The following is a 57524-nucleotide window of genomic DNA, read 5'->3' as shown; positions in this document are numbered from 1 at the left end:
CTATGAATTCGTCCCGACCTCTCAGCAGAAGAAAGCTGCTCGCCGCGCTTGGCGCGGCGGGAGCCGTTATGGCTGCCGGATCGCTTCCGACCGCGGTCAAAGCGCGAGGAGCGGAAACTCTCATCCATAACGTAAAAGAATATGGCGCCCTCGGGCAGGGCTCCTATGGCGACACAGACTCTACCGGCATTCAGAGCGCCGTTCACGCGGCCGCCCAGACCGGCGGCATCGTCTACATACCTGCGGGCCGGTATATCCTGACCAAGCCGGTTCAGCTGAAAAGCGGCGTCCGAATTATGGGAGCGGGCATGAGTCAGACGATCGTGACAGCCGCCGCCGGCTGCGCCTTCACCTCCCTGCCGCCCGCATCGGATATCGAAATCGGCGGCCTTTCCTTCCACGGCGGCAGTGCGCCCGGAGCTGTCGCTTCGCCTGTCGAAGATAGCATCATCTCTCTGCTTCAAGCGAGCCATGTCAGCATCACGGACTGCCGCTTTTTCACCTTGTCCAGTCCGGTCTTGCTCCGAAACTGCCACGCGTGCCGGGTCGATCACTGCGATTTCGAGCTTATTCTGGGGAATATACCGGGTAAACCACATTACGGCACCGGTATTTACTGCAGCGGAGGCGAAGGCCACACCTTTTTCCGCAACACATTCAAGAGCGTAACGAACACGGCCGTGTATCTGGACGGAGGTTGTTCCCGGTCGGTGATCCAGTCTAATGACGTCACTTACATCGACCAGTACGCCTTCCTCGTCCAATCCGATCAGGCAGCCGAACCTGCCGTCCGGAATGATATTATTTACAACCGGATCACCAATCTGGATGCCGCTAAATCGGGAATAACCGGCATTGTGCTGAAACGCAATGTCTCCGGCTGTACCGTTTCCCACAATGAGATCACCGGTCTCGACGGTGACGGCATCCGGTTAGAAGGCGATCAGGAGTCCGGTAAGCTCCAGCCTGCGGACCATACCCTACAGGGCAATGTGCTGAAAGGAATCAAAGGAAACGGAGTCGTTCTCAGCAACGCGGTCCGTGCATCGGTTCACGGCGGAACGTTCCGCAATCTGGGCGCAAGCGGCATCCACATCGAATCTCGGGGCGAAACGGGTTCTCGCGAAAACGCGGCGAGCGGAAATCTGTTCAGCGGCTGCAAAACAGCCGGCATCCGCATTTCCGGCAAGAAAAGCACGGGCAGCCTGCTCTTCGGCAACGGAGGAAGCGGCAACGGGCAGAACGTTCAGGACGAAGGAACCGGCACTGTAAAAGACGGCTTTTAAACAGACAATTCCGAGTGGTATACATCCCTTTGAAATCATGATAAAGTAGGGGTAAATTTAGGATCTTCTCGGGTCTATCCCTAACGGATCAGCAAGATGGAGGCAGTAAAACCATGAACGACAACCTACAAACCGGCCGGCCCGCACAGCCGGATCATAGCCTGTCCCCTTTAACGAACGCGCCTGTAAGGCCTTTGCAAATCGAAGCGGCGAGCCGTATGGCAAGCCTGCCTTCGCAGTTTTTCGCGGGACTCGTCAAAAAAGCGAATGCCCAAATCGCTCAAGGGCACGATGTCATCAATCTGGGTCAAGGAAATCCGGATCGTCCTACCCCTTCCCATATCGTAAAATCTCTCCAGGAATCCGCGGAAAACCCGCTGTATCACAAATACCCGCCATTCAGCGGGTACGGATTCCTGAAAGAAGCGGTTGCCGCACGTTACCGGGAAGATTACGGCGTCACGCTGGACCCGGAGACGGAAGTGGCGATTCTCTTTGGCGGCAAGACCGGCCTCGTCGAAATCAGCCAGTGCCTGCTGAATCCGGGAGACGTCTGCCTCGTGCCGGACCCGGGCTATCCCGATTACTGGTCGGGCGTGGCGCTTGCCGGTGCCGAAATGGCGTTCATGCCTTTGCGCGAAGACAACGCCTTCCTGCCGGATTACGGCTCGTTGTCCGAGAACGACGTACGCCGGGCCAAGCTTATGTTCATCAACTACCCGAACAATCCGACCGCTTCTACGGCTTCCGAAGCCTTCTACGACGAAACGATCGCTTTCGCCGCGAAGAACGGGATTGTCGTGGCCAGCGATTTCGCGTACGGCGCGATCGGATTCGACGGCAGCAGACCCGTCAGCTTCCTCGAACGGCCGGGCGCCAAGGAAGTCGGCGTAGAATTTTACACGCTCTCCAAAACCTATAACATGGCCGGGTGGAGGGTCGGGTTCGCGCTGGGCAACCCGGACATTATCCGCATCATCAATCTGATGCAGGATCATATGTATGTCTCGCTGTTCGGCGGGATCCAAGCCGCTGCAGCCACCGCTTTGACGGCTCCGCAGGACTGCGTGCACGAGCTGAGGGCCGTCTACGAAAGCCGCCGCAATGCGCTGTTCGGCGCTCTGGGCGAAATCGGCTGGGAGGCCAAGCCTTCGCAGGGGTCCTTCTTCGCCTGGCTTCCCATGCCCCGCAAATACAGTTCGGCGGAATTTGCCGATCTGCTGCTGAACGAAGCCAAAGTCGTCGTGGCTCCCGGCATCGGGTTCGGCACCCACGGAGAAGGTTACGTCCGCCTCGGACTATTGACGGGCGAGGAACGCCTCCGGGAAGCCGTCCGGCGCATCGGCAAGCTTCATCTGTTCGACAAGTAATCCGCCGAAGCGGGTCGGGTTCTCCTTGCGGAGAGCCCTTCTTTACAAGCGGCGGCACGCGTGCTATCCTAGTAAGAAAACATCGAACGTAGTGATGGGAATAGTAAGGATAAACCCGCTTCGCTTCAGAGAAAAAGCTCCCCGGCTGAAAGAGCTTTGCAGCAGTTTTCCCGAACCCGCCCCTGAACGGTCAGCGACGAGCTGAACAGTGCCCTGCTGTTATCAGGACAGAGATGGATGTGCATCTCGATTGGACCTTGTTTTTGTATGGCCCCTGTTTTCTAACGGTGCCGGCAGGTCCGTTCAGACGGCGCATCAACCGAAGGTGGTACCGCGGAAGCCCAGGCTTTCGTCCTTACGAGGACGAGAGCCTTTTTTGCATTCTTCCGTTCTAAGATCCCTTCGGGCTTCGTTCTTTGAAGAAGTTAGAAGTCAGGCTGAACCCAATCGTAAAATAGACGGTCCGAACAGACCGTTTCCTAAGGAAGTGAAAGATATGCAGCAGCGAATCGTTGTGAAAATAGGAAGCAGCTCGCTTACCTCGGATGCCGGAGGATTAAACCCGGCTCCTATCGCCTATTTTGCCGCCGAGCTTGCCCGGCTTCAACAAAACGGCCACGAAGTCGTACTCGTCACTTCGGGTGCCGTAGCGGCGGGCTTCTCTTTCCTCGGCTACAAGTCGAGACCGAAGCTGCTTCACGAAAAACAAGCGGCCGCTTCCGTCGGTCAGGCGCTGCTTATGCGCGCTTATCAGGAAGCTTTTCACCAATACGGCATCGGCGCCGCCCAGATCCTGCTGACCCGTGACGATTTCACGAGCCGCAAGCGGGTCTCCAACGCGACCGCAACGATGGAAGAGCTGCTTCGCCGCGGCTTTATCCCGATTATTAACGAGAACGACACCGTATCGGTCGACGAGATCAAATTCGGAGATAACGACACGCTGTCGGCTCTGGTCGCCAATCTGCTCAAAGCGGGCCAACTGATCATCATCACAGATACGGACGGCTTGTATACGGACGATCCCCGCAAAAACAAAGACGCGCGCCGGATCGAACGTGTCGATGAAATCAGCGACGAGCTGTACCGGATTGCCGGCGGGTCCGGCAGCTCCGTAGGCACCGGGGGCATGCGCTCCAAAATCGAAGCGGCCCGCATCGCCATGCGCGGGGGAATTCCCGTCTTCGTCGGACGCGCCACGGAGCTCGGGGACCTGCGGCAGGCCGCGGAAGGGAACGGACGGGGGACCTATTTCTCCGCCGCCGACCATACGCTGTCCATCAAAAAGCAGTGGGTCGGGTTTCATTCCATTCCCCAGGGAAAAGTAATCGTCGACCGCGGCGCGGAGAAAGCTCTTCTCTCAGGGGGCAAAAGCCTGCTGCCTGCCGGCGTGACTGCCGTCGAAGGCGATTTTCATCCCGGCGATGTGATCGAGGTGTGCGGCGAAGACGGCTGCGTGATCGGGCGCGGCGTCGCCAATTACGTAGCCTGGCAGCTTCAGGCCGTGATGGGGCTGGGCACCGGGGAAATCCAGCGCAGAGTCGAGGTTCCCCGCATCGAGGTCATTCATCGGGATGAGTGGGTTACCCTTCAGGCTTACCGTGCCTCGCAAAACACATGACACCTGCGGTGACCCCATACCTTTTTCGAAGCTGCCGCTTAATTGGGAAAAATCCCGGAACGCCGGGCTTCCGGGTCCGGCTTCCGTTGTTTTTATTAAAAATGAAATCTAATTCCATTAGCCAAGGAGTGAGCTTGCATGAGTGAAGTCAGACAAAAAGCAACCGTCGCGAAAGAAGCCTCAACCCGTCTCGGCAACTTAACCACCGGTCAGAAGAATACCGCGCTCTTGAGAATGGCGGAGGCCCTGGTCGCCGAAAAGGACTCCATTATCGCAGCCAACGCCGAGGATTTACAACGGGGCGCCGATACCGGCCTGAGCACTTCCTTGCTGGACCGGCTGGCCCTCACGCCCGAGCGGATCGGAAGCATGGCCGAGGGACTCCGTGAGATCGTTGAGCTTCCCGATCCGGTCGGCGATCAGCTCGAATCGTTTGCCGCCCGGCCGAACGGCCTGCGTGTCGAGAAAATCCGGGTGCCCCTCGGTGTAATCGGCATTATTTACGAAGCCCGGCCGAATGTAACCGTCGACGCCGCGGGACTTTGCCTGAAAACGGGAAATGCGGTCGTTTTGCGCGGTGGCTCTTCAGCGCTGCGCTCTAATGAACGGATCGTAGAAGTGCTGCAAGCCGCGCTGGCAGGCACCGACGTTCCTCCGGGCGCCCTGCAGCTTATTTCCGATCCCGACCGGGCCTCGGTTGATGAAATGCTGAAGCTGAACGGACTGCTTGACGTGCTCATTCCCCGAGGCGGAGCCTCCCTCATTCAAAACGTAGTCAAAAATGCGACTGTACCCGTTATCGAAACCGGAGCCGGGATCTGCCACACGTTCGTCGACGAAACGGCAAAGCCCGAGATGGCCGAGAAGATTGCCATCAACGCCAAAGTGCAGCGCCCCTCCGTCTGCAATTCGATGGAAACGCTGCTCGTTCACCGCAGCCACGCCGAGAAGCATCTGTCCGACTTGACGGGCAAGCTGTCCGCTCTGGGTGTCGAGCTGTACGGATGCCCGCGGTCCCGCGAGCTGGCCCCGCAGATTAAAACGGCGGGGGACGAGGCCTGGGATACCGAATACAACGACTATGTCCTGAATGTGAAGGTCGTTGATTCCCTGGACGAAGCTCTCGCTCATATCCGCCGCCACGGCACCATGCACTCTGAATGTATCGTGACCGAGAATGAAGCTCACGCTTCCCGCTTTCTGCAAGAAGTGGATGCGGCGGCCGTTTATCATAACGCCTCCACCCGCTTCACGGACGGGTTTGAATTCGGCTTCGGCGCGGAAATCGGCATCAGCACGCAGAAGCTTCATGCGAGAGGTCCGATGGGACTTCCCGCTTTGACTTCCACCAAATATAGAATTTATGGCGACGGCCAAATCCGGGAATAATTCCTTGAATAAAGAGATCCGTTCCGCGAGGAACGGTCTCCACTAACAGGAGAGTGAGACTTGTGGACAGCATAATTCATACTAAACGCATCGCATTTGTAGGTGCAGGCTCCATGGCCGAGGCTGTTTTACGCGGCCTCATCGAGCGGGGAATCACGGTGCCCGGGCAAGTTTTCGCATCCAACCGGCAAAATGAAGAACGGCTCCAGGAGCTTAGGGAGCGTTACGGAGTCGAAGCGAGCTGTGACCCCCAGACCAAAAGAGAACTCATCTCGTCCGCCGACATCGTCGTGCTCTGCATGAAGCCCAAAGACGTCGAAGCTTCCTTCGACGAGCTTAAACCGCTGCTGAACGGCAACCAGCTGCTCGTGTCCGTCATCGCCGGGCTGACGATCCGCAAAATCGAAATTTTGCTGGATACCCATATGCCGGTCGTACGGACCATGCCTAACACTTCGTCGACCATCGGCCTTGGCGCAACCGGAATGAGCTTCTCGGAAAGCGTGTCCGAGGAGCAGCAGGAGCTCGTGACGAAAATGTTCGAAGCCGTCGGAATGGTGACGGTCGTTCCCGAAGATTATCTCGAAATCGTAACCGGACTTTCCGGAAGCGGTCCCGCTTATGTATACTACTTTATGGAGGCCTTAATTCAGGCGGGCATTGCGGGTGGACTCGAAGAGAACGAAGCGCGCCGGCTCACTATGCAGACACTGCTCGGAGCCGTTCACATGGTGGAGCGTACGGGAGAAGAACCTGCGGAGCTCAGACGCAAAGTGACTTCCCCGGGCGGTTCGACCTTGGCCGCTCTGCAGACGCTGGACCGGTACAAGTTCCCGGAAGCCGTAGCCGCCGCTGTTTTCAGCTCCGCAAAACGCGCAAAGGAAATGGGCACTGAGATTGCTCCCCATATCCGTTAAGGCGTTCTGCCTCCTATTCTTTTCTTAAGCAGGTGATATGTTGTGAGTTCCTACTGTTTGGCGACTTACCGCTGTTATGACGATACAGCCGATTTTAACAAAAAAGCACAGGGAATCGCGGTCGGTCTGACCGTCGGAAGCTGGACCGAGCTGCCGGAAGCCCGTAAAGCCCAGATGCAGCAGCATCTGGGACATGTGATCTCCGTCGCTGTCCACGAAGCCGGGGAAGCTTCGCCCGAATCCCGGCGTTACGCGGATATTCGGATCGCTTATCCCGATGTGAATTTCAGCCGGGACCTTCCTGCCCTGCTTGTCACCGTTTTCGGCAAGCTGTCTATGGACGGGAAAATCAAATTGACCGACCTGTCCTTCTCGGAGTCGTTTCTTTCGGCTTTTGCCGGTCCCAAGTTCGGTCTTCAAGGCGTAAGGGAGCTGCTGGGCGTACACGACCGGCCGCTTCTGATGAGCATTTTCAAATCCGTCATCGGCCAGGATCTAGAGGGGCTCGGCGAGCAGTTCTACGCGCAGGCGGCAGGCGGCGTCGATCTCATTAAAGACGACGAGATCTTGTTCGAGAACCCGCTTACCCCTATCGAGAAAAGGGTAGCCGTCTGCCTGGAAGCGGCACGCCGCGCAAGCGAAGTGACGGGGCAAAAATTGCTCTATGCGACGAATCTGACCGGCCCGACGTCCAAGCTGGCCGATCAGGCGAAGAAAGCGATCGATGCCGGAGCTAACGCGCTTCTGTTCAATGTGCTCGCTTACGGATTCGATACGCTGTGCGAGCTTAGCGCCGACCCGGACATCTCCGTGCCGATTATGGCGCATCCCGCTATGGCCGGTGCGTTCTATCCCTCCGCGGAGTACGGCATTTCCGCCTCTCTGCTGCTCGGCAAGCTGATGCGGGTAGCCGGGGCCGATCTCGTCCTGTTCCCTTCTCCGTACGGCTCCGTCGTGATGCCGCGTGAAGAGAATCTGGCGATCAAGCAGGTCTTGCTTACGGAGAACCTGGAACAGGACTATGTATATCGCCATTCCGGAACGGAAAGCCCTGCAGGTCATCCGTCCCCTGCCGCAAACGAAAGCATAGCGCTTAAAACAAGCTTCCCTGTCCCTTCGGCCGGAATTCATCCCGGACTTGTCCCTCTCATCCTTCGTGATTTCGGCACGGATGTCGTGGTTAATGCCGGCGGAGGGATTCATGGCCATCCCATGGGCGCCATTGCCGGCGGTCAAGCTTTCCGGCAGGCGATTCAGGCGACGCTGGAGCAGACGACGCTGCAGGAAGCCGCTCGGCAGCATCCGGAACTGAAAGCCGCAATCGAAGCCTGGGGGGTTAAATCTTGAGTACCCGACAAAAGATCGTGTTCTGTGATTTCGACGGCACGATTACCGTAAGCGACAACATCGTTGCGATTATGAAACATTTCGACCCGCCCGGCTGGGAAGCGATCGTTAAGCGTCTTGTGGAAGAAAGAGCGGTCTCCGTCAGGCAGGCGGTCGGTGAAATGTTCCGTCTTCTGCCTTCTTCCCGCCAAAATGAAGTGATCGAATATGCCATCTCGAATGCCGTCATCCGTGAGGGCTTCGCCGATTTCGTCGCGTTCTGCAAACAAAACGGAATCAAGCTGCTCGTTACAAGCGGCGGCATCGACTTTTTCGTCTATCCGCTGCTGGAATCCTTCGATATTCCCCGTGACCATATTTACTGCAACGGGAGCTCGTTCGAAGGCGAAACCATCAAAATTTTGTGGCCGCACGCCTGTGACGAGCATTGTGGAGCGGACTGCGGAATGTGCAAAACGTCTATTATCCGTTCGTATCCCGCAGACGACTATGAACGTATTCTTATCGGGGACAGCGTAACCGATTTTCAGGGAGCGAAGCTGGTGGAGAACGTCTATGCCCGGTCCCACCTTATCGAGCTTTGCGAGGAATTGAAGCTGCCTTACGTACCTTTCGAAACGTTCCACGACATTATCCGCGACCTGGAGGCGAAGATACAAGCATGAGCGAATTAACCTTGGAGCAAAAACAGCACGCCTATGACGAGCTGCGCGAGATCAAAGCAAACCTTGCGGCCCGCGGCTGGTTTCCGGCTACCAGCGGAAATCTCTCTGTCCGCGTCGGAGAATTCAGCCCGGACGAATTCACGTTTGCCGTGACATCCAGCGGGAAGGACAAGTCTCTCCAATCGCCGGAAGACTTCCTTCTCGTGAATGAAAAAGGAATGCCGGTCGAAGCGACTCGTTTGAAGCCTTCCGCCGAGACCCTGATCCACTGTGAAATTTACCGATACACGGGAGCGGGCGCCATTTTACATGTGCATACCATGTTTAACAACCTGGCCTCCGAGCTGTACGGCGAGGAAGGTTTTATCCCGGTAGAGGGAATTGAAATTATCAAGGCGCTCAACATTTGGGAAGAGGATGCCAAAATCCGCATTCCCGTCCTGCCGAATTACGCCGACATTCCGAAAATCGCCGAGTTGGTGCAGGGCGCCATTGTTCCGCGCATTCCGGGGATCGTGCTGCGAAAGCACGGCATTTACGCCTGGGGCGCCAGCGTGGCCGAAGCCAAACGCCATCTGGAGGCGTTCGAATTTATGTTCGAATACGTATACCGCTGGCACCTTCTGAAGAAATAAGCTGTCTTTTCTGGCGGACAGGCGTTTTCTCCGGATTGGCCGAACGTACCTGCTGCTTCTTTTTACTAGTGGGATAAAAATAACATACTTCCCAAACACGCAAAAACCCCCGAAGGAATCTCTTGAGAGAATTCCAATCGGGGGTTTCTTGTTAGCGGGCGGGCTGCTCTGTAAGAACGGGCTGTACGGACTAGCGGTTGCCTCTGAATTTTTGTGTAAATTCTTTCGCCTGCTCCACTGTCGTAATCCGATTCCGGCTCCATTCCAGCAAAATGCGGTCCACATAGCGGAAATGAACTTTGCCCGCGAAAACGGCTTCTTTGAGAGCGGCCAGCACAAGCTCTTCCTTGTAGCCATCCCGGTCCAACCAGCTCGTTATCGTTTCAAGCTCCATCGGAGTCAACGGCCGGGCAAATTCCGCTTCGAAGATCGAATAGACATCCTTTTCCCGTCCAGGCTGTACTTCCGTCTTCTGAGCCTCCGCCTGCCTGGCCGCTTTTTGAAGGAGATCCTCCGCATAGCAGCTCGCGATTTTTTCGTACATCGGTCTTAAATTGTACCGCTCGTACTGGATATCCGACACGCTGTCGATCTCCTGCTCAATCCGGAGCACACCGCTGTTCACAAGCTTTTGAATCGCTTCGATCACTTGATCCTGCGGGGTTGTCATCCGGTCTTGAATCTCATCGTGCGTCGGGAAATCTTTCTTTTCATTCTCCTGGAAAGCCAGAATATGAATAAGCAGCATGACTTCAAGTTCGGACAGCTTCATCCGGTGATAATACCTCAAAAGCAGATGCGGAACGGCCACGGTTCCTGCTGTCATTCCTGCAAGGAGAGCCCGCTCTACCCGCTTGCGATCGTTATCGTTCGGTTTCAAATCCATCCTCCTCTTTCTTGCTCGGCCGGTGTGACCGGCCACCCCGTACGTAAAGGTTGCGCTCTTTCCGTTTTACGGGTACAGACGATAAAGCAGACGCGGGAACGGAATCGTCTCACGCACGTGCTCCAGACCGCAGATCCAGGCGACCGTGCGCTCCAGACCGAGTCCGAATCCCGAGTGCGGAACCGTACCGTATTTGCGCAGATCCATATACCACTGGTACGCTTCGGAGGACAATTCATGTTCCTTGAAACGCTCTTCCATCAGCACCGGATCGTCGATCCGCTGGCTTCCCCCGATAATCTCGCCATACCCTTCCGGCGCAATCATATCGGCGCAGAGCACGACTTCCGGACGGTTCGGGTCCGGCTTCATGTAGAAGGCCTTAATTCCCGTCGGATAATGGGTAATGAAGACCGGCTTCTCGTATTTCTCGGCGATAGCCGTCTCATGAGGAGCACCGAAGTCTTCTCCCCAAGGGAATTCATGTCCCGTGTCCTGGAGGAACTGAACCGCTTCATCGTACGTGATGCGAGGGAACGGAGCCTGGATTTTCTCCAGCTTGGAAATATCGCGGCCCAGCGTTTCAAGCTCGCTGCGGCAGTTTTTCAGAACGGTTTGGACCACATGGGAAACAAACTGCTCCTGCACGCGAAGGCTCTCTTCGTGATCGACAAAAGCCATTTCCGGCTCGATCATCCAGAACTCGATGAGGTGGCGGCGCGTTTTGGACTTCTCCGCACGGAAGGTCGGCCCGAAGGAATACACTTTTCCCAGCGCCATAGCGGCGGCTTCCATGTAAAGCTGACCGCTTTGTGTCAAATAAGCGTCTTCATCGAAATATTTCGTATGAAATAAATTCGTCGTCCCCTCGCAGGAGGATGGCGTCAAAATCGGCGGGTCGACAAGCTGAAAGCCCTTGTCATCGAAAAACTGCTGAATCGCGCGGATAATCTCCGCACGGATAACGAGAATGGCGCGCTGGCGCGGAGCACGCAGCCACAGGTGGCGGTGGTCCATCAGGAAATCGACGCCGTGTTCCTTCGGCGTAATCGGATAATCCTGGGTGATCTGAATAATTTCCACGCCTTCAACCGTCAGTTCATACCCGCTCTTGCTGCGCGGTTCTTCGCGAACCGAGCCCGTCACATAAAGCGAGCTTTCCTGGGTTAATTTCGAAGCGGCTTCCCAAACGTCTTCGCTCACTTCGCTTTTTACGACAACCGCCTGAATAAAGCCGGTTCCGTCACGCAGCTGCAAAAATTGAATTTTGCCGCTCTTGCGCTTGTTGTGCAGCCAACATCCGATTCTTACGGATTCGCCGACATGGTCCTTGACTTCATGAATCGTACTCACACTGCTCATCTAACGTCTTCCTCCTTGGGTTGACATGGAAAGACGGCTCATTGGCCGTCTTTTCCCATCCACCTATTGTACTATAAACCAGTGGTAAAAAAAATCATTTTACCGCTTCGCTTCATGCAGCTGGTTCACCAGTTCGAACGTATCCCGCGCGATCATCCACTCTTCGTTCGTCGGAATGACGAGCACCTCTACCTTCGAAGTGTCCGTCGAGATACGCTTCTCGATTCCCCACCCGTTAATGTTGCGCTGGGAGTCGAGTTCAAGACCGAGATAGGACAATCCTTCGCATACCGCTTTGCGCAGAATAACGGAGTTTTCACCTACGCCGGCGGTAAAAATCAGGACATCGATGCCGTTCATCGCCGCCGCATAAGAGCCGATAAATTTACGCAGCCTGTACGTATACATGTCGAAGGCCAGTTTCGCGTTTTTATCGCCGCTGTCCATCGCTTCCGTAATTTCACGCATATCGCTGCTCAGTCCGGAAATGGCCTGCAGCCCGCTGTGCTTGTTCAGCATGGAGTTCACTTCATTAAGGGACAAGTCCTCTTTGCCCATCGCAAATGTGACGACCGCCGGATCGAGATCCCCGCTCCGCGTTCCCATCATCAAGCCCTCTAGCGGGGTAAGTCCCATGCTCGTATCCACGGATTTTCCGCCCTGGATAGCCGTGCAGCTCGCACCGTTCCCGATATGTGCCGACACGATTTTAAGCTCTTCCAGCGGACGGTCCAGGAACCGGGCGGCACGCTCGCTCACATATTGATGAGAGGTGCCGTGGAAGCCGTAGCGCCGGACTTTATGTTTGCTGTACCAGATTTTCGGAATCGCATACATATAGGCCTGCGGAGGCATCGTCTGATGGAAAGCTGTATCGAAAACGACGACCTGAGGTACGTCGCCCATATTAGCCTCGACCGCGTTAATCCCCAGCATGTGGGCAGGATTGTGGAGCGGCGCCAGATCGAACAGGCGCTTGATCTCTTTCTTCACTTCTTCCGTGACGACAACCGAGGAAGAAAACGCTTCCCCTCCATGTACGATGCGGTGACCCACCGCATCGATTTCATGTACCGACTTTAAAACTCCGTGCTCTTTATGAACGAGCTTATCCAGCACTTTTTTAATCGCTGTCGTATGCTCGAGAATTTCGCTGACTTCACGGACCTCGGTCTTTCCTTCCGGCTCGTGGGTAAGAATGGCCGAATCCAGCCCGATCCGCTCTACGCGGCCTTTAGCGAGTACAGTCTCATCCTTCATATTGTACAGTTGATATTTTACCGATGAGCTTCCTGCATTAATGACGAGAATATTCACATTCTGTCACCTTCCTTATCGTACCGGAAAAACCCTTCCCCGGTTTTAACGCCTAAATGTCCGGCATGCACCATCTGCTTCAGCAGGAAGGAAGGCCGGTATTTCAATTCGCCGAATTCGCGGAACATCCGGTCCAGTGCGGCCAGCACCGAGTCCAATCCGAACCGGTCCGCCATCTCGAGCGGCCCGTGCCGGAACTCGTAGCCTTTACGCATCGCCAGATCGATATCTTCCGCCGAAGCCACACGCTCCGCAAGCGTATGAACCGCTTCGTTAATGAGCAGGCAGATAAGCCGGGACGTGACAAAGCCGGGCGACTCGTACACCTTGATCGCCGTTTTCTGAATTACATCCTCCACAAAGCGGCGTGTCAGCATGTACGTATCTTCCGAGGTTTTCAAACCGCGGATAATTTCGACAAGGTCGATTTTCGCAACCGGATGAATAAAATGAAGGCCGATCACGCGCTCCGGATGCTTGGTCGATGCGCCCAATTCCGTAAGACTTAGTGTGGATGTATTGGAAGCCAGAATCAGATCCGGGCCGCAAATTTCGTCCAGCTTCCGGAACAAGCTCTTTTTAAGATCCAGATCCTCGGAAATCGTCTCGATCACCATATGGCAGGAAGGAAGCTCTTTCAGATCCGTCGTTTTATGAATGCGAGAAAGAACAAGTTTCTTTTCTGCACCGGTAATAGCCCATTTCTCCAGCTGTTTATCCAAACTCAGCTCGATCATGGTCCAGGAATGTTCCATTCTTTCCTTATCTTTCTCAACCAGGACAACTTCCAGGCCTTTAGCCGCCAACATCTCGGCTATCCCCTGCCCCATCGTTCCTCCACCGATAACACCTATCTTTTTATATTGCATCCCTATTCTCCTCTTCATCCGTTAATCTAGGGGTGTCGATTTTTATCTCTTTTCATGTCCATCATACACCGTTTTCATACCTATTTCATTAGTATACACAAAACTTTCAAAAGCAACTGCGCGATTTCGACAACTTTCGCACATTGTGAAAAAGAGCACAGACAACGACGCTTGATTATATAGTTTCTTACCCGTTTAGGAATAGTGGAAATCTGAAATTATATAGGATAAAACAAACAAAAAACACCTCCGCAAACAAGCAGCGGACGTGTTTTTAGAGTTCAGAATGAACGTATGTTACATGAACAGATAATTGTGAAGCATTTATTCATCACTGATATGAAAGATTCTTTGACACTGCTCGGCGATCGACCGGTCGTGGGTCACCATCACAATCGTTTTTCCCTGCTGATGCAGAGTATGAAACAATGCCATGATAGATGCTTCCGTTTTTTCGTCTAACGAACCCGTGGGCTCATCGGCTAATATTACATCTGCATCGTTAACTATTGCCCGGGCAATTGCCGTTCTTTGACATTGCCCTCCCGAGCACTCGGAAGGATAACGGTTTCTTAGTTCATGAATTCCTACTGACTTTAACACCTGATTGACTTTCTCTGTCATAAACACTTTAGTCAATTTATTGTATTTTAAAGGCAGCATAACATTCTCAAAAACGGTCCGGTCCTGTAGAAGCGCGAAGTGCTGTACGATAAAACCGACATGATTTCGCCTAAAGCGGCTTAGCTCCGCTTCCTTTTTTCCGTTTATTTGCTTCCCATTAAACCAATACTCACCGCTATCCAGGGAAGTTAGCCCTCCCATGACGTTCAACAGCGTAGATTTTCCCGACCCACTTCTACCCATAATCGCAACCATTTCGCCATGTTTAATTTCCAGAGATAAATGGTGAAGCGCACGGACGGCTGCTTCTCCTCTTCCGTATGTTTTGCAGGCGTCTTTGATTAGAATGTCCGGCATCAATCCTTCCTCCTTAGCATCGTGTCTACATTTAAACGTCTTAAATGAAGCAGGGGCTGAATACTGCTAGTCAGCAGCAGCACCAGGCTTAAACCAATCCAAATTGGACTGTAACCGATCTTGTCGCCAAACAAGATAAGTGTAATCAGAAAAGCCAAAAGATGAGCAGCTGCAAAAATAAGAAGGTTTTCCAATAAAACAAACCCCGTAATATGCCGCATGCTTCCACCGCAGAGTAAATGAACGCCGTATTGGCTCCGGTTACGCCTGATCTTGCTGGACATGATCACCGAAAGCGTCAACACTGCGAAACCCGCCATCAGCAAGCCGATCGTCAGCATGTGTCCGATATTTTCTCCCGCGGTAAATTTTAATATTTTCAGTTCCCAAGGTGGAGAATTCCATATGTCAAAGTCGAACATTTGATAGCGTTGTCGCAATTCTTCAAAAAATGCAGCAAAGTTCGCCAATGTGTATCCATTCTCTAACTGAACAGTGCCGCTTAATTTAGTTAAATTACTGGTTTTTTGAAAAGTATAATCTTCTTCCGTTACCGGCGGTTCATTGACCACAACGGATGGCAGCACAATATATCGGTCTAAATAAAGCAGGTCCCCTTGTCCTCTTTCTGGCATAGCAGAGTCTCTTTCCAGAAACCCGATTACTTCCATCGTAAACGCTTTATCATAATGCTTAATTTGAAGGTGATCCCCTACTTTATACACATCTTGATATTCGTAGCCTAAGACAGCCGGAAGAACTCCCTGGTTTAATAAACGAAAATCGGTCTTATCAAAAGGTCTGCCCTGACTAATGCGGAGAGCAAATTCTTTCCATGTCTGTTCGTTAACTGCAACCGCTTTGACAAAAATATAGTTCAGATCATTGGATTGGTGGTAGGCAGGCTCTCTTCCATCTTCATAACCACTAATAAATTTCTCCGAACCTCTAAAATTGGCAATATAAATAGGCTGCATGATGCGTTCCAAAAAAGTAAATTCCTTCTGATGAGTAAGATCGTGATAAAAGCCTTTAAAGTCTTCAAGTACTCCTTCTCTACCAAGAAAGTGTCTTTCATTTTCACCTTTCAACTTATCCGTCAATTCATATCTTGGTTTTTCTTGCAATTGTGCGGTATAATGCTGTTCGCTTTTTTTCATAATAGTCATGTTCGTAAATATGGCATTGAGTACAACAAAAGCAATAGCAAACTGAAATAAAATAAGCACACTAAATAACTTCCAGTTTTTGAGACTCTTTATCGCTTCCGAAAAAATCATTCGTGTACACCCCTAACAGCCCGGTCCGTAGATCGTTTCATCATTAAGGTCAAGGGTATTAAGCAGACTGCGATCCCGATCAAAATCGTACTACCATATTGAACAAGCAAATCTGCTGGGGCGTAAGAAGATTGCGGGAGCACAAAAATGCCCGGAATGCTGCCCCCTGCATAAGATAATACGGAAATAGCCAAATAACGCTTGAAGGAATCCCAGAATATTAATCGAGTCGAAAACCCGCACAATTTTTGAATAGCTATCATCTGTTTCCTTTGTTCTACCCAATAGACAGTGAGAGCCGAAGCACATGTTATAAAACTTAAAACTACAAGAGAATCAATCATTTTAAAAATTGGCTCATTCTGAAAAAAACGTCCAAGTCCTTCTCCGGGTACATCTACCTTTTTGACACCGCCTCCACTTTGTTCCGAAAAGCGCTGAATGTTTTGAAAGGTATCTTCCAGATTCTTATTACCATCCAGAATCCATACCCCCTTAGTGTCTGCCTGGGCATTATCCGTTTGTAAAAAAACCATGCGGTCCAATTTACTGGGCTTTTCCATCCCGGTAATTCCTATGATCTCGTAAGAGAGCTCGTTATACATATAGGGTTCTTTTTCGCCCATTTTCTTACGAATCTCTCTACCCACGACCGCAATATTTTTACCGGGCTTGTTTTCGCTAAAGGAGTGACCTTCGATCATAGGAAAAGGACTAATCGTTCCCTTATATAAAATCTCCTTAATTTCAGGATCGATTTTTTTGTAAAGGATATCTCCCTGCTTTAACGTATTTTGCAAGGAAGTTTTATCTGCGAAGCTTATTCGTTCAAATCTAAAAAATATGGCCTCGTCACCGACATAGTTTCGACTAATTTTTTCAACAAGCTTGTACTTATCCAGATACGAAACGGCCATACTCGTAAAAAAACCAATGCAAACAAAAACAAATACTAACAAAACAGACGATGAATTCATTCTAGGCATCCGATTCTCATCCTTCATTGAAAAATGCGCTTATTTAATCGCTATACAATAAAAACTAATAGGCTCTCTAGTATTTTCCATATTCAAATTACTATAGAGTACTTTAACACTATTAGAAATTATTTTCAATTTTATTAAATACTCCCTTTTGAAAAGAATAAAAAAACCAGCCTGGCTGTAAACAGCCGAGACTGGTTCTCGTTTGTATGCGATTATTCGTAGACTTAAGCCAACACCGGTTCCAGGTGTCTCTTGCTTCCTTCAAGCAAATCACGGAACTGCTGGCCGGAAATGACTTCTTCCTTAAGCAGAATATCCAGCGATTGCTCGAATACGATCCGGTGCTTCGTCAGAAGCTCTTTTGTACGAGCCATCAAATCATCGAGGATGGCATTGTTCACTTCCAGCAGCTTCTGCTGCGGAACCATTTTCAGATCGACGATGCCGAGAGACGTCAGGCCCGAAGAAATCATCGTGCGGACCATATCGATGGACTTCTCGAAATCGTTGCTCGATCCCGTGCTTCGGCCGCCGTAAATAATCTCTTCCGCAGCCGCGCCGGCCAGCGCGATCATAATTTGATCTTCGATTGCTTCCTTGGAGTACAAGTACTGGTCCTGCGGCGGGTTATGGCGCACATAACCGAGCGCTTTGCCGCGGGGCCGCAGGGAAACCTGGGCTACGGAATCCGGACGCACCAGCTCTGCGATAATGGCATGGCCGAGTTCGTGATAGGCAACCCGGATTTTCTCTTCCTGGGTCGCTTCACGGTCCGTCTGTTCGCCCATCATTACTTTATCGATGGCGGAGAGCAGATCTTTCTGCATGACGGCATCCTGCTGGCCGCGCAATGCGTAGATGGCCGCTTCGTTCAGCACGCTCTCAAGCTGCGCTCCGGAAAATCCGAAGGTCTGCTCCGCGATTTTCTCCAGATCCGCCGCTTCGTCCAGTGGCTTATTCTGGGCATGAATCTTAAGAATGGACAGGCGTCCCTTCTTGTCCGGCAACTCGACGTCGATATGACGGTCAAACCGTCCCGGACGGAGTAGAGCCGAGTCGAGCATTTCTTTGCGGTTGGTCGCCGCAATGATGAGAATGCGCGGCGTCGTATCTGTATGAATACCGTCCATTTCGGTCAGGAGCTGGTTCAGCGTCTGATCGTACTCGCGCTGCTGCCCGCCGTCGCGTTTGCCCCCGATCACGTCGATTTCATCGATAAAAATAACGGCGTTTTCTTTATTTTCCTTCTGGGCTTTCGTTCTGGCTTCCTGAAAAAGGGTACGGATCCGCGAAGCCCCTACACCGACATACATCTCCACGAATTCACTGCCGGAAGCGGCAATATAGACGGAATTCGTATGGTGGGCGGCCGCTTTGGCCATCAGCGTTTTCCCCGTTCCCGGAGGACCGGTCAATAGGATGCCTTTCAGAGGGCGGATACCGAGCTTCTTCGTTTCTTCCTGTTTCACGAGAAAATCAAGCGCTTCGACGAGTTCCTTCTTGGCGCGTTCCTGGCCGCCGATCTGATCGAAGCTCAGGTAGGAAGGCTGCCGGGATTTCCCGCGCGTACCGGCTCCCGCGCCGATTCCGATGCCGGAACCACCGCGGCTTTTCATCATGTAAAGAACCGTTGTAATAAGGGCGGCCGTAAATAGCAAAGGGATAATGTTGACTTTAATAAAGGCAAGAAAAATGAAGAGTACCGGAGCAGCGCCAATCGCTATCTCTTTTCCGTATTTGCTCATTTAAACACCCCAACTTTTTCGGCATTCCGGGGCAGCACCACGTATTTGTGCTGATCCCCTTTTTGCAGATGAACGTAAACGTTCTGCTCGTCCATTTCGGTTTTAACGACCAAACTGCTGTCTTTGTCCGTTTTGTGCTTTTCCAGGGCCGTAGGTATATCGGCATAGTGACGGGTTTCCATCGCTTGGGCAACATCGAACAGCGCTTGCGCCCACCATTTATCGAGATCCGGAGATTCTTTTGTATTGACCGACAGTTTCACGTCACGGGAACCGATTGTAGAGGCTCCTTCTTTTGTAATGCGGCCGTACACTTCTCTTAAGCTGGTGTCTGGTTTGAGAGACAGACGGATCGAAACTTCTTTATCATTATATGTGACCTGGGATTGCTCAACCCCCGGTGTTTCTTTCACGATATTGCCTAGCGGTTTTCCGATGGCGTAGGTCTGATAAGCGAACCAGCCGCCAAAAAGAAAAAAAGCGGTGATGACGACACTTAACAGGATGGGCAAGAGACGTATTTTACGCAACTTACGTCCCCCTTTCTATACTATTCGTATTTAGCAAATGCTATACGAGTAGTATATCACAGTCCATAACCCGTGGGCAAAAAAAACGGTGGAGTCTTTGACAAATTAACGAAATAAGCGAAAAGCCCACCCTATTGAAGGCTGAGCTTAAACGTATCTTCTAATGCACCCGTCTTTAAATTATAATAATCGTAGAACGCCCGGTCCTGTTCGTCTTTATAAAAGACTTCCCAGACATACTTCCCCTTGAATTCGCCGGCGTTTACACGCAGAATATCCAGCTTGGGGTTTTTCTTAGCCATAATCCCGCGCACGGCTTCTTCCGTTATGTTCTCGGCCGTCATTTCGGTATGAATCTCATCGATGGCCAGACCGGTCCCGTCCTGCTTGAGCGGCACCCAGACGATCAGCCCGTTGCCGAGCTTGTCCTCCCCGTAAACGACTTCATAGGAACGGGCTCCATGGAAAGCTTCGACCCGGTTAGCCTTGATCATCGTCGTTTTCTCGTAAGCCGCCTGTACAGCCCGGGAATTTGTCTCCCAGTAGTTCGCCTGGACGTTCACGTAAAAACGGTTAATGCCGAACCCCGATGTCAGTACGACAAACAGCCCGATCCAAATGGCTTTTTTAAGCATTCCGTTCTCTCCTTCCTCCTGTTGAAGACTAACTGCTCGTCAAACGGGCGAAGCACGATTCGAATTCCCGTTTAATCTTCTCTTCGTCAAGCGTCAGGCATTCGCGGCCGCGTACGATCCAACTGCCGTCCACGCACACATCTACCACATCATGGGCGGATGCCGAGTAGACGATATGGGAAACATAGTCCGTACGAGGCAGAAAATGAGGCTGGTCGATATCCAGCGCGATAAAATCGGCTTTCATGCCCGGCTGGAGCGTACCGACATCGTCAAGCCAGATGGAGCGTGCGCCCATCGATGTGCCCATGCTTAATGCCGCAGCGGCCGGTACGGCGGTCGGATCGCCGGTTACGCCTTTGTGGATTAGGGCGGCAAGCCGCATTTCCTCGAACATGTCGAGGTTATTGTTGCTCGCGGCACCGTCCGTGCCGAGGGACACGTTTATGCCGGCTTTGAGCAGATCGGGCACTCGGGCAACACCGCTGGCAAGCTTCAGGTTGCTCCCCGGATTATGCGAAACCCCGACGTTGTATTTGGCAAGAACGGCGATCTCTTCGTCCGTCAGGTGAACGCCGTGCGCAACGAGGGTCGGTCTCGTGAAAACACCCAGTTTTTCCAGATGCTCGACAGGCCGTGCGCCATACTGCTCCGCGTTGGCTTCGACTTCTTTTAACGTCTCGGACATATGAGTATGAATAGGCAGGTTCAAATCGTGTGCGGCCTGCACAAAACGTTCAATGTAATCCGGCGGGCATGTGTAAGGAGCGTGCGGAGCCATCATCGTCGTAATCCGGCCGTTCGCGGCACCGTTCCAGTCCTTGGCGAAAGCGACCGCTTCCCGGAGCTTGGCTTCCTGAACGTCGGCCGGACACAGCCCGATGACACCGCGGGTCAAGCGTGCCCGCATACCCGAATCGGATACGGCTTGGGCCACTTCGTTCATATGGTCGTACATGTCGACAAATGTCGTCGTTCCGCCCTTGATCATTTCAAGGATGGCCAGAAGCGTTCCGTAGCGCACGTCCTGCGCCGTGAATTTGCCTTCCATCGGCCACATTTTCTCCTCCAGCCATACCTGGAGGGCCAAATCGTCTCCATAGCCGCGCAGCAAAGTCATAGCCGCATGGCCGTGCGTATTGACGAGACCGGGCATGTAGAGCTTGCGGTCCCCGCGGATGACTTCGTCGTACGTTTCCAGCGGATGCGGCGCATCCTTTCCTATATATGTAAGCTGATTTCCTTCCATGACCATACAGCCTTCAATTACGGGTGCGGCTGCGTCCCCTGTTACGAACAAGCCGTTTATAATAATCGTTTTTTTCATCCGATAGCCCTCATTCCGTATAAAGTGCCGAAATCGGCAGTTATTCTTATCTTTTCAATGTACAACGTCACTTGTTTAAAATCAAGCCGAGCAAACAATTGAAAAAACGCTCAACCAGTGATTGCTTTCTGGGGAAATGTTATGATATTTTTAAGTTTGTGAGTTTAAGCTACAAAATTCTACATACATTAAACTTAACTTCACGGAATCTTTACAATCGAATCACTAGGAGGAACCGTAATGGCATCGCTTTTTAGCAGTAAAAGAGGAGACGTCGATTTTTTAAACCTGCTCATACGGGCGGCAGAAAACACACTCCATGCATCCCAGATGTTCAGAAACGCGATGATGGGAGATAAAATTCCGGAAAACTTTTTCCAGATGATCAAAGACATCGAGAGCAAAGGCGATCAGATCACCCACGAAATCTTTAAAGAGCTGAACAAAGTCTTTATCACTCCGCTCGACCGTGAAGATATTATGGAGCTGGCTTCCAAGCTCGACGACGTACTGGACGGCATTGAAGCGACAGCAGCACGTTTTGACTATCTCAACATCAGCCAGACGGACAAGGTTATGCAGGAATTCTCCGCCGTGATCGTGTCCAGCTGCCAACATATGCTCGATGCCTTCAAGCTTCTTTCCAAAAAGAAGTACATGCAGATCCCACAACATACGGTTGAAATCAATGCGCTTGAAAACGAAGCCGACCGCCTGATGCGCGAAGGCATCCGTGAAATTTTTATCACCAAACGCGATCCTTACGAAGATTTCAAGCTCAAAGAACTATATGAACGTCTCGAACAGACCACCGATGCATGTGAAGACGTTGCCAATATCTTGGAAAGCGTCGTGCTGCGCTACTCGTAAGCCCAGCAGTTTAGGAGGATTTCATGACGACAACAGTTCTTATTACCTTGATTGCAATCGTTTTTCTCGCCCTTGCCTTTGACTTCATTAACGGTTTCCACGATACGGCAAACGCGGTAGCGACTTCGATCTCTACGCGTGCGATGAGCCCGAAAGTGGCCATTATCTCCGCCGCCTGTCTGAACTTCGTCGGTGCCCTGTATTCTTCGGAGGTGGCCAAGACGATCGGCAGCGGGATCGCGGATCCGACCAAGATCAACCACGGTGAATTTATCGTCATCGCGGCTCTGCTGTCCGCCATTATCTGGAACCTGGCTACCTGGTATTATGCCATTCCTTCCTCTTCCTCCCACACCCTGATCGGATCCATTGTCGGAGCCGTGCTGGCCGGAGCGGGAGCCGACTTCGTCAAATGGAGCGGTCTCGGCAAGATCGTGCTGATTCTGGTGCTGTCGCCGATTGTCGCATTTGTGGCCGGGTACATCATCATGACCATCATCAAATACCTGGTCATCCTGACGGGCAACAAATCCCGTTCGAAGCTAAACCGCGTATTTAAGTTCTTCCAGATCCTGTCCGCCTGGCTGCTGTCCTTCTCCCACGGGGGAAATGACGCTCAGAAAGCGATGGGTATTATCGTATTCGGACTCGTCGCTGCCGGAGCCCAGACAACCATGGACGTGCCGTTGTGGGTGAAAATCGCGGCTGCGACCGCAATGGGCCTCGGTACTTCGATCGGAGGATGGAAGATCATCAAGACCATCTCCAAAAACTTGATCAAAATCGAGCCGATCAACGGTTTCGCTTCGGATTTGACGTCCTCCATCGTGATTCAGACTTCCACGCATATGGGGATGCCGCTTTCGACCACTCACGTGATTTCCTCCGCGATCATCGGTTCGGGTTCCGTACTCCGGTTTCATGAGGTGAAATGGGGTACCGTAACGCGCATGATCATCACTTGGATCATTACGATTCCGATCAGCATCATCCTGTCTTATGTGCTGTACACCGTGTTGTTTAAGTTCTTCGTATAAAAATGAACAGTGAGTTCCATAAAAAAACCGCCATACGGCCCTAAAACGGGTCCTTATAGCGGTTTTTCTGGTTTTCAAGGCCAAACCCTCCATTGTTTATTCAGGAAGATAATAGGCCAGGCTCTGGAGATCTGCCGTAAAGTCCGCATGATGCACACGGATTTCTTCGGGAACTTTCAGAATGGACGGAGCGAAGTTCAGAATCGCTTCGATGCCCGACTTCACGAATTGGTTGGCGACATTTTGCGCTTCCGGAGCCGGAACGGTGATGATGCCGATTCGAATGCGGGAATCCCGGATAACATCGGCCAGATGCTCCATGGGCTGAACGCTCATGTTATTGATGACCTGGCCGATCTTGTCCGGCGACGAATCGAAAATCGCCGTTATTTTCATCTGTTCCCGCAAATAGATGTTATAGTTGCACAGCGCCCGGCCCAGATTACCGGCTCCCACGAGGGCAACCGGTATTTGGCGGTCGAGCTTCAGAATCTGACGGATCTTCTCGATAAGATAGGTCACATCGTAACCGATCCCCTTCTTTCCGAATTCGCCGAAGTAAGCCAAATCTTTGCGGATCTGTGCCGGGTTAAGATTCAGCTTCTGTCCCAGATCCTGGGACGAAACCGTTAAGACGTTTTTTTTCGAAAGCTCATTAAGAAAACGAAGATAGATCGGCAGCCGTTTTACGACAGCCTCTGATATTTTAGGTGACTTCAAGCGAGTTCTCTCCCATCCATTCCTGAATTCTCGGTACGATGCGCTCTACCGGCATATGTTCAATCTTCGGTCCCGGCAGGGAGTAGAGAAAGTGCTTGCCGTACTGCGTCTCAATGACACGCGTATCGTAGATCAGCACAATGCCTTTGTCCGAAGCCCTGCGTACGAGCCGGCCGAAGCCCTGCTTGAATCGGATGACGGCTTGAGGTACCGACAGTTTCATGAACGGGTTCTGATTCCGTTTTTTCAGGTTTTCGCTCTTCGCTTCAACCAGCGGATGGTTCGGCGGCTGGAAAGGCAGCCGTACGATAGCCAGACAAGTCAAGGCTTCTCCCGGAATGTCCACCCCTTCCCAGAACGAGCTCGTGCCGAGCAGAACGCACGCTTTATGCTCTTGGAAGAGCCGGGTCAGCTTGCTGCGGTTGCCGGTGTCCACCCCTTGACCGAGCACATGAATGCCGTGGGGGCGAAGATTTTCTTTCAGAACCGCGTGGGCCTGCTTCAGCATCCGATTCGAAGTGAACAGCACGAGCATCCTCCCTCGTGTGGCCACGGCCACTTCGGAAAGGGACTCCGTCAGCGCTTTGAGAAATTCCTCTTCGCCGCTGCGGCCCCGGATCATCGGAAAGTCCCGCGGTATGCAGACAAGAGCCTGCTGCCGGTACTGGAACGGGGACGGAAGCTGAACGGTTTTCAGCTTCGGATTCTCCTCTTCTTCGGTCGGCAGTTTCAGCCCCAGCTGATCCGCCGAATACTGGAACGATTTATTGACCGACAGCGTGGCCGAAGTAAGAATAACACTCTCCTTGTTATCAAAGAAATGTTCGCGGATAAGCGGACTTACGTCCATCGGCACGGAGATCAGGTTGATCGAACGGCTTTTGTTGTACGTCCCCGCTTCTACCCAATAAACGAAATTATCGTCCGCCATCTTCATAAAGAAGCGGAGCGTCTCCTTCGCTGCCTGTAATTCCTTAGCCACGCCGCCGAGGTCGGTTACGAAGCTCTGGACGTCGTATTCTTCCTGGACTTCTTTCAAATCCTGCGCGAGCGAATCCACGGATTTATACACATCTTGAATATGCTGTTCCAAAATCTCCTCGAGATCCGTGAAATCGCTCCAATTCGGAGGAAGCGAGTCTTTTTTCAGACGCATCACCAGGGAACCGGGATCGATTTGACCGGGCTCGGAATTCGTCTGGAGCAGCTCGTAAAACTTTTCACAGAGTAAATCCCAAGCTTCCTTAATCAGGAGTGTTTTCGGGAAAAGGTTGTCGATTCCGTTCATCCAGGTAGCCGCCCGGTAATCGTCGTCATACCGTTGAAGCTTCGTGCGGAGCGCCGGCAGCTGCCCGTTCCGGCTGTCCTTGAACAGCCAGAGAAGCTGGTTCGTCAGTCCCAGGTAATGAAGCTCTTTGCCCAGATGCTTGCTTGCCACTTCTTCGAAATGGTGAGCCTCGTCCAGGACGAGATGCTTATAAGCCGGCAGCACCCGGTTCTCGGCCTTCATATCGGTAAACAGCAGCGAGTGGTTCGTAATGACAACGTCCGAATTGTTGGCGTCATGGCGCGCACGGTGATAAAAGCATTTTTTGAACCACGGGCAGTGCCGGTTCTGACACGATTCCGCATCGCTGGACACGGTATGCCAGAAAGCGGCCCCTTTGTTCCCGAAGTGCAGCTCCTCTTCGTCGCCAGTCTGCGTCTGGCTCAGCCAGACTACCATCTGGGCGGCCGTAATGGCGTCCTCCTTGCCCGTATCGAACTCCTGCATGGAAATGCGGTTTTCGAACTTGCGGAGACATAAGTAGTGGCTGCGGCCTTTGAGGACCGATGCTTTAAAATTTACCGGGAAAATGTCGTGAAGCAGCGGAATATCCCGCTCCCGGAGCTGCTCCTGCAGATTGATCGTATGCGTGCTGACGACCACCTTCTCGTCATGCTTAATCCCGTAATACAGGGACGGGATCAAATAGCCAAGCGATTTGCCCGTGCCCGTACCTGCTTCGATCATGAGATGCCGGTCGTTCTGAAAGGCTTCCTCAATTTCATGAATCATGATTTCCTGGGCTTCGCGGCTTTCGAAATGCTCGAACTTCGCTTTCAGCGCTTCTTTTACCCCATCGTAAACGTCTTCAAAAGAGTCGCTCAGCTCCAGCACATCGTTCTCGTCGCGTATCGGGTCTTCGTCCCCCCAGTCCTGCACGTTCAGCGCGAACTGGCGGTAATACTGATGAATCGATTGGTCCAAAGGGGTCTGCTGTTCCTTAAACCGGGCGATTTCCGACATAAACCAGCCGAGGTCGCTCGTCTCGGCCGGCAAGATTTGAGCCAGCCGCTGAACCGTCAGCAAAGGCAGGGACAACAGCCTGTCCAGACTCATCGTCCAGATCTCCGCCGTAACGTCCGCATCGCTGTCTGCCTGGTGAGGCCGCTCATGCTCGATGCCGAAGGCTGAAGCCACCATGCCGAGCTGGTAAGTCGGAAGAGAAGGAAACACAATTCTCAGCATGTCGATCGTGTCCAGGACGCGCCCGGTAAAATCGGGGTAGCCCGTTTTTCGCAGGGCCCGCTGTAAAAAACCGAGATCGAACGATGCGTGATGGGCCACGAGAACGCAGTCAAAAAGCAGCGGATACATCTCGGCCATAATATCGTCTAGCTTCGGGGCATGCTCCACCATCTCGTCGGTAATGCCCGTAAGCTCCGTAATCGAAGAAGGTATACTGATCCCCGGATTTACCAGGGAAGTATACCTGTCGGTTACTTCCATATCATCTATAATAACGAGACCGACTTGGATAATATCGTCCGCCGGGCCCGTTCCTGTCGTTTCAAAATCCAAAACCGCAAATTTCATAAGCTCAAGCCTTCTTCCTTTCTCCAGCTTCTATCCTAAGCATACCACATTTAGAGGCCCAGAGGGGAAGTTAGTTTGTCAATTCCGTAAATAAGGAGATCATTCGTTCTTATTTCTTTTCATTCGTTCGATGCGGAAAAAAGCTCCAAACAGTTCGGATCGGCATGATAAGCTTTTTTAAAATATTCAAGCGCCTGTTCCAGATTCCGGTTCTGAAATTGAATGCAGCCCATCGCGTTGTAAGAGATGGCTTTCATCTGTTTATTTTCCGTAAGAGCCAGTAGAAGGGTAAAGTGCCGGGCCGCTTCCGCCGTATCTCCCTGACGCAGATAACCCATGGCGAGATAAGCCCTCGCAAGTAAAAAATCCGGTTCCCGTGCAAGGAGAGCCTCGAATTCCCGGGTCGCCCGCTCGTACATAAGCAGCATATAAAACCCCTGTCCGCGGATAAACTCCACCGCTTCTTTCCCCTCGGCCGGATGAGGCTGAGCCTCTTCGGCAGACTGCGGCAAGTCCGGCAGCTGCTGCGAATCGGATGCTGAGGTCGAAGAGGACGTGACGGATGCGTTTCCGACGGACAGGGTTTTTCCAAGCTTCTCCTCAAAGAGGAGCCAGTGCTCGATACAATCGTCACTAATGGCCTTCAGGGCCCCAAGCTCGTCTTCAAGCTCCGCTTTTAACGCGCCTTTCGCATTCGGCAACTGAAGCAGAATTTCATCCAACACTTCATTCATCGTGGCGAACAAATGTTTGAACACTGCGCATCCCCCACCTTCGGCTTTGCTGTCGTACATTCATTCTGCGTTGCCGAAGGGCTTTTCATACAAGTTCTTTAAGGGTGCCAGACGTTACAGTACAGTTGCATGCATTTCCTCTTTTAGCAGCTGGGCCACTTTATTGTTTTCTCCCATGATGGCAACGGTCGGCTTGTGGCGCCGCGCCTCTTCTTCGGTCATCATCGCGTAAGAAATGATGATCACGGTGTCGCCCGTCTGTACGAGCCGCGCCGCGGCACCGTTAAGGCAGATAACACCCGTTCCGCGCGGACCCGGTATGATGTACGTTTCCAGGCGGGCCCCGTTGTTGTTGTTCACGATCTGAACTTTCTCGTTTGGCAGCATATCGACCTGATCCAGCAGATCCTCGTCGATCGTAATGCTTCCGATATAATTAAGATTCGCCTCGGTCACCGTCGCACGGTGAATTTTGGCTTTCATCATGGTTCTGAACATGCGATCACTTCCCCAGGGTTAAAATAGTGTTGTCGATAAGCCGTGTGGCGCCGAATTTGACCGCCAGCGCGACGATAAGCTGAACGGGTACGCCGGCCTCCACCGCTTCCGGCCGCTCCAGCTGCGGGTACGTCAAAACCTCTACGTAATCGATATCGGCCAGAGGAGCTTCTTCGATGACGGCCTTTACGGCGCCGCGGAGGTCTTCCGCCCGGAAAGCAGCATGCTCCCGCGCCCAGGCTTCCGCAGCTTTCAACGAGCGGCTCAGAACGAGTGCCTGCTCGCGTTCGTCCTTGCTCAGGAATACGTTCCGGGAGCTCATCGCAAGTCCGTCCTCTTCGCGTAAAATGGGGCACGCCACAATGTCCACGTTCATGTTAAGGTCCTGCACCATTTGCGAAACGACGGCAACCTGCTGCGCATCCTTAAGTCCGAAGAATGCTTTATCGGGCTGAACGATATTAAACAGCTTGGCAACGACCGTAGTCACCCCGTCGAAGTGCACCGGACGTGAAGCGCCGCAGAGTACCGAAGTGATGCCCGATACGGAAACGGTCGTTTTGACCGGTCCCGGATACATTTCTTCGACCTGGGGCAGAAAAATGATGTCCACGCCGGCTTCTTCCGCCAGCTTCAAGTCCCGCTCCGTATCCCGCGGGTAACGGTCCAGATCTTCGGTAGGACCGAACTGCAGCGGGTTGACGAAGATGCTGAGCACGACAATTTCGCTCGCTTCGCGGGCCGCTTTGATCAGGCTCAAATGCCCTTCGTGAAGATAGCCCATCGTAGGTACGAAACCAACCGGGGCTTTAAGAGCCGCCCCGATCCCGGATTTTTTCCGTTCCAATGTACCGCGCAGCAAGGCTATGCTTTGAATAACTTCCAACGTCTCTCTCTCCTTCAGAACTTAGAGGTAGGATAACCGTTTATTTAACGGCCGTTCCGTACAAATACTGGAGAACTTCGTTGTCTCCTTTAAAGCTGTGCTGCTCGGCCGGGAATTTGCGGCCTTTCACTTCCGCCACATACTGCCCGATTCCTTCTCGGATGGCGAGGCCGACCTGCGCGTAAGCTTTAACGAACTTTTTGGCCGGAGCATCCGGCTCGTAGCCGAGCATATCGTGAAAAACGAGAACCTGGCCGTCACAGGCAGCTCCTGCACCGATACCGATTGTCGGGATGGACAGTTTGCTTGTGATCCATTCCGCCAGTTCTTCCGTTACCAATTCCAATACGATCGCGATTGCGCCTGCTTCTTCGAGCGCTTTAGCGTCTTCCATCAGTTTGCGGGCCTGCTCGGAATTTTTGCCCTGTACGCGGTACCCGCCAAGCACGTGAACCGACTGAGGAGTCAATCCGAGGTGGCCGACGACGGGAACACCCGCCTGAGTCAGCGCTTTAACCGCATGGGCAATTTCCGCGCCGCCTTCCATCTTCACCCCTTTGGACAGCCCCTCGCGCATAATCCGTCCCGCGTTCTGAAGGGTCGTATCCAGGCTTCCGTGATACGTCATAAACGGCAGATCCGTTACGACAAAGGCCGATTTTACGGCACGCGTTACCGTTTTGGCATGATAAATCATTTCGTCCAGCGTAACGGGCAGAGTAGATTCATGACCCTGAATCACATTTCCCAGGGAATCTCCCACCAGAATCATGTCCACTCCCGCTTCGTCCGCCAGTTTGGCCGTCAAATAATCGTAGGCCGTCACCATCGAGATAGGTTCCTTGCTCGCTTTCATTTTTTGCAGCTTGACAGTCGTCACCGGTTTGCGCTCTTGCGCCATGTCAATCCCACGCTTTCTTTTTTAATGTGGAAAAAATAAAACCGTGCTTCCGTCCAAGCCTTGACCGGGTTCTAAGCATCAAAAAAACCCTTCAGCAAACAGACTGAAAGGGCGCATAGTCAAAGAATCGTGAATCGTATGATCCTTCTGTCTCGGTCCTTCAGGCTCAGAGCAGAATCAGAAAACACACAAACGTACTTTATGCAGTTGTCTAAAGCGTTAACCGTATAAGTGCAGTTCCGAAGATACCGCCTTACGGTGACAGTATATCAAAAACCCGTTCTTTTGAACAGACGGTTTAGCGTAATTCGACATCGCCGCTGTAAATTTTAATTTTGCGTCCGTCGTCCGCGATCACGGTTAACGCCCCACTGTCATCAAGCGAATCCGCCCGGCCTTCCACCGTTCCTTCACCCGTTTTGACCCGGATGGGACAATTCAGCGATACGCTCATCGCTTCCCACATGATCCGGATCGGAGCGAACCCGTTTTCCAGATACAGGTCGTAGAGCTGCTCCAGCTCATTCAGAAAAGCCGCAATCATCGCTTCCCGCTTAACGGGGGATCCCGATTCCAAGGCAAGTGAAGTCGCGACCGGCTTCAGAGCTTCCGGGATATCGGCATCGGTCAGATTCGCCGTAATGCCGACACCGATTATGACGTATTTCAGCCGCTCGTCTTCTCCGCTCATTTCGAGCAGAATCCCGCTTACTTTGCGGCCTTTGACCAGCAGATCATTGGGCCATTTGATGCCGATTTCGACGCCGCACTCCTTGCGGATGGCCCGGCAAAGAGCTACCGCGGTAAGCAGCGTAAGCTGAGGAACGAAATAAACCGGTACACGCGGCTTCAAGATCAGGCTCATCCAGATGCCCTTTCCTTTCGGCGAATGCCAGTGCCTGCCCATCCGGCCGCGGCCGGAGGTCTGCTCTTCGGCAAAGACCAGCGTCCCTTCCTCGGCCCCTTCCGCAACGAGCCTATGCGCTTCGTTCATTGTGGAGTCTACCGCTTCCCGGACTTCGATATGCCTGCCCATAAACCGTGTCTGCAAGGCTTCCTCGATATGAGCTTTTCGGAGCTTGTCCGGCTCTTCTATCAGACGATAGCCTTTTCGGGTGACGGCTTCGAACTGAAAACCGTCCTGCCGGAGACTTTCGATATGCTTCCAGACGGCTGTCCGGCTGCATCCCAGCTCCCGGCTGATTTGCTCGCCGGACAAATATACGCCCGGATTGCTCCGGAACAAGTCTACAATTCGCTCGCGTACCGCCATCAGTCACTCATCTCGCATTTCTGTAGGACGGAAAGCTTCCGTCATTAAAATTTCTTTGGTGTTTTCCAATTCCCCCAAGGCAACCCGTTCCAGAAGCCTATTCAGCGCTTCGCCTATCCAGGGTCCCGCCTTTTGTCCGCTTTGCGCCATCAGATCGCTTCCGCCGACGGCGAGATCTTTGACGCTATAAACCGGCATTACGCGTATCCATGGTTCACCGTTATCCAGGTAAACGACAGCTTCGTCCGTCATGAAGCGGAAAAGTTCTTCCAGACATGCTTCACTGGCCGCTGTATGTATGTCTTCGCCCGTGGAGCGGTCCCCTGAAGCTTCGTACCGGCCGAATGCATGGTCTGGCACCGCCTGACCAGTCTGCAGGGGATTCGCGGACGGCGGAGCGTCTTGCCCCGGACGCCCGGTTTCCGTGTGTGAAGCAGCAAGGCCGCCTGACTCACCTTGAGTCATCGCCGAGCCGGACTCCGCGAAATTTGCGGACGACGGAGCGTCTTGCTCCGGACGCTTGGCTCCCGTGTGTGAAGCTGTAAGGCAGTCTGACTCACCTTGAGTCATCGCCAGGCCGGACTCCGCGGAATTTGCGGACGGTGGAGCGTCTTGCTGCCGCCACGCTGCCCGCAGCAGACACGCCGCGCGCATCCAGCCGCGCGCCGCCTCCTTGCCGTTGGCAAGCACGGCAAGCTTGAACCGCGCGGCTGCGCGCTCCTCCGCGGACGCCGGTGCGTCCGGCCGCGGCCGCACCGCCGCAGCTTCAGCGTCACCGCGCTGAAGCTGTGCATGCACGGCGAGGATGCGCGTCAGACGCGCAATGTCCTCGCCAGGAAACGTCAGCGCGCGCAGCTCCGCTCTGACGGCTTCAAGCTGCTGCGAACCGAGCAGCAGCAGCAGAACCGCCCATCTGTCCTCTTCCGCAGGGACAGAGGACAGATGGGCGATGACCGCCCGCGCATGGGGATGTCCCCATGCGGCGAAGGGCAGCGCGAGCGGAGTCTTGGCGTGCCGCCACAGCCCGCTCGCGAGGAGCAGACCCGCGGCGCGAGCCGGGTCGGCGCCGCCCACCATGCGCTGGAGCTCCGCGCGTACGCGCTCCATCGCGATGTGCCGCAGCAGAGGGGCCTGCCGCAGCAAAGCCTGCCACGTGGCCTCTTCGATGTCGAGGCCGTATTCGGCTGCGAACCGGATGCAGCGCAGCATCCTCAAGGCATCCTCCCCGAAACGTTCGGATGCCTCCCCCACGCATCTCAGAACGCCTCTGTCCATATCGCTTCGCCCTTCGAACGGATCGATCAGGCTTCCTTCCGCATCCATGGCCATGGCGTTCATCGTGAAGTCGCGTCTTTTCAAATCTTCTTCCAAATCCGTAATGTATTCGACCTGCGCCGGTCTTCGGAACCCCTCGTAATCCGTTTCTTTCCGGAATGTGGTGACTTCAAAACTGTACGCCCCCGTAAGGACCGTTACCGTGCCGTGCTGAAGCCCTGTAGGCACCGTTTTGGGGAATGCCTCCATGACATCTTCTGGTTTAGCCGAAGTCGCGATATCCACATCCTTAACGGGTCTTCCCAGAACAAAGTCCCTGACAAACCCGCCGACAAAATAAGCCTCATGCCGAAGGGAGCGCAGCCTCTCAAGCACTCTGCGCCCTTCTTCAATCATGGTCCGGTTTTTCTCTTCCATGGTATGTACTCTTCCTTCCGTTACCGGATCACGCTTACCCTTCCGCGCAAGCCTGTTTATCCACCCGGTGCGACGAAGGCAGCTCTCTTCCCAAAACCCGGTAATAGATCTCTTCGTACTGCATCGTGATCCAGTCGTTGCAGAACGTCGTGCGGGCACGGTTCAGACATGCGGCCGACATTTTTTCGTACGCCTGCGGATCACGGAGCAGCTCGACTGCATACTCCGCCATTTTCTCGGTGTCGCCGATCTCCGCCAGAAAGCCGGTCTCCCCGTGCGTCACGAGCTCGGGAATACCACCCGCTATCGAACCGACCGTCGGCACGCCACAGGCCATCGCTTCCAGAGCGACAAGCCCGAAGCTTTCTTTTTCCGAAGGCAGAAGCATAACGTCTCCCAGGGAAATAAGCTGCGCCACATCATCCTGTTTGCCGCAAAAGTTGACCCGGTCGCTAAGACCCAGCTCTTTCACGTACGAAATCACTTTGGACAGCTCCGGGCCTTCCCCTACAAAAAGAAGACGGCTCGGGATTTTTTCGCTGACGCGCTTGAAAATATCGACAACGTCCGTAACCCTTTTGACCGGCCGGAAATTCGAAATATGCAGCAATATTTTCTCGTCGTCCCGGGCGAACTCTTTGCGGAGCGACTTCACGTCCCGCGGATAATACACCCGTTTGTCCACAAAGTTGTAGGTCAGATCGATGTCACGGGAAATATCGAGCGTTTCTCTCGTTTCCGTGATCAGATCGTTGGAAACGGCCGTAACCGCATCGCTTTCGTTAATGGCGTACCGGATCAGGTCGCTGATGGACTGATCCTGGGCTAGTACCGTGATGTCCGTCCCGTGAAGGGTCGTGACGACTTTTAAGTCCGGTCCCACCATCTGCTTGGCCAGCAGCGCACAAACGGCATGCGGGATCGCATAATGCACATGCAACAGATCCAGCTTCTGCATCTGAGCCACCTGCGCAAGCTTGCTTGCAAGGGACAAATCGTAAGGAGGGTAGCGGAATACGTAATAATCGCTGACCTCTACCTCGTGATAGTAAATGTTCCGGTGAAACTTACCCAGCCTGAACGGCATGCTGTGCGTGATAAAATGGACCTCGTGGCCTTTTTCCGCGAGCAGCTTGCCGAGCTCCGTCGCAACCACTCCGGAACCTCCCAGGGTAGGGTAGCACGTGATTCCGATTTTGAGCTTATCCTTCATGCTCAGGTTCCTTTCTTGGACAGAAAGTATTGAAGTGCAACGGGCAGCTTGGACATAAACCCTTCCGCGTAAACCATCATCCGCTTCTGTCCCAGCAGCGCGTCTCTCGCTTCCACGCGTTCCACGTAATTCTGGTTCAGGGGGGTCAGAACAATGTCCTCTCCGACCTGAGGAGGCGAGAATTGGGAACGGTAAGCTTTTAACACGTCTTTCTTGTCGGGATAGGCGTCCGAAACATCTACCACAATGTCCGGATCCACGGTATCGTTAATGAAATAAAAGAAAAGGCTCTCCACTTGACAAGCTTCCGTTTCGGGCAAATACCGTCTAAGTTTGGCGTTGAAAACCGCTTCCTGCACTAGGCGCGAGCATGCGATATGATCCGGATGACGGTCTTCCCAGTACGGGGCAAACACGATTTTAGGCTTTCTCAGCCGGATTTCCTTCGTAATCGCTTCAATCTGATCCTTCGAGACGGCCGATAAGCCCCGGTCGGGAAGCCCGAGATTGGACCGGAGCACAATCCCCATCGCTTCCGCCGCTTTGTTCGCTTCTTCCAGCCGGTTTTCGGGCGTCCCGTTCGACGACATTTCCGACCGGGTCAGATCGCACAAGCCTACGGTATAACCCGCTCTTGTGTGTTTCAAGATTGTACCGGCCATTCCGATCTCCGCATCATCCGCATGCGCTCCGAATACGAGGATATCTACCGTCTGCATTATTCTTCCCCCGGCTTGTACTTGTCGACAAGCTCCCGCCAGGCGAAATCCCCTCTATCCAGAGCGCGTACAAGAAGCTCCGCGGTAGCGATATTCGTTGCGACGGGGATGCCCATTACGTCGGATAAACGGAGCAGAGCAATGATATCGGGTTCATGAGGCTGGGCCATCAAAGGATCCCGCAGGAAAATAATCAGGTCCATCTCGTTCTGAGCTACCATCGCACCGATCTGCTGATCCCCGCCAAGGGGGCCTGACATAAACCGGTGGATCGTTAGACCGGTATTTTCCATAATCCTTTGTCCCGTGGTTCCGGTTGCGAAAAGCCGGTTCCCATCGAACACCTTTTCATAGGCGATTACGAAATTGACCATCTCGTCTTTTTTTCGGTCGTGGGCGATTAAGGCAATATTTAAGCTCACTTGTAAACTCTCCCTTCCCTGCCTTCAGGGGGCCTGCTGATATGTATGTTTCGTAGAGGAGCATGAAAAATAAGGATAGTAGGTTATAAAAGTCCACTTTCGGGAACGAAGCAATTCAGTCAGTCGATAAAATGTTCGAAGCCGTAAATCATGCCTTCATAAGTCATCACTTTATGCACGGCCGTATTGACGCCTGGCATATAAGCCGCTCGCTCATAAGAATCATGACGGATTTTAAGCGATTCTCCGTACGCCCCCATAATAACCTCCTGCTGGGCAAAAACACCCGGAAGCCGGACGCTATGGATACGGAAACCGTTATAATAAGCTCCGCGCGCTCCTTCAAGCTGTTCCTCTTCTTTGGGGTTGCCTTGCCGGAATTCTTCCCGGTTCTTAGAGATCAGCTCCGCTGTTTTCACGGATGTACCCGACGGAGCATCAAGTTTCTGGTCCCCGTGATATTCGATAATTTCCAGGTGGGGAAAATATTTGGCCGCCTGCGAAGCGAATTTCATCATCAGAATAGCGCCGATGGAAAAATTGGGGGCGATCAGTCCGCCGATTTTCTTCTCCTTGCATTGTTTGTCCAACTCTTCGATATCCTGGGTCGTAAAGCCGGTCGTTCCGATTACCGGTCTGACACCGTGACGGATAGCCAGCGCCGTATTGGCGACAGCGCTCTGAGGTCCGGTGAAGTCTACCAGAACGTCCGCTTTGCCTTCAACCAAAGCCATTTCCAGATCGTTGGACATTTTAACGCCGCAATCCGGAAGACCCACCAAAGATGCGGCGTCTACCGGACCGGAGGACCGGTCAACGGCAGCCACCAGCTTTAATGAAGAATCTCCGAGCACCATTTTTACCACTTCACGGCCCATCCGTCCGCTTGCTCCGGCAACCGCTACTTTAATTACTTCCTGAGTCATCACATATACCGCCCTTTCTTATCTTGTGCAGTGTTTAAGGTTTCAAATACTGGCGCAGCTTCCTGCGGTACTCATCGAGCAGTACCGCCGCTGCCTTATTCAGCGGTTCAAGGCGAATGGCCTCTTCGGCCGCGTGTACGGCCAGGTCAAAGTCGCTTAAGCCCGCGTAAGCAGCGGCAAGCTTCAAGCAGGCCTCCGCACTCAGCGGATCCAGGGCAGCCGCCTGCTTCAGCAGAACGATCGCGTTTTTTAGCGGCTCCCTATCCCGGCTTTGGTCCAGATACTTGTCCGCTTCCGCAATCAGTGCTTTGGCTTTCAGCGTAGTCAGATGATACTGATAAGCTTCGCTTTCCGGTTCCAGATCATAAGCGTCGACCGCATGATCGATCGCTTTCGCGAGCTTTCCGCTCCTGGCATACGTAATCGAAAGCTTATAATGGTAAGAAGCGTTACCTGGCTCCGATAATACCGCCTTTTCGAACCATGCGATCGCTTCTTCGAAATCATTATTCAGAATAGCCTCATAGGCCTTCTGAATTTCCTGTTCCCCATCCATCATCCATCCTCCTTCCGCCCGCAAAAGAGCCGGGGATGGTACAGCATATGAGGATTAGCCGGAATCGGTGTTTATTTTGGTCCATCTGTCCGCATCGCGGGTGCTGAATTTCTTCATCACTTTATCGTGCGCTTCGGTTAAATCAATCCCCAGCGAATTGGCGAAGCAAATGGTAATAAACAAAATGTCACCGAGCTCCAGCTCAATCGAGTTTTCTTCTTCGGATGCTTTCTTAGGCTTTTCCCCGAACTGGTGATTGACTTCCCTGGCCAATTCCCCGACTTCCTCGGACATTCTGGCCAGCATGGCAAGAGGACTGAAATAGCCTTCTTTAAACTGCGATATGTATGTATCCACTTCCTGCTGCAGATCCTTCATTGAACGTTCCGCCATAAAAGGGCCTCTCTTTCTTTCCAGCCTAACTTAAATCTTATCAACATCTTATTATAGACTCGTTTTTATTGCAATTTTCGATTTTCGGACAACACTTTCCTTGTATGACATTCAGCTTACAGGGAAAACCAAAGATAAGCAGCAAGCGAAGTCATACAAGAAGGCGGGATTCAGATGAAACGGCTGTACAGTTTTTCGCTTTGCGTTATGATGCTCTTAACCGTTTGCGGTACCTGCATCGCGCAATCCGCTGACCGGGGCATACACGGAGAACCCGGGACGCTCGGTTATCCCGATAATAAGCCCTCATCCTACGGAACTCAGCCGATCAAGTCCGGCATTAGCGGGTCCACCGGAACGGCCGATCCGGCAGAGTATTCAAACGGCGGCGTAGGCACCAGTCTGCCCCAGCCTCCCCTAGACCCGATTCCTAAGCCGGGCGATTACCCTCCGTCCAAAGAGTATAACGTCAATCTGATGCAGTTCGATTCCAAAGTATCCGATTCCGCGAGGAGAGACGATCCCGACTGGGACTGGCTGGGCTTCATAGGTTTGCTCGGTTTAGCCGGATTTATCGGCAAATACCGCAAAAAAGATTTTTATTAACGTTTTTCTTTCCATGCAAAAAAACAGGCCAAGGAATGGAATCAGGCCTGTTTTTCCTTATGATCCGGCAGGGACAACTATGTCCTCTCGGGGACCCGGATGACAACGGCCCCGAATTTCATTACAATAGGATTGGTGATTAGTGGCAAGTCCGGGAAGGAGGAGACAATAATGGCAGTGGCATTAAAAGATAAGACAATGCCGTATTTGAAGCAGTTTATGCCGATCGCATTCGGAACCGCCATCTTTTCGTTCGGGGTCCATTATTTTGTCATTCCCAACGAGCTTATGGAAGGCGGGCTAACGGGCATTTCGCTGCTTCTGCACTATATTTTCCTGCTTCCGCCTTCCGCAACGACGCTCGTTCTGAATGTGCCGCTCTTTTACTTGGGATGGAGACATTTCGGCTCCAAAGCTATGGTCTACACGATTTTCGGCTCTCTTTCGTCGTCGTTTTTCTTATGGGTAATGGAAATCATGATCGGAAAAGGATGGATTGTCCCCTTTATCACCAAGCAGGATTATTTGCTTGCCGCGTTATATGCGGGTTTTACGATTGGCCTCGGACTCGGGATCGTATTCCGTTTCGGGGGAACGACCGGGGGATCGGATATTCTTGCCCAGCTGGGCAACAAGTGGAAGGGATGGAGCGTCGGGCAGGTCATTCTGCTGATCGACCTCATCGTTATCGGCACGTCTTTATTCTACATACCGAAGGAAAAAGTACTTTACTCGCTGGTCAGCGTGTTTATAGGCTCCAAAATGATCGACTATATTACGGAGGGCTCGCATTCCGCCAAAGCATTTACGATCATTACCAATGAAGCGGAAAAAGTGTCTCAGGCGATTCAAAAGGAATTGGACCGGGGCGTCACTCTTTTTCCGGCCAAAGGAGCTTTCTCCCGTCAAGAGAAAGAAGTGGTCTACTGCGTGGTCTATCGGCAGGAAATGCGGCGGCTCAAGGAACTGGTCAAATCCATTGACCCCACCGCATTCATTATTATCAACGAAGTGCACGAAGTATTGGGAGAAGGCTTCAAGGTCGACTAGAAGCCTTCTTTATTTTTATGCCGGACAGTGTCGTAACCGGGCTTCAGGCGGAACATCCTCCAGCCGGCATACAGCAGGACGCCGATAATGAACGCGCCGACTCCGAGCGACCAGAATACAGGTTCCTGCGTGTCGGGCAGCGGCAGGAAAGCTTCACGGTCGGAACGGCCGAATATTCCGTCGATCGTTTTGCCGAACTCATCCGAGGCTTGAAGCATATTCGCTTTGTCCAGATCGGGCGCGGACAATCCTTTTCTCATAAACACGAGCAGGGAATCCAGCTTCTCCACTTCTGCGGGAGCTCGGCTGATAAGCAGCGCCGGACGAATCGTCGACATATGCCGGTACAGCTTGTTGTAAGCCAGCAAGGCTTCAAGCTTCTTCCGGGCCGCTACGTTCGTCTCGATCCGTTTCAGGTCATCTTTGATCAGCTTGTAGTACTGGAGCCACATCGGCTGTCCCCGGTGGGTAAGCGCATCGGCGGCCAGTCTTATTTTTGCGGCGGCGAAGCGAGCTTCATCCTGGGAAAAAGAAACAGAGGCATAGGTTTTCTTCGCCTCCGTAATCGTTTCCGTCAAAGCGTGCAAACCTTCTATCGTGATCGAACCGTCATACGTCAGCTTCGTCGCAAGTTCTCCGAGCTGCTCGAGTTCGATTCTGGCTTCAGTCGTTTTCCCCTGTTCCGACAGCTTGTACAGCTGTTCCGCGGCTTCATTCAAGGATTCAGCCGTTTTCATTTGAACCGGAGTCATCGATGCCGCGGGAACTGCTTCTTTCGGAGCGGTTGCACACCCGACCGTCACCGATGTGAAGATTGCCCATGCTCCGAGCAATCCGATGATCCGCTTGCAAGAACTAAACAACATGTGGACATCCCTCCTACCCCATCATATGGAGGGATGTCCACATTTAGACCTTGCGGAGCCGGTGTTTTTGATAAGGCAGATAGGCAAGTGCCACAAGGATGCCCGCTGCGCTTAACCCGATGGTAAACCACTGGATCGTATCCAGATGAGGCATCAGCACCTCGGAGAGTCTGGGAAAGATTCCCCGCGTATAATCCATCCAGTCGTTCGCAAACACCCAAACGGCTACCAGCATCAATGCGGGAATCGAATATGTCATCACCGATGCGAATAAAAGCACCTCAACCGCCATGCCCAGATGAGAAAGGGTCAGCATCCAGTCCTGCCAAGCGACCGGGTCTCCCAGCGCATAGCCGGACCAGATCATGGCTACGGCCCAGATCCCGTACTTGAAGGAGGTCACGAGCCCGAACGCTTCAATAAACCCCCGCAGCAGCGACGGTTTCCCCAAACCGACTCCGTTCGTGCGCTCATCTTTTAACAGATAGAGAAGGCTAAGCGTAAAAAACAGACTTGCCGTCGGGCTATCCGGAACAAAAGGCAGATACCAGACAGGCTCAAAATCATACGTATCTATTAACTGATATTTATACCAGTAATATCCATACACGGTTCCTAAAGCATTCACCCAAAACAGCAGCCAAAGCATAGGCCGGCTTCTCAAGAGAGTAAGTGCCTGATGCAGGATGGCGTTATTTCTCATCGTTCTGCTCCCCTCGGAAATCCCGCTTAACGGATTTCTTCCGTACATTTGGTTTTACAAAAAAACCTGACCGTCTGCGTACGGTCAGGTTCTTAGACATGCTTATTGGGCTTTCTTTTGTTTAGCGAGCCAGTCAGCCAGTTTGTCCAAATCGGCATCGGTCAACCCTTTGGCGATGTTGTCTTTATACTGAGGCTGCATAGCCCCCTGGCCGTTCTTGATGATATTCATGATCTGTTCCTTATCATGCTTGTCGCCTACACCGCGAAGTGCGGGGATTCCGTTGTTCGGCATCCCTTTCAGGTCGCCGCCATGACAAGATACGCATGTCGCTTTCTTGTAAATCTCAGCAGCCGGATCGTCTGCCGCGACGACGCCTGCCGCTTTCTGCTGCTGTCCGCCACCGCCGGAAGCGGCACCGCCAGCTGCTCTCTTCTCTTTCATTTCTTCTTCACGCTTGATGTGCTCCGGAATCGTGTTAGTCGCTTTCAATTCCAGCTGGTAATGATGCCAGGAGGTATACGTCAAGTATGCGGAAGCGATTAACGTCAGAAGCGCCAACGAAGAAGCGATCGGGCGTCTGTAGAAACGGCGCTCTTTACCTGTATCCAGGAAAGGTGCCAGAAGAAGTCCGCCGAACATCAGTCCGGGTACGATCAGCGTACCGATAACGACGTACTGATCCGATGTATACGGATATTTCAGCAGTTGGTACATAAACAGGAAGTACCAGTCCGGAATCGGAATAAAGGATGTGTTCTTAGGATCAGCCGGGTAGCCGAGCGGCGCCGGTTCTGAAATAACCAGACACAATACACCGACCAGAAACACAACGGCAACCATCCATTCTTTCAATAGAAAGTTCGGAATGAAAGCTTCGGATTTCCCCGGATAAGACGAATAATCCGGAGGTACGGTGTTTTTTACTGTTTTCTTAACACGAGAGTCGCCTACATAGACGACTTTCTCGCCATCTTTTTGTCCGTGAGCCACTTAAGTACCCTCCTTTCATTTTATAGCGGTCCGGAAATCCCCTGCCTGCGAATCATTATGAAGTGTCCGGCCAGTAATGCGAGGAGAGCTGCAGGTAAGAAGAACACGTGAAGTGCGAAGAATCTCGTCAGCGTCTGCGCACCTACAATATCTCCACCCTGCAGGAACGTTTGAACATATTGACCCAAGAATGGAATCGATGCTGCGATCTTGATCCCTACTTGCGTTGCATAGTAGGCTTTGTTATCCCAAGGAAGCAGGTAACCGGTGAAACCAAGACCAAGCATGACAAAGAAAATCAGCATACCGACGACCCAGTTCATTTCACGAGGCGCTTTGTAAGAACCCGTGAAGAAAACGCGGAGCGTATGTAACAGCATCATGACGATAACAAGGGATGCTCCCCAGTGGTGCATACCACGCACGATAACACCGAATGCTACCTGGTGCTGCAAATAGTCAACGCTTGCATAAGCGTTGATAATGTCCGGTGTATAGTACATGGTCAGGAACATACCGGACAAGATTTGAATTACAGTGACAAAGAACGTCAGACCGCCGAAACAATAAACGAAAGCGGAAAAATGGTGAGCCGGGTTGACGTGTTCGGGAACCTCGTGATCGGCTACGTCCCTCCAGATCGGCGTGATATCTAGACGTTCGTCGATCCAGTTGTACATATTTTTAAACATCTGATCGTTACGCCCTCCTTATTTCGCCCTTGTGTTAGCGTGCAGCTGTCCCAGATAGACGAATCCTTTATCGATTTTTACGTCGTATTCGTCCAGCGGAGCTGGAGCTACCGCAAGGTTTTTGCCGTCAGCGGTGTAATGCGCGCCGTGGCATGGGCAAAAATACTGGTTTTTGTACTCCGGATTGTTGTTCCAGTTAACCGTACAACCCAAGTGCTTGCATGTCGGGTTCAAGGCGAAGACTTTGCCATCTTGACCCTTGGTGATCCATGCTGTCAGTTCCACATCGCTCTCGTACCAGCCGTCCACCTGATGGACTTGGAACGTGAATGATTTGGGCTCATTCGTAATTTTGGCTTCTTCAACTACTTTGATCCAATCCGAAGCCTTCTTCGGCTGAAGCACCGGATCCACCGCGAATCTCAGCATTGGAGCTACCATACCGGCTGCCATGAAAGCAGTGGTACCGCCGAGCGTGTACGAAAGAAACTGGCGGCGGGACATTTGACGCCGTACTACAGGCTTTTTGCCATGGTGCTCATTCGAATTGTTGCGTTCACTCATTTCGCGTGCTACCCCCCTAAGCCATTCAATTTGTCGCATGACAAATCGAACCTATATCACGTGTCGTTCGACATTATCTTACACTTCATAGACTAGGACATTACTAATAATATCCTACGACCTTTGGGGCGTCAAGGTTGTAGCCGCAAGGTCGAGGGAGTGCCTTCTCGGGTTATCTTGTGATTTTAACAAAATTGTCACAATTTCCTCCGGGAAACACGCCATCCTTTTTATCTTTACCAAATTTTCGAATTCTAACGAATCTCTTCTGATTTTTTTGAAAACCAGAGCTGTTCGATCCGTTCCCCTATCGTTTTCTTCGCTTCCTGTCCGGGATACTGCAGCGCCTCGGGGGAAATGTACACGATCAGATCCGCATTCGGCAGCTGCCAAGCCCCGATCTCAGGATGAGCGGTCACCACGACCACATAAGCGAAACCGACCTTCCTTAACTGTCCGCAGGTCCGTTCCACGTACTCCCGGTCCGTATCCTCCGCGGAGCAGTAATGGAGAGCCGGGTACGTGACGACTCTTCCTTTGTAGGGAATCTCCAGCACGTCCAGTACGTCCCTGAGGCTTTCCAGAGCGTCTCCCGCTTCCCAGGGCTGCTCCGCACCGCCCAGCCCCGTAACGGGAAGCAGACAGGTGTCCAGGTACGGCTGCAGGTCCGTCCAGTCTTTTTCCGTAATCTCGCTAAACTTCATCCTTCTCTCCCCTTCCGATCAATAGAGCTACTTTACCATATCGGGGCAAACGGTGGGTACCCTTTTATCCCGCGGAAATCAAAAAATCCCCTCCTTCCGCAGCCCCGCATCCGTCTGGATGGTCCGCAAGAAAGAGAGGATAATGACGGGACATGCCGAGGTTGCAGCAGTCCTGTTTTTCAATAAGATTTGCGACAATACGGGCAGCCTAGCTGGGGGATTGGATGGATTTGAGTTCGGCGGTAAGCGCTAAAAAAGTAGCTTCATCACCCTCGGCTAGAGCGCTGTCAATCTGTTGATAGAGATGATTTTCTTTATATTTCCGCATGGCATCATCCATTACCAATTCAGCGATCAGACCCAGCAGCGCTTCATTTGAAACATTCATTCTTCCCATAGGGATCTACCTCCAGGTATCGTCCGCACAATGCAGAGCAGCGATAGGATTGTATTACTTCCCTGGTTCCATCCGGTACTCTCTTCCCTTGCTTACATAGTTATCCGTCGTGCGTTTCATCCGTTCGAGATCCTGAGGTGTTAATTCCCGCACAACTTTTGCCGGAGTTCCCAGCGACAGCGTATAAGCCGGAAGAATCGTACCTTCAGTAACGAGAGAACCTGCCCCTACTAAAGCATATTCACCGATCTCGGCGCCGTTTAGTACGATCGCCCCCATTCCGATTAATGTGCCCCTGCCTATACGGCAGCCGTGTATGAGGGCACCATGACCGACGGAAACGTCGTCTTCTAAGATCAGCGGCTGGTCCGTGTTGACATGACCGATGCATCCGTCTTGAATATTGCTCCGGTTCCCGATCCGGATCGGAGCCAAATCTCCTCTCAGGACGGCATTGAACCAGATGGTGGAATCTTCACCGACGGAAACATCTCCGATAATCTGTACGCCCGGGGCGATGTAGACCGAAGACGCGATAGCGGGAAATAAGCCTTTAAAAGGATGCAGCATAGCGCAGCTCACTCCTCTGGATTTTTTCTCATCATAGATGCCGGGAGGAGAAGCCGTCAAACGTTGCGGCCGGTTAAGGGCAGCCGCAGATCAACGGGCGCTATTCTTTCAAATCGATTTTGTCTTCTTCGGCAATCTGGTTGCCGGCAATCGTTTTGCCGCCCAGAGGGGTAATGCGGACCACGGCTCCGGCATGTTCTTCTTCCCCGTCGGCCAGCAGTCCCAGATGCATCATCATGGCGATAATCCGCTGTTCGAAAATCGATTCCGGCGAATCGTAGTAAAAGGGCCGGATTAACGGACATAACACTTCCGCCAGCGACGCGGTCGTCACCCAACTGCCGGCCAGGCGGGCCGTCCACTGTACGATGGACTGGAGGTTGTAGACAGGGCCTTTGTAAAGCCGGAGCCAGAAACGGTACAGCTCGTCCTGGTCCGGTCTCAACCCGGCGGCCGTCATCTCCGCGCCTTTCTCCGTGAGGAGCAGCAGCCCGCTCCGTTCCTGGAGAAGCCCCTGGAAAAAGCAGTAGTCGTAGATCAGCGAGAACCGGTTCGGATATTCCTTGAATTTGCGTCCGTAGCCGAATCTCCATGCCGTCTTGCCTACCAGTTCTTCCTTGACCGCCATGTTGCCCAGTATCTGAGACAGCTGCCGCTTGTACATGACGTCTTCATGGGTCAGCAGCACTTCATGGTCCCTGATATACCGCATAAGCTGAAGTACATCGTCAGCCATCAGGGTATGTTCGTCACGATAGACGGCAGGATCTACCGTAAAGGTAAGGCGGCTTTTGTAATTGCGGGTCAGCACATCGCCGAAACGCCGCTTCAAATCATGAGGCACTTGAAAAAGATACTTGGTCTGCTGGGAATAGCCGTGAAACAGCCAGCCGTGCTTTTTGAATTTCGAGATCGTGTCGCGCGGGTTGGAATTTTCCTTCTCTTCCTTCAGAAACTTGGCCTGCTGCACGCGGGCAATGAGCTCTTCCAGACTGAGCAGCCCCCGATCTTCAAACAACAGGGTGCTCAAAAACCGGATATCTTCAACCGATAACGCATCTACCCGCTCTTCGAAAATGTCCCTGCGGCTGACCGTAGTCAATATAGACTGGATCAGTTCGTTCTTGGAGTGCATGTTGCACTCGCAGTCATACGTATCCGCAATCCGGTTTAAATCGTGGATATCCGCGTAACTGAGCATATCGGCCAGATTCAAGTCCGCCACCTCCTTTCACGATTTCTGTCCGCCGTCTTTCCCGACCGCAAATCCTTCTAGTTAGCCGTATACTTGTTTGTACTACCAGTATGGGAATAATTCCCTGAATTAAACCTTTAACGCAAAAAAAAGCATATCCGCCCTCGGGCAGACATGCTTTACCTGTTTCCATTGCTCACACGATCAAATGCTCCGTACAATTATACAGCGTGCATTCCCACACCGCGCTGGCCTGTCGGACAATCGTCAAGGACGCGTTTGTGAGAGGGTCGTCCGGGCGCTCCAGTTTCATTGTCTCTAACGCTCGTCCGATAAATGCTCCATGGCTGACGATAAGCATCCGGCTTTGCGGGTATTGAACACATAAATCCGCATAGAACGAAAGCCAGCGGCTACGGACCTGCTCGTCCGTCTCCCCGCCAAGCTCCAGCTTCAGCCAGTCCGGTCCCCAGCGGTCGAGCCGTTCCTGGAGCGTCGTACCCTCAACCTGTCCGAAGCCTTTCTCCCTGAGCCTGCTGTCCGTTCCGGCAATCGGGATGCCCGATCGTTCGCTGATCAGCTGCGCGCTTTCCTTCGCGCGTTTCAAATCACTGCAGATGATGCCGTCCCACGCTTCTCCGCGCAGCCGTGTCCCCAGTCTCCGTGCCTGTTCTTTTCCCTCTTCGGTAAGCTCCGTGTCGAGTGCCCCCTGTATTTTCCCTAGAAGGTTCCATTCGGTGCTGCCATGCCGGACTAATCCGATTGTGGTCAATATAATCTCCTCCATAAACAAACCAGCTCCGTAAGAGCTGGCGGGTACTTACCTTGGTTTTCTTTTATCGTTTGCCGCGTCCGATCCAGGCGTGAAACAGGAAGCTGACAAACAAGCCGATTAGCGATAACGCGATGAGATGATGAACGTAAGACGGTAAAACAAACGTGCTCCTGTTCGGCATCACCGTCGAAACATTCAGGCCCGCAACGGCCTGCTTCATCGTACGGCCGTTCATCGCCGAGGCCGCTTCCATTCCCGGCGATGCCGCGTAGGCATGCTCATAAGCCGAGCTTAAGCCCTTCCCCAGGAAATCGGGAGACGAGTTCAGAGAAAGGCACAGCAGTACGCCTACGAAAAGCAGCAGGCAGAAGGAGGCCGCCAAACGGCCCGCGCTGCGAAATTTGCGCCCGCGTCCGGAGCTCCCCGGGGCCCCCGCCTGTGCCGGATAACGCCACGGCTCGTAAGCGCCGATCCGCTGCATCACCGAATCCGCGATCGATACTCGCGGGACAGGCGTATCGGTACGCAGCGATAAGCGGATCAGATCCCGGCACTCCTGCCAGGAGTTGAACTGGTCCGAGCAGCGCTTGCAGCCGTCCGCATGCACCCGGACGGCCTGGCGCCTCAGCTCGCTGGCCGTACCGTCTATGTATTCAAGCAGCCATTCCTGAACGTCCTCACATTTCATCTCCGCGTCATCCCCTCGCATTCTTCCAGCCAATTGTCCGGGTTGTAATAGGGCTCCAGCTGCAGCTTTACGCTGGCTCTGGCCCGGAACAACAGAGATTTGACCGAACTGACGGTTTGTCCCAAAATGGATGCGATCTCCTGATAATCCAGTTGATCGTATTCCCTCAGGATCAGAGCCGATCTCTGCTTCTCCGGCAGACTATTGATCGCAATCCGGACCATGGAGACTTTCTCCTTCCGTATTACGGTCTGTTCGGGAAGCGATTCAAACGAAGTTTGAGGGGTATGTCCGCAATTGTCGAGCGATATTTTAACGATTTTGTGTTTGCGCATTTCACTCAGCACGGTGTTTCGTGCGATCGTATACAACCAGGTAGAGAAGGAAGCTTCCGCTTCACGGAACGAACTCAGGCTCCGGTATGCTTTGTAAAAAGTTTCGTTGCACAAATCCTCAGCCATCAACTCCAGCTGGGCGCTTTTGAGCATATGATAAATAAAAACGAAAATTTTGCGCTCATAGCGGTGCATCAGCTCGTTGTATTTCCCTACATTTCCATCCTTAACTTCACGAATCAACTGGGTATCCGTCATTACGTGCACCCCTCCTGCACAGTACGTTCGGGTTCCCCGCTTCCGTTCACATGCTTATACCGGGCGGGAACCAAAAAGTTGCGCGGTCTGCGGGCTAACTTTCATCAATCGAAGCACAACTTGATATCACTATAACAAATATTGTATAGAGCTGTAAAATTTTCTCCCGATTCGCTGCGCCATCGAAAAAAAGGCAAAAAAAAACCACCTCTACGAGGCGGCTGCACAATGTGCGATTATCGGATAGGAGTGGAGAGAAACCATACTGTACTTTTATTATATGAATCCGTTTACAAAAAGTCAATGCTTTTTTGAAAACGTTTACGAAAAAAGTTTTTGAAGACCTGTTAGCTCCCATTAAAAAAGCCTCTTCCCCCTTCACACGCCAGTTTAAAGGCACCTGCGCATACGGGAAAGAGACTTCATGGTTCCGTAGGAAGAAAGCGATCTATACGTGGATGGAAAACTGCTCGCTGAGCAGGGCCGATGCTTTGTCCGCGGTTTCCTGGTCCCGGAAAGACAGACGAAGCACACCCGGTACGTCCAGACGGCTCTCGATAATCTGCAGGTTGCTCAGATTGAGCCGGTGTTTACCGAGCAGCGTAGCGATCTGCCCGATCATTCCCGGATGATCCGGAATATCCGCATAAATATCGTACAGCGGATTAAGCATTCCTTTACGGCGGTCCGGAACCTGCTTGCGGAATGTCCCGGCTACCTCAAACTGCTTCTGGATGCCTTCGCCGTCTTCCTTTTCGAGAAGCTCGCGGAATAATGAAATCTGTTGATCCCAGTCGTCCAGAAGCTTCAGCAGAACGGTGCGGTTGTTGACGAGGATATCCCGCCATATAAAAGGATCGCTGGAAGCGATACGCGTAATATCGCGGAAACCGCCGGCCGCCAGGTTTTTGTAAAGCTCATTGGAGTCGTTGTACGTCCGGATCTGGTTAACGAGCGCGACTGCAATCATGTGCGGCAGGTGTGAGATGGCTCCCACGATATCGTCGTGTTCGCGTGCGTCCACTCGGATAATCTGGGCTTGCGTATACGCAAGGAGGCTGGCCAAACGCTCGACTTCAGCAACCGGCGTGTCTGTTCCCGGTGTCAGAACGTAGAATGCATTCTCGAACAAATGCGAAGAGGCCGCTTCCATGCCGGAACGCTCCGAACCGGCCATAGGATGACCGCCGATGAAATAAGCGTCCTTGAAGCCCAGTTTCTCCGCACACTGTACGACGGACAGCTTCGTGCTGCCCACATCCGTTATAATGCAGCCCTTCTTTAAGGAAAACTGCTTTAACCGTTCGAGATACGATTCCAGCGCCCCTACGGGCACGCACAGAAAAATGATATCGGCGGCTTCGGCCGCCGCCTGCATCGAGGTCGTTCCTTCGTCCACGATGCGTCTTTTCACCATATTTTCTACCGACGTCGGGTTATTGGAGTGGCCAATTACCGTAATGTCCGGTTTGCCTTTGAAGCACAGAGCGAGCGAGCCGCCAATAAGCCCGACGCCGAAAATTGAAATTGTAGTCATGTTTGATAACCTTTTCCTATACGTATTATGATTCTTGAACAGTCCCGTGAAGCACGAGCTCAAGCGCACGAACGAATGCTTCGTTCTGCTCTCTGCTGCCCACCGTTACTCTTAGCATGGTCGGGAAATCCAGTTTTTCCCCGCTTCTGACGATAATGCCGTGACGAAGAAGCTCGTCAAATACCGGACCGGAAGGACGGCCGATATCCACCAGGATAAAATTGCCGTGAGCCGGATACGAGGAAAGCCCCAGTTTTAGGAACTCGCCGAGCAGATACTCGATGCCTTCCCGGTTGAGCCTGCGGCACTGATCCACAAAATCCTGGTCCCGGATAGCGGCGGCGGCGGCGGCTTGGGCCAAACGGGTCGTATTAAACGGCTCCCGCACCTGATTGATCGTACGAATCACTTCCGGATGCCCGATTCCGTACCCGATCCTCAGGGAAGCAAGCCCGTAAATTTTCGAGAACGTGCGGAGGACCACGATATTGGGATACTTGTTCAGCAGTTCCAGGCTGTCCGGATACTCCCCATCGGTCGTATATTCATAGTAAGCCTCGTCGAGGGCCACCATGACGCTAGAAGGAACTTTGGCCATAAAGGCTTCCAACTCCTGCCCGGTTACAATCGTTCCCGTCGGGTTGTTCGGGTTGCAGATCCAGACGATTTTCGTCCGTTCATTGACGCGGCGAAGCATTTCGTCCAGATCGTGTTTGCCCTCTTTTAAAGGAACCTCAATCGAGACCGCGCCTTCGATTTCCGCATTATGTTTGTACTGGGGAAACGTATGGGTCGCCATGATCGTTTCATCTCCGGGTACGAGATAGGCCCGGGCGATCATAAGGATCACATCATCCGATCCCGCCCCGAAAATAAGCTGGTCCGCGTTAACGCCATAGTGGCCGGCAACGGCCCGGGTCACCTCGGCTCCGGCTCCGTCCGGATACAAGGTCAAATTGTCAAGATCAGCCAGAATCGCTTCTTTGGCTTTAGGCGAAAATCCGAACGGATTTTCGTTGGAAGCCAGCTTGATCACATGAGTCAAGCCAAGCTCCCTTTTTACTTCGTCAATCGGTTTGCCCGGCTGGTATACCGGCAGTTTCGTTACCTGTTGTTTGGGACGCATGTCTATCACCTCTGCCAATCTCTCTATCTGCCTTCTTCTTGCTTACTCGTTAACTTTGCGTTTGAAAAGACGCGCCTTTCAAGCCGCTCACAAATTCGCCGATTTGTTTCAGCGCATCTTGCTTCGTGCTTTCGTCCTGGAGGCGGTGTTCCTGTTCGCCGATGCGCCGGACGATGGCGCTGCCCACGACGACCGCGTCGCACGTTTTCTCGAAACGCTCTACCTGCTCGCGGTTCGAAATCCCGAAGCCGATAGCGATCGGCAAGTCCGTGGCCGCTTTCACGGAAGCCAGGAAATCGTCCAAACCGGCATGAAACTCGGAGCGTACCCCGGTCACTCCCATGGAGGACACGCAGTAGACAAAGCCGGAAGCCCGGCTGACGATTTTCTGCACACGTTCGTTGGAAGTCGGCGCAATCAGCGGAATCAGATGAATGCCGTGCCGCTCCGCTAGCTGCTTGGCTTCCGCGTCTTCCTCCATCGGCAGGTCCGGAATAATAATGCCGCTGATATCACTTTCCTTCATGAGGTCAAAAACGCGCTCCAGCCCGATGCGAAGGAGCGGATTGTAGTAAGTAAACAAGATCATGGGCAGCTCGGATCCCTCGCTGCGCGCCTGCTTGGCGATTTCGATTACCTTCAGCACGGTAATCCCGCTTTTCAGGGCACGTCCGGAAGACTCCTGAATAACGGGGCCGTCCGCGAGCGGATCGGAGTACGGGACGCCCAGCTCCAGCAGATCCGCGCCGGATTTCTCCAGTTCACGAATAATATCCAGGGTAATCTCCGCTGTAGGGTCCCCTACCGTAATAAAAGGAATCAATGCGTTCTTACCGGCGGATTTCAGCTCCGTAAATTTACGATCAATGCGATTCATGATCTGCACCTCCGAGATAACCCATGATAGCTTCCACGTCTTTATCTCCGCGGCCCGACAAACAAATGACAAGAAGCTCGTCAGGAGACATAGTCGGAGCCGTTTTTATCGCTTGGGCGACCGCATGCGCGCTTTCCAAAGCCGGAATAATGCCTTCCGTCTTGCAGAGCAGCTGCAGAGCTTCGAGCGCCTCGGCGTCTGTGATCGGCACGTATTCGGCCCGTTTCAAGTCTTTCAGGTAAGCGTGCTCGGGTCCCACGCCGGGGTAATCAAGGCCTGCCGATATGGAGTGGGCCGGAATCACCTGGCCGAATTCGTCCTGGAGCACGTAACTGAGAGAGCCCTGGAACACTCCCGGACTTCCTTTGGACATCGTCGCCGCATGCTCTTCGGTATCTACGCCGCGTCCGGCTGCTTCCGTAGCGATCAGACGCACGCTTTCATCACTGACGAACGGATAAAACATCCCCATCGCGTTGCTGCCTCCGCCGACACAAGCGATAACCGTATCGGGCAGTCTTCCTTCGAGTTCCAGAATCTGCGAACGCGTCTCGTCTCCGATCACACGCTGGAAATCGCGGACGATCATCGGGTACGGATGCGGACCGGTTACGGATCCGAGGATATAATACGTATCGTGCACGTTGCTGACCCAGTAGCGGAGCGTCTCGTTGCACGCATCCTTGAGCGTACGGCTGCCGGACAACACAGGAACCACTTCCGTTCCGAGCAGACGCATGCGGAACACGTTCAACTGCTGGCGTTTCATATCTTCTTCGCCCATGAACACCTTGCATTCCAGTCCAAGCAGTGCCGCAACGGTAGCCGTAGCGACGCCGTGCTGCCCCGCGCCGGTTTCGGCGATGACTTTATTCTTGCCCATCCGCTTGGCCAGAAGCGCCTGGCCGATCGTGTTGTTGATTTTGTGCGCGCCCGTATGGTTAAGATCTTCACGCTTCAAATAAATTTTAGCGCCGCCAAGCTTCTCCGTCAGCCTTTGCGCGTGATAAAGCCGTGTCGGTCTGCCGGAATAATCATGCAGCAGAGTTTCAACCTCTTTAATAAATTCGGGATCCTTCGAGTATTGACGGTAAGCTTCTTCCAGTTCGATCAGTGCGTTCATTAACGTTTCAGGTACATATTTCCCCCCGAAACGTCCGAATCTTCCATGTTCATCTGGTACTACTGCTGCCATTATCCTGTCACCCTTTCCACAAAAGCTGCAATCTTGGCGATATCTTTAACACCGTCGGTCTCAACTCCGCTCGATACGTCAACCCCGTCGATTTCATAGCTTTCAATGAGGCCGCCGACATTGTCTGGGTTCAATCCTCCAGCTACAATCAGGGGCATTGCCGCGGACAACGCCCATTCACGGGCTGCCGGTATACATTCCCACGAGAATGTACGCCCCGACCCTCCGCCGTATACGGGATCGAAGGTATCGATCAATACGGCATCCACTGCACCGCGATAAGGATCCAACCGCTGTATCCAGCCGGCAATCCCGTCTTTTATATCCGAAAAAGAGCTCTCGTTAACAAGAGGCTCTTCGCTTTTAATCGAGGATACTTTCCAAAGCTCCACACCAAATTGTTCCTTGATGTTTCTGCATGTTTCAGGCGTCTCTTCCCCGTGGAACTGGATAATATCCAGCTTGGCGACGGACAAAACATCCGCGAGCTCATCACGGGTGGGATTCACGAACACCCCGACCGTCTTGGGAACACGGTAGCCCTGCAGAGAACGTTCCTGCAGAAACGCAATCATCTCGGAAGCTTGCTCCGGCGTGATTCGTCTTCTGCTGGGTGCAAAAACAAACCCGATCTGGCTAATCGGGAAATGTACGATTGATTTTAACACTTCAACGCTTTGAAGTCCACAAATTTTTACGTCCGGCCTTTTTGAAACCGACCCCATTTTCTTCACTCCCCGGCAGTCAAAAAGCTTATTTTTGCCGCCATTACTCCACTAGATTACGCAAGAAACTTCTTCTACAGCCTACTCCTCCGTATTAGATATCGGGGGTAATGCTGCGTTCGCCCATCAAGTCATTAACGGCTTGGCCTACATCCGGCTGTCTCATAAAATGCTCCCCGATCAGCACGGCCCGGGCGCCGGCATTGCGGACGAACTCCAGATCGTTCCGGGAAGAAATTCCGCTTTCGCTGACAAGAATCCGGTCGTCCGGCACGATGGCAGCCAGTTCTTCCGTCGTCTTGATATCGGTCACGAATGTTTTCAGATTCCGGTTGTTAATGCCGACGAGAGTCGCGTCCTGCTCCAGGACCGTCTCAAGCTCCCGGCGGTCGTGAACTTCCACGAGAACGTCCAGCCCGACATCCTGAGCCAGCTGCTTGAGCTCTTTCAGCTCGGAAGGCTTAAGAATGGCGGCAATCAGCAGAACGGCATCCGCGCCGATGACTCTCGCTTCCAGAACCTGCAGCGGGTCGATGGTAAAATCTTTGCGGAGCAGCGGCACATTTACCGCTTCCCGGACGGCGCTTAAGTAGTCATTGGCGCCTTGGAAGTAATCTTTGTCCGTCAGCACCGAAATGCAATCCGTTCCGGCTTCGGCGTAGGCCAAAGCCAATTTGACGGGATCGAAATCGGCACGGATAAGTCCTTTGGAAGGGGAAGCCTTCTTTACTTCCGCAATGAGTCCCGTCGGCCTCTTTCTTCTGTCCCGCAAGGCGTTTTCGAATCCTCTGCACGCCTGCAGGGCGGAAATACGGCGTTCCAGTTCGGAGGAGCTTACCCGTCCGCGAAGCTCTTCGACTTCCCTGCGCTTGGTTGTTACGATTTTTTCAAGAAACATAGCTCAGATCTCCTGTATAGTGGGCTAATTGCTGTAATTTTTCCATGGCTCTGCCGCTGTCGATGACATCGGCCGCTACCTTGACGCCTTCCTGAAGCGTACCGGCAATTCCGGTCACATAGAAGCAGGCCCCCGCATTGGCAAGCACGATTTCGCGGTGCGCGCCTGTAGCGCCTGTGAAAATCGTGCGGATGATCTCCGCATTTTCCGCCGCGTTCCCTCCCTGGATGTCTTGCAGGGAGTAGGTTTGCAAGCCGAGATCGTCCGGTGTGACGGCATACGTGTTCACCGTTCCGTTTTTCAATTCCGTCACCTGGGTAGGCGCGGAAATGCTGATTTCGTCCAAGCCGTCGTAGCTGGAAACCACAACAGCCCGTTTAAGGCCGAGCGCTCCCAGCACTTCGGCGACGAGTTCCGTCTTGCCGCGCTCGAAGACTCCGAGCACCTGGCGGTCGGCGCCGGCCGGGTTGGTCAACGGGCCCAGCAGGTTAAACACCGTCCGGACACCCAGCTCACGGCGGGGACCCGCAGCGTGCTTCATCGACTGGTGATACCGCTGGGCGTACATGAAGCAGATGCCGATCTGATCGAGGCACTGCGCCGCCTGGTCGCCGTCGAGCTCGATGTTTACTCCGAGCGCCTCCAGCACATCGGCACTGCCGCTGCTGCTGGACATCGCACGGTTGCCGTGCTTGGCGACCCGGATGCCCCCGGCTGCCGCTACGATAGCGGAGGCGGTCGAAATGTTGAACGTTCCGGCTCCGTCCCCCCCGGTTCCGCAGGTATCCAGCAAATTATCCTGGATGGTCTGCACCGAGGTCGCTTTAAGCCTCATCGCTTCGGCAAAGCCCGTCACCTCTTCGATTGTTTCTCCCTTAATCCTCATCGCGGTCATCACACTGCCGATTTGAGCGGGGGTTGCTTCCCCATCCATTACCGACAGCATGACCTCCCTCGCTTCATCGCGGGATAAGTTCCCGCCTCCAATGAGTGTCGAAATCGCCCGCTGAATGGTACCATTCGCCGCCATCTGACCGTCCTCCTTCTTCGAAATGGTTTTAACCCGCCGTTCATCTGCCGTTCGTTCCGTCGTATAGTCCGACCGTTCCCGGCCTACCTTTCCCGCCTAAAGGGCCGGGACGTGGACATAGTAGTCGAGGTTCGGATTATCTGCCGCCCGCTTGAACATCGCTTCCGCGGTACGGATCGCTGTCATCATACCTCGCGCCTTGTTCACCGTCTCTTCGTATTCTTTCTCCGGATCGGAATCGAAGACAACGCCCGCTCCGGCCTGGATGTACGCTTTGCCGTTCTTGAAAACGATGGTCCGGATCGTAATGGCCGAATCCATATTCCCCGAGAAACCGAGGTAGCCGATCGCTCCGGCGTAGGTCCCTCTTCTTTCATTTTCAAATTCGGCGATAATTTCCATCGCTCTCAGTTTCGGCGCCCCGGACACCGTGCCTGCCGGCAGACAGGACAGGAAAGCATCGAAGAAGTCCTTCTCTTTGTTCATCGTCCCCGACACATTCGATACGATGTGCATCACGTGCGAGTAGCGTTCGATCTGCATAAAGCTGTCGCAGGCCACCGTGCCGTACTCGGCAACCCGGCCTACATCATTACGCACAAGGTCCACCAGCATCAGATGCTCCGCACGTTCCTTCTGGTCCGCAAGCAGGTCCTGCTCAAGCTCAAGGTCTTGTTCGGGCGTTTTGCCTCTCGGGCGCGTTCCCGCAATCGCTCTCGTATCCACTCTCTCGTCTTCCACACGCACCAGCATTTCGGGAGAGGTTCCTACGATGACTTCATCGTCCATTTTCAAATAGTACATGTAAGGAGAGGGATTCAATGTCCGGAGTACCCGGTACACCTGCAGCGGAGAGACATCCGTATCCGTTTCGAAACGCTGGGAAAGCACAACTTGAAAGATATCTCCGGCTTTTATATATTCCTGGGCCGCTTTCACATTGGAGATGTACTTCTCTTTGCTTAGGTTGGAGCGGAAGCCGTCCAGATCCGTTGGCGTTTCCACTTCGCTGTGTGTCATCATGCTGGACGGGAGCGGCTTTTTGAGCTTTTGTATCGTCGCCTCAAGCTTCAGGCAGGTTTGCCGGTAAGCTTCCGCTATCGTTTCCTCGCTGGCCCCGTCGGGAATGTGCACGTTCGCGATTACGTTCATCTGCTGTTTAAAGTGATCGAAGGCAATGACCTGGTCGCAAAACATGAACTGGATATCATCCATCTGAATATCGTCGACGCGGTGTTTGGGAAGGTTCTCGTAATACTGCAGCAGGTCGTACCCGAAAAAACCGACCGCTCCGCCTGTAAATCTCGGCAGTCCCTCAATCGAAGGACTCCGGAACATAGCAAGCTGGCTCTTTAAGGCTTGAAGCGGTTTTTCTTCCGTCATGACCGTTCTGCCCTGCGTCTCCAGATGAGTCTTGCCGTCGCGTGCCCGGATAATGAGGAACGGGTCTGTACCGATGAACGAATACCGGGCCCATTTAATGCCGCCCTCTACACTTTCAAGCAGGAACGCGCGTTTCTCGTCGGCAACCTGCTGAAATACTCGGATCGGTGTCTCCGTATCCGCCAGCAGGCAGCGTACAATCGGTATCAGATTGTATTCTTTTCCCAGGCGGATCACTTCTTGAAGCTCGGTATTCATTCTTGTTTTCCCCTTTCTACGGGCAGCAGTTGAAAAAATAAAAAACCTCTACGCATCCGTAGAGGTTTGGTTGAGTTCATTTGATTGGTAAGAGTGCAGGAATTCAAGGCGCATCGTCTACAGCCGTTAAAATTCATTAAGAGAACCGGCTATAAAACTATAGTTCCGCTCTGCAGAAAAAGATTACAGAACCCCCTTGCTAGCAAAGGGAAGGAACGGCTATTATCGTCCTTTCGCAACTCATGCGAAATGCTAACGATAGTTATGCGCTGTCTATGCTCAACTCTACTCATCTCAACTGATCTCATCTAAGCTCTACTCTATAATGACTATACTACCCGGATTAGGGATTTGTCAATTTCACAATGTCCGGACGCAGAACCTGCGCGCCTTTCAAATAAACGTGCCGCATTTCATCCTGCCGTTTCGTCGTATTGGCCAGCACCATAAGCCGGATACATTTCGGAAGACTGTTGTCTACATCGATTTCGATGGAGCACATAAGCGGTACGAGATCCCAGCCCGGCATCTGGCGGATGGCTCTCGCGGGGAACGTGGCGGTCAATTCCTTGGTGACCGTAATAAACACCGAGGAAATTTCATCGGGTTTCACGTCGTTCTCGCGGACAATCTTTTCCAAAAGCTCCAGCGTTGCCGCCAGAATCTGTCCTTCTTCGTTGCTTTCCACGGTTGTAGCGCCGCGGATTCCTCTAACGAACATGGTTATGCCTCCCGCTTTAGTTGTTCCACGACTTCTTCCACCCATTCCCGGCGGACATCGTTACGGATTTCCACCTGCCCGACAGCCGTAGGAATAATGAACGTCATGGTGCCTTCCTTGAACTTCTTGTCGTGCATCAACGCGCTCATAATCCGGGCCGTGTCGTACTGTTCCGGCAGACGGACCGGCAGCCCGAAGCTTTGCAGGATACGTTTGGTCACCTCGTAGATATCCTCGGAGTATCCGAGCTTCATGGCAAGCCGTGCCGAACCGACCATCCCGATAGAGATGGCTTCGCCGTGCAAGAGCTCGTTATAGCCGGCAACCGCCTCCAAAGCATGACCGATCGTGTGGCCAAGGTTCAAAATCGCCCGGAGGCTGTTCTCACGCTCATCCTGAGACACCACCAGAGATTTAACTTTGCAGCCTTGATAGAGCCCATACTGCAGAGCTTCCGGGTCCAGGGAAAGCAGCTTCTCCCGGTTGTCTTCCAGCCACGTCACAAAATCGGCGTCCCAGATCAGGCCGTG

At 52.9% G+C, this 57524-nt stretch carries 59 protein-coding genes (1 of these 59 only partly in view); 12 read left to right on the top strand and 47 right to left on the bottom strand.

Going from position 1 to position 57524, the window contains the following annotated elements; all coding sequences use genetic code 11:
• Nucleotides 1-2 precede the first annotated feature (2 nt).
• From AC58P5_RS15905 to mtnB, 8 genes are all read left to right on the top strand, one after another.
• A complete protein-coding gene (locus AC58P5_RS15905; RefSeq protein WP_497388096.1) occupies nt 3-1286 on the top strand; it encodes a right-handed parallel beta-helix repeat-containing protein in 1284 nt (427 codons plus the stop codon).
• Between the two features lie 113 nt (nt 1287-1399).
• Entirely contained in the window at nt 1400-2656 is a 1257-nt protein-coding gene (locus AC58P5_RS15900; RefSeq protein ID WP_497388094.1) for a pyridoxal phosphate-dependent aminotransferase, read from the top strand.
• A gap of 496 nt (nt 2657-3152) precedes the next feature.
• Nucleotides 3153-4277, top strand: coding sequence for a glutamate 5-kinase (gene proB, locus AC58P5_RS15895; RefSeq protein ID WP_497388092.1), 1125 nt, complete (start codon nt 3153-3155; stop codon nt 4275-4277).
• A 138-nt stretch (nt 4278-4415) separates the two neighbouring features.
• Entirely contained in the window at nt 4416-5666 is a 1251-nt protein-coding gene (locus AC58P5_RS15890) for a glutamate-5-semialdehyde dehydrogenase (protein ID WP_497388090.1), read from the top strand.
• Between the two features lie 62 nt (nt 5667-5728).
• Nucleotides 5729-6583 carry a pyrroline-5-carboxylate reductase gene (proC, locus tag AC58P5_RS15885; RefSeq protein ID WP_497388088.1) on the top strand — a complete coding sequence of 285 codons (855 nt, stop codon included), beginning with the start codon at nt 5729-5731 and terminating at the stop codon, nt 6581-6583.
• A gap of 42 nt (nt 6584-6625) precedes the next feature.
• Nucleotides 6626-7930 (top strand): 2,3-diketo-5-methylthiopentyl-1-phosphate enolase, encoded by a 1305-nt coding sequence (locus AC58P5_RS15880; RefSeq protein ID WP_497388086.1) that lies wholly within the window; start codon nt 6626-6628, stop codon nt 7928-7930.
• Nucleotides 7927-8595 (top strand): 2-hydroxy-3-keto-5-methylthiopentenyl-1-phosphate phosphatase, encoded by a 669-nt coding sequence (locus tag AC58P5_RS15875; RefSeq protein ID WP_497388084.1) that lies wholly within the window; start codon nt 7927-7929, stop codon nt 8593-8595. Before AC58P5_RS15880 ends, AC58P5_RS15875 begins: the two co-directional genes overlap by 4 nt.
• Nucleotides 8592-9230, top strand: a complete 639-nt coding sequence (gene mtnB / locus AC58P5_RS15870) for a methylthioribulose 1-phosphate dehydratase (RefSeq protein WP_497388082.1) — start codon at nt 8592-8594, stop codon at nt 9228-9230. The genes AC58P5_RS15875 and mtnB overlap by 4 nt, the downstream gene beginning before the upstream one ends.
• Before the next feature lie 190 nt (nt 9231-9420).
• Here the strand turns inward: mtnB and AC58P5_RS15865 are convergent, their stop codons facing one another.
• The 11 genes from AC58P5_RS15865 to AC58P5_RS15815 all read right to left on the bottom strand — a co-directional run bounded on the left by AC58P5_RS15865 (nt 9421) and on the right by AC58P5_RS15815 (nt 21148).
• Nucleotides 9421-10110, bottom strand: coding sequence for a DnaD domain-containing protein (locus AC58P5_RS15865; protein ID WP_497388080.1), 690 nt, complete (start codon nt 10108-10110; stop codon nt 9421-9423).
• Between the two features lie 72 nt (nt 10111-10182).
• Nucleotides 10183-11478 (bottom strand): asparagine--tRNA ligase, encoded by a 1296-nt coding sequence (gene asnS, locus AC58P5_RS15860; protein WP_497388078.1) that lies wholly within the window; start codon nt 11476-11478, stop codon nt 10183-10185.
• A gap of 99 nt (nt 11479-11577) precedes the next feature.
• Nucleotides 11578-12795: an acetate/propionate family kinase gene (locus tag AC58P5_RS15855; protein WP_497388076.1), complete on the bottom strand. Its 1218-nt coding sequence runs from the start codon at nt 12793-12795 to the stop codon at nt 11578-11580.
• A complete protein-coding gene (locus AC58P5_RS15850) occupies nt 12792-13664 on the bottom strand; it encodes a 3-hydroxyacyl-CoA dehydrogenase family protein (protein WP_497388074.1) in 873 nt (290 codons plus the stop codon). The genes AC58P5_RS15855 and AC58P5_RS15850 overlap by 4 nt, the downstream gene beginning before the upstream one ends.
• A 324-nt stretch (nt 13665-13988) precedes the next feature.
• A complete protein-coding gene (locus AC58P5_RS15845) occupies nt 13989-14645 on the bottom strand; it encodes an ABC transporter ATP-binding protein (protein WP_497388072.1) in 657 nt (218 codons plus the stop codon).
• A complete protein-coding gene (locus AC58P5_RS15840) occupies nt 14645-15925 on the bottom strand; it encodes an ABC transporter permease (RefSeq protein ID WP_497388070.1) in 1281 nt (426 codons plus the stop codon). Before AC58P5_RS15840 ends, AC58P5_RS15845 begins: the two co-directional genes overlap by 1 nt.
• Nucleotides 15922-16911, bottom strand: a complete 990-nt coding sequence (locus AC58P5_RS15835) for an FtsX-like permease family protein (RefSeq protein ID WP_497388068.1) — start codon at nt 16909-16911, stop codon at nt 15922-15924. The genes AC58P5_RS15840 and AC58P5_RS15835 overlap by 4 nt, the downstream gene beginning before the upstream one ends.
• 224 nt (nt 16912-17135) lie before the next feature.
• A complete protein-coding gene (locus tag AC58P5_RS15830) occupies nt 17136-18656 on the bottom strand; it encodes an AAA family ATPase (protein WP_497388066.1) in 1521 nt (506 codons plus the stop codon).
• Nucleotides 18653-19186, bottom strand: coding sequence for a hypothetical protein (locus AC58P5_RS15825; RefSeq protein WP_497388064.1), 534 nt, complete (start codon nt 19184-19186; stop codon nt 18653-18655). Before AC58P5_RS15825 ends, AC58P5_RS15830 begins: the two co-directional genes overlap by 4 nt.
• A 131-nt stretch (nt 19187-19317) precedes the next feature.
• Nucleotides 19318-19821, bottom strand: coding sequence for a cell wall elongation regulator TseB-like domain-containing protein (locus tag AC58P5_RS15820; protein WP_497388062.1), 504 nt, complete (start codon nt 19819-19821; stop codon nt 19318-19320).
• A 28-nt stretch (nt 19822-19849) separates the two neighbouring features.
• Nucleotides 19850-21148, bottom strand: coding sequence for an amidohydrolase (locus tag AC58P5_RS15815; RefSeq protein ID WP_497388060.1), 1299 nt, complete (start codon nt 21146-21148; stop codon nt 19850-19852).
• Between the two features lie 240 nt (nt 21149-21388).
• Here AC58P5_RS15815 and AC58P5_RS15810 point away from each other — a divergent pair, with 240 nt between their 5' ends.
• Together AC58P5_RS15810 and AC58P5_RS15805 are read left to right on the top strand one after the other, a co-directional pair.
• Nucleotides 21389-22018: a DUF47 domain-containing protein gene (locus AC58P5_RS15810; RefSeq protein WP_009675522.1), complete on the top strand. Its 630-nt coding sequence runs from the start codon at nt 21389-21391 to the stop codon at nt 22016-22018.
• 23 nt (nt 22019-22041) lie between these two features.
• Nucleotides 22042-23055: an inorganic phosphate transporter gene (locus AC58P5_RS15805; RefSeq protein WP_497388058.1), complete on the top strand. Its 1014-nt coding sequence runs from the start codon at nt 22042-22044 to the stop codon at nt 23053-23055.
• Between the two features lie 96 nt (nt 23056-23151).
• On the opposite strand, the gene AC58P5_RS15800 is transcribed toward AC58P5_RS15805, so the two are convergent.
• The 14 genes from AC58P5_RS15800 to AC58P5_RS15735 all read right to left on the bottom strand — a co-directional run bounded on the left by AC58P5_RS15800 (nt 23152) and on the right by AC58P5_RS15735 (nt 36848).
• Nucleotides 23152-23775: a redox-sensing transcriptional repressor Rex gene (locus AC58P5_RS15800; RefSeq protein ID WP_497388056.1), complete on the bottom strand. Its 624-nt coding sequence runs from the start codon at nt 23773-23775 to the stop codon at nt 23152-23154.
• Nucleotides 23762-26662, bottom strand: a complete 2901-nt coding sequence (gene dinG / locus AC58P5_RS15795) for an ATP-dependent DNA helicase DinG (RefSeq protein ID WP_497389094.1) — start codon at nt 26660-26662, stop codon at nt 23762-23764. Before dinG ends, AC58P5_RS15800 begins: the two co-directional genes overlap by 14 nt.
• A 92-nt stretch (nt 26663-26754) precedes the next feature.
• On the bottom strand, nt 26755-27393 hold the full coding sequence (locus AC58P5_RS15790) for a tetratricopeptide repeat protein (RefSeq protein WP_497388054.1): 639 nt from the start codon (nt 27391-27393) through the stop codon (nt 26755-26757).
• Between the two features lie 90 nt (nt 27394-27483).
• Nucleotides 27484-27867, bottom strand: coding sequence for an aspartate 1-decarboxylase (gene panD, locus AC58P5_RS15785; protein WP_009675514.1), 384 nt, complete (start codon nt 27865-27867; stop codon nt 27484-27486).
• Between the two features lie 4 nt (nt 27868-27871).
• Nucleotides 27872-28753 (bottom strand): pantoate--beta-alanine ligase, encoded by an 882-nt coding sequence (gene panC, locus AC58P5_RS15780; RefSeq protein WP_497388052.1) that lies wholly within the window; start codon nt 28751-28753, stop codon nt 27872-27874.
• Nucleotides 28754-28793: 40 nt separating this feature from the next.
• Nucleotides 28794-29654, bottom strand: a complete 861-nt coding sequence (gene panB / locus AC58P5_RS15775; protein WP_497388050.1) for a 3-methyl-2-oxobutanoate hydroxymethyltransferase — start codon at nt 29652-29654, stop codon at nt 28794-28796.
• A 298-nt stretch (nt 29655-29952) separates the two neighbouring features.
• Entirely contained in the window at nt 29953-30927 is a 975-nt protein-coding gene (locus tag AC58P5_RS15770) for a biotin--[acetyl-CoA-carboxylase] ligase (protein WP_497388048.1), read from the bottom strand.
• Nucleotides 30928-30930: 3 nt separating this feature from the next.
• On the bottom strand, nt 30931-32619 hold the full coding sequence (locus AC58P5_RS15765; protein ID WP_497388046.1) for a CCA tRNA nucleotidyltransferase: 1689 nt from the start codon (nt 32617-32619) through the stop codon (nt 30931-30933).
• A gap of 34 nt (nt 32620-32653) precedes the next feature.
• Nucleotides 32654-33832: an N-acetyl-alpha-D-glucosaminyl L-malate synthase BshA gene (gene bshA, locus AC58P5_RS15760; RefSeq protein ID WP_497388044.1), complete on the bottom strand. Its 1179-nt coding sequence runs from the start codon at nt 33830-33832 to the stop codon at nt 32654-32656.
• A gap of 2 nt (nt 33833-33834) precedes the next feature.
• Entirely contained in the window at nt 33835-34551 is a 717-nt protein-coding gene (gene bshB1 / locus AC58P5_RS15755; protein ID WP_497388042.1) for a bacillithiol biosynthesis deacetylase BshB1, read from the bottom strand.
• Entirely contained in the window at nt 34551-34973 is a 423-nt protein-coding gene (locus tag AC58P5_RS15750) for a methylglyoxal synthase (protein WP_497388040.1), read from the bottom strand. Before AC58P5_RS15750 ends, bshB1 begins: the two co-directional genes overlap by 1 nt.
• 119 nt (nt 34974-35092) lie before the next feature.
• Entirely contained in the window at nt 35093-35899 is an 807-nt protein-coding gene (gene dapB / locus AC58P5_RS15745) for a 4-hydroxy-tetrahydrodipicolinate reductase (protein ID WP_497388038.1), read from the bottom strand.
• 34 nt (nt 35900-35933) lie between these two features.
• Nucleotides 35934-36458: a tetratricopeptide repeat protein gene (locus tag AC58P5_RS15740; protein ID WP_497388036.1), complete on the bottom strand. Its 525-nt coding sequence runs from the start codon at nt 36456-36458 to the stop codon at nt 35934-35936.
• 51 nt (nt 36459-36509) lie between these two features.
• A complete protein-coding gene (locus tag AC58P5_RS15735) occupies nt 36510-36848 on the bottom strand; it encodes a nucleotide pyrophosphohydrolase (RefSeq protein ID WP_497388035.1) in 339 nt (112 codons plus the stop codon).
• 174 nt (nt 36849-37022) lie between these two features.
• Between AC58P5_RS15735 and AC58P5_RS15730 the strand changes: the two genes are divergently transcribed.
• A complete protein-coding gene (locus tag AC58P5_RS15730; protein WP_497388033.1) occupies nt 37023-37454 on the top strand; it encodes a WGxxGxxG-CTERM domain-containing protein in 432 nt (143 codons plus the stop codon).
• A 171-nt stretch (nt 37455-37625) separates the two neighbouring features.
• A complete protein-coding gene (locus AC58P5_RS15725) occupies nt 37626-38504 on the top strand; it encodes a YitT family protein (protein ID WP_497388031.1) in 879 nt (292 codons plus the stop codon).
• Here the strand turns inward: AC58P5_RS15725 and AC58P5_RS15720 are convergent.
• The 22 genes from AC58P5_RS15720 to aroB form a co-directional block, all read right to left on the bottom strand.
• A complete protein-coding gene (locus AC58P5_RS15720; RefSeq protein ID WP_497388029.1) occupies nt 38501-39370 on the bottom strand; it encodes a sporulation protein YpjB in 870 nt (289 codons plus the stop codon). The genes AC58P5_RS15725 and AC58P5_RS15720 overlap by 4 nt on opposite strands.
• 43 nt (nt 39371-39413) lie before the next feature.
• Nucleotides 39414-40073: a DUF1405 domain-containing protein gene (locus tag AC58P5_RS15715; RefSeq protein WP_497388027.1), complete on the bottom strand. Its 660-nt coding sequence runs from the start codon at nt 40071-40073 to the stop codon at nt 39414-39416.
• Between the two features lie 102 nt (nt 40074-40175).
• Complete coding sequence (locus tag AC58P5_RS15710; protein ID WP_497388025.1) at nt 40176-41066, bottom strand: c-type cytochrome; 891 nt, start codon at nt 41064-41066, stop codon at nt 40176-40178.
• Nucleotides 41067-41086: 20 nt separating this feature from the next.
• Nucleotides 41087-41758: a menaquinol-cytochrome c reductase cytochrome b subunit gene (gene qcrB / locus AC58P5_RS15705; RefSeq protein WP_377595107.1), complete on the bottom strand. Its 672-nt coding sequence runs from the start codon at nt 41756-41758 to the stop codon at nt 41087-41089.
• A gap of 18 nt (nt 41759-41776) precedes the next feature.
• Entirely contained in the window at nt 41777-42322 is a 546-nt protein-coding gene (locus AC58P5_RS15700) for a QcrA and Rieske domain-containing protein (RefSeq protein WP_497388023.1), read from the bottom strand.
• 254 nt (nt 42323-42576) lie between these two features.
• Nucleotides 42577-43026, bottom strand: a complete 450-nt coding sequence (locus tag AC58P5_RS15695) for a DUF2487 family protein (RefSeq protein ID WP_497388021.1) — start codon at nt 43024-43026, stop codon at nt 42577-42579.
• A 208-nt stretch (nt 43027-43234) separates the two neighbouring features.
• Nucleotides 43235-43423 carry an IDEAL domain-containing protein gene (locus AC58P5_RS15690; protein WP_042228421.1) on the bottom strand — a complete coding sequence of 63 codons (189 nt, stop codon included), beginning with the start codon at nt 43421-43423 and terminating at the stop codon, nt 43235-43237.
• 54 nt (nt 43424-43477) lie between these two features.
• Nucleotides 43478-43993: a gamma carbonic anhydrase family protein gene (locus AC58P5_RS15685; protein ID WP_497388019.1), complete on the bottom strand. Its 516-nt coding sequence runs from the start codon at nt 43991-43993 to the stop codon at nt 43478-43480.
• Nucleotides 43994-44093: 100 nt separating this feature from the next.
• Nucleotides 44094-45209, bottom strand: coding sequence for a hypothetical protein (locus tag AC58P5_RS15680; RefSeq protein WP_497388017.1), 1116 nt, complete (start codon nt 45207-45209; stop codon nt 44094-44096).
• 175 nt (nt 45210-45384) lie between these two features.
• A complete protein-coding gene (locus AC58P5_RS15675; protein WP_497388015.1) occupies nt 45385-45975 on the bottom strand; it encodes a histidine phosphatase family protein in 591 nt (196 codons plus the stop codon).
• Between the two features lie 49 nt (nt 45976-46024).
• On the bottom strand, nt 46025-46651 hold the full coding sequence (locus AC58P5_RS15670; RefSeq protein WP_497388013.1) for an anti-sigma factor family protein: 627 nt from the start codon (nt 46649-46651) through the stop codon (nt 46025-46027).
• Nucleotides 46648-47244 carry an RNA polymerase sigma factor gene (locus tag AC58P5_RS15665; protein WP_497388011.1) on the bottom strand — a complete coding sequence of 199 codons (597 nt, stop codon included), beginning with the start codon at nt 47242-47244 and terminating at the stop codon, nt 46648-46650. Before AC58P5_RS15665 ends, AC58P5_RS15670 begins: the two co-directional genes overlap by 4 nt.
• A 448-nt stretch (nt 47245-47692) precedes the next feature.
• Nucleotides 47693-48781 (bottom strand): prephenate dehydrogenase, encoded by a 1089-nt coding sequence (locus AC58P5_RS15660; RefSeq protein ID WP_497388009.1) that lies wholly within the window; start codon nt 48779-48781, stop codon nt 47693-47695.
• Between the two features lie 25 nt (nt 48782-48806).
• A complete protein-coding gene (gene hisC / locus AC58P5_RS15655) occupies nt 48807-49907 on the bottom strand; it encodes a histidinol-phosphate transaminase (protein WP_497388007.1) in 1101 nt (366 codons plus the stop codon).
• 49 nt (nt 49908-49956) lie between these two features.
• Nucleotides 49957-50784 carry a tryptophan synthase subunit alpha gene (trpA, locus tag AC58P5_RS15650; protein ID WP_497388004.1) on the bottom strand — a complete coding sequence of 276 codons (828 nt, stop codon included), beginning with the start codon at nt 50782-50784 and terminating at the stop codon, nt 49957-49959.
• Entirely contained in the window at nt 50771-51979 is a 1209-nt protein-coding gene (gene trpB, locus AC58P5_RS15645; protein ID WP_497388002.1) for a tryptophan synthase subunit beta, read from the bottom strand. Before trpB ends, trpA begins: the two co-directional genes overlap by 14 nt.
• On the bottom strand, nt 51979-52704 hold the full coding sequence (locus tag AC58P5_RS15640) for a phosphoribosylanthranilate isomerase (protein WP_497388000.1): 726 nt from the start codon (nt 52702-52704) through the stop codon (nt 51979-51981). Before AC58P5_RS15640 ends, trpB begins: the two co-directional genes overlap by 1 nt.
• A 94-nt stretch (nt 52705-52798) precedes the next feature.
• The gene (gene trpC, locus AC58P5_RS15635) at nt 52799-53602 is read right to left on the bottom strand and encodes an indole-3-glycerol phosphate synthase TrpC (RefSeq protein WP_497387998.1); all 804 of its coding nucleotides are present in this window, start codon (nt 53600-53602) and stop codon (nt 52799-52801) included.
• Nucleotides 53592-54632, bottom strand: a complete 1041-nt coding sequence (gene trpD / locus AC58P5_RS15630; protein ID WP_497387996.1) for an anthranilate phosphoribosyltransferase — start codon at nt 54630-54632, stop codon at nt 53592-53594. The genes trpC and trpD overlap by 11 nt, the downstream gene beginning before the upstream one ends.
• A gap of 96 nt (nt 54633-54728) precedes the next feature.
• The gene (gene trpE / locus AC58P5_RS15625; RefSeq protein ID WP_497387994.1) at nt 54729-56273 is read right to left on the bottom strand and encodes an anthranilate synthase component I; all 1545 of its coding nucleotides are present in this window, start codon (nt 56271-56273) and stop codon (nt 54729-54731) included.
• Between the two features lie 343 nt (nt 56274-56616).
• Entirely contained in the window at nt 56617-56994 is a 378-nt protein-coding gene (gene aroH, locus AC58P5_RS15620; RefSeq protein ID WP_009672004.1) for a chorismate mutase, read from the bottom strand.
• Between the two features lie 2 nt (nt 56995-56996).
• Nucleotides 56997-57524, bottom strand: partial view of a 3-dehydroquinate synthase gene (gene aroB / locus AC58P5_RS15615; RefSeq protein ID WP_497387991.1) — the 3' end only. 567 nt of this gene lie beyond the right edge of the window; the window shows 528 of its 1095 coding nt (coding positions 568-1095); its start codon lies beyond the right edge, outside the window; its stop codon occupies nt 56997-56999.

It is taken from the genome of Paenibacillus sp. JT31N7 (assembly GCF_059692095.1).
Note: the sequence above shows the minus strand (reverse complement) of the source record. Positions and strands in the feature narration are given on the sequence as shown.

Bases quoted from the DNA above. Each gene is read 5' to 3' on its own strand.
- panD (WP_009675514.1), bottom strand. From the start codon at position 27,867: ATGTTCAGAACCATGATGAAAGCCAAAATTCACCGTGCGACGGTGACC.
- proB (WP_497388092.1), top strand. From the start codon at position 3,153: ATGCAGCAGCGAATCGTTGTGAAAATAGGAAGCAGCTCGCTTACCTCG.
- AC58P5_RS15735 (WP_497388035.1), bottom strand. From the start codon at position 36,848: ATGGCGGAACGTTCAATGAAGGATCTGCAGCAGGAAGTGGATACATAC.
- AC58P5_RS15830 (WP_497388066.1), bottom strand. From the start codon at position 18,656: ATGAGCAAATACGGAAAAGAGATAGCGATTGGCGCTGCTCCGGTACTC.
- aroH (WP_009672004.1), bottom strand. From the start codon at position 56,994: ATGTTCGTTAGAGGAATCCGCGGCGCTACAACCGTGGAAAGCAACGAA.
- AC58P5_RS15765 (WP_497388046.1), bottom strand. From the start codon at position 32,619: ATGGAAGAGAAAAACCGGACCATGATTGAAGAAGGGCGCAGAGTGCTT.
- AC58P5_RS15835 (WP_497388068.1), bottom strand. From the start codon at position 16,911: ATGCCTAGAATGAATTCATCGTCTGTTTTGTTAGTATTTGTTTTTGTT.
- AC58P5_RS15890 (WP_497388090.1), top strand. From the start codon at position 4,416: ATGAGTGAAGTCAGACAAAAAGCAACCGTCGCGAAAGAAGCCTCAACC.
- AC58P5_RS15700 (WP_497388023.1), bottom strand. From the start codon at position 42,322: ATGAGTGAACGCAACAATTCGAATGAGCACCATGGCAAAAAGCCTGTA.
- AC58P5_RS15805 (WP_497388058.1), top strand. From the start codon at position 22,042: ATGACGACAACAGTTCTTATTACCTTGATTGCAATCGTTTTTCTCGCC.
- asnS (WP_497388078.1), bottom strand. From the start codon at position 11,478: ATGAGCAGTGTGAGTACGATTCATGAAGTCAAGGACCATGTCGGCGAA.
- trpB (WP_497388002.1), bottom strand. From the start codon at position 51,979: ATGGCAGCAGTAGTACCAGATGAACATGGAAGATTCGGACGTTTCGGG.
- AC58P5_RS15695 (WP_497388021.1), bottom strand. From the start codon at position 43,026: ATGAAGTTTAGCGAGATTACGGAAAAAGACTGGACGGACCTGCAGCCG.
- AC58P5_RS15640 (WP_497388000.1), bottom strand. From the start codon at position 52,704: ATGGGGTCGGTTTCAAAAAGGCCGGACGTAAAAATTTGTGGACTTCAA.
- trpC (WP_497387998.1), bottom strand. From the start codon at position 53,602: ATGTTTCTTGAAAAAATCGTAACAACCAAGCGCAGGGAAGTCGAAGAG.
- AC58P5_RS15820 (WP_497388062.1), bottom strand. From the start codon at position 19,821: ATGCTTAAAAAAGCCATTTGGATCGGGCTGTTTGTCGTACTGACATCG.
- AC58P5_RS15660 (WP_497388009.1), bottom strand. From the start codon at position 48,781: ATGACTACAATTTCAATTTTCGGCGTCGGGCTTATTGGCGGCTCGCTC.
- qcrB (WP_377595107.1), bottom strand. From the start codon at position 41,758: ATGTTTAAAAATATGTACAACTGGATCGACGAACGTCTAGATATCACG.
- AC58P5_RS15690 (WP_042228421.1), bottom strand. From the start codon at position 43,423: ATGGGAAGAATGAATGTTTCAAATGAAGCGCTGCTGGGTCTGATCGCT.
- mtnB (WP_497388082.1), top strand. From the start codon at position 8,592: ATGAGCGAATTAACCTTGGAGCAAAAACAGCACGCCTATGACGAGCTG.
- AC58P5_RS15665 (WP_497388011.1), bottom strand. From the start codon at position 47,244: ATGACGGATACCCAGTTGATTCGTGAAGTTAAGGATGGAAATGTAGGG.
- AC58P5_RS15815 (WP_497388060.1), bottom strand. From the start codon at position 21,148: ATGAAAAAAACGATTATTATAAACGGCTTGTTCGTAACAGGGGACGCA.
- AC58P5_RS15740 (WP_497388036.1), bottom strand. From the start codon at position 36,458: ATGATGGATGGGGAACAGGAAATTCAGAAGGCCTATGAGGCTATTCTG.
- AC58P5_RS15720 (WP_497388029.1), bottom strand. From the start codon at position 39,370: ATGTTGTTTAGTTCTTGCAAGCGGATCATCGGATTGCTCGGAGCATGG.
- AC58P5_RS15810 (WP_009675522.1), top strand. From the start codon at position 21,389: ATGGCATCGCTTTTTAGCAGTAAAAGAGGAGACGTCGATTTTTTAAAC.
- hisC (WP_497388007.1), bottom strand. From the start codon at position 49,907: ATGCGTCCCAAACAACAGGTAACGAAACTGCCGGTATACCAGCCGGGC.
- bshA (WP_497388044.1), bottom strand. From the start codon at position 33,832: ATGAAGGATAAGCTCAAAATCGGAATCACGTGCTACCCTACCCTGGGA.
- trpE (WP_497387994.1), bottom strand. From the start codon at position 56,273: ATGAATACCGAGCTTCAAGAAGTGATCCGCCTGGGAAAAGAATACAAT.
- AC58P5_RS15900 (WP_497388094.1), top strand. From the start codon at position 1,400: ATGAACGACAACCTACAAACCGGCCGGCCCGCACAGCCGGATCATAGC.
- AC58P5_RS15685 (WP_497388019.1), bottom strand. From the start codon at position 43,993: ATGCTGCATCCTTTTAAAGGCTTATTTCCCGCTATCGCGTCTTCGGTC.
- AC58P5_RS15725 (WP_497388031.1), top strand. From the start codon at position 37,626: ATGGCAGTGGCATTAAAAGATAAGACAATGCCGTATTTGAAGCAGTTT.
- AC58P5_RS15845 (WP_497388072.1), bottom strand. From the start codon at position 14,645: ATGCCGGACATTCTAATCAAAGACGCCTGCAAAACATACGGAAGAGGA.
- AC58P5_RS15675 (WP_497388015.1), bottom strand. From the start codon at position 45,975: ATGGAGGAGATTATATTGACCACAATCGGATTAGTCCGGCATGGCAGC.
- trpD (WP_497387996.1), bottom strand. From the start codon at position 54,632: ATGGCGGCGAATGGTACCATTCAGCGGGCGATTTCGACACTCATTGGA.
- bshB1 (WP_497388042.1), bottom strand. From the start codon at position 34,551: ATGCAGACGGTAGATATCCTCGTATTCGGAGCGCATGCGGATGATGCG.
- AC58P5_RS15840 (WP_497388070.1), bottom strand. From the start codon at position 15,925: ATGATTTTTTCGGAAGCGATAAAGAGTCTCAAAAACTGGAAGTTATTT.
- dapB (WP_497388038.1), bottom strand. From the start codon at position 35,899: ATGACTCAGGAAGTAATTAAAGTAGCGGTTGCCGGAGCAAGCGGACGG.
- AC58P5_RS15715 (WP_497388027.1), bottom strand. From the start codon at position 40,073: ATGAGAAATAACGCCATCCTGCATCAGGCACTTACTCTCTTGAGAAGC.
- panB (WP_497388050.1), bottom strand. From the start codon at position 29,654: ATGGCGCAAGAGCGCAAACCGGTGACGACTGTCAAGCTGCAAAAAATG.
- AC58P5_RS15850 (WP_497388074.1), bottom strand. From the start codon at position 13,664: ATGCAATATAAAAAGATAGGTGTTATCGGTGGAGGAACGATGGGGCAG.
- trpA (WP_497388004.1), bottom strand. From the start codon at position 50,784: ATGAATCGCATTGATCGTAAATTTACGGAGCTGAAATCCGCCGGTAAG.
- AC58P5_RS15905 (WP_497388096.1), top strand. From the start codon at position 3: ATGAATTCGTCCCGACCTCTCAGCAGAAGAAAGCTGCTCGCCGCGCTT.
- AC58P5_RS15770 (WP_497388048.1), bottom strand. From the start codon at position 30,927: ATGGCGGTACGCGAGCGAATTGTAGACTTGTTCCGGAGCAATCCGGGC.
- AC58P5_RS15670 (WP_497388013.1), bottom strand. From the start codon at position 46,651: ATGAAATGTGAGGACGTTCAGGAATGGCTGCTTGAATACATAGACGGT.
- AC58P5_RS15730 (WP_497388033.1), top strand. From the start codon at position 37,023: ATGAAACGGCTGTACAGTTTTTCGCTTTGCGTTATGATGCTCTTAACC.